Source organism: Hoylesella loescheii DSM 19665 = JCM 12249 = ATCC 15930 (assembly GCF_000378085.1).
In the GTDB taxonomy this organism is placed as follows: Bacteria; Bacteroidota; Bacteroidia; order Bacteroidales; family Bacteroidaceae; genus Prevotella; species Prevotella loescheii.
Genome location: NZ_KB899225.1, coordinates 1 through 48,900, shown reverse-complemented (window position 1 = coordinate 48,900; position 48,900 = coordinate 1). Strand labels below are relative to the sequence as shown.

At 47.3% G+C, this 48,900-nt stretch carries 29 protein-coding genes, 1 tRNA gene and 1 pseudogene; 21 read left to right on the top strand and 10 right to left on the bottom strand.

The window, feature by feature from the left end; genetic code table 11:
- The 7 genes and pseudogenes from F453_RS0112590 to F453_RS0112565 all read right to left on the bottom strand — a co-directional run.
- Window positions 1–456, bottom strand: a 456-nt coding sequence (locus F453_RS0112590) for a transposase (RefSeq protein WP_018968333.1), incomplete at its 3' end; no start/stop codon positions are given.
- Between the two features lie 103 nt (window positions 457–559).
- Window positions 560–646 (bottom strand): annotated as a pseudogene (locus F453_RS16540) (transposase); the annotation flags it as partial.
- Between the two features lie 209 nt (window positions 647–855).
- Window positions 856–1,956, bottom strand: coding sequence for a BACON domain-containing protein (locus F453_RS0112585; protein WP_018968332.1), 1,101 nt, complete (start codon window positions 1,954–1,956; stop codon window positions 856–858).
- 27 nt (window positions 1,957–1,983) lie between these two features.
- On the bottom strand, window positions 1,984–3,315 hold the full coding sequence (locus F453_RS0112580; protein WP_018968331.1) for a DUF4302 domain-containing protein: 1,332 nt from the start codon (window positions 3,313–3,315) through the stop codon (window positions 1,984–1,986).
- A gap of 18 nt (window positions 3,316–3,333) precedes the next feature.
- Window positions 3,334–4,251: a zinc-binding metallopeptidase gene (locus F453_RS0112575; protein ID WP_018968330.1), complete on the bottom strand. Its 918-nt coding sequence runs from the start codon at window positions 4,249–4,251 to the stop codon at window positions 3,334–3,336.
- 104 nt (window positions 4,252–4,355) lie between these two features.
- Window positions 4,356–5,948, bottom strand: coding sequence for a RagB/SusD family nutrient uptake outer membrane protein (locus F453_RS0112570; protein WP_018968329.1), 1,593 nt, complete (start codon window positions 5,946–5,948; stop codon window positions 4,356–4,358).
- A gap of 21 nt (window positions 5,949–5,969) precedes the next feature.
- Window positions 5,970–9,287, bottom strand: a complete 3,318-nt coding sequence (locus tag F453_RS0112565; protein WP_018968328.1) for a SusC/RagA family TonB-linked outer membrane protein — start codon at window positions 9,285–9,287, stop codon at window positions 5,970–5,972.
- Window positions 9,288–10,684: 1,397 nt separating this feature from the next.
- Between F453_RS0112565 and F453_RS0112555 the strand changes: the two genes are divergently transcribed.
- The 9 genes from F453_RS0112555 (at window position 10,685) to F453_RS0112515 (ending at window position 23,083) form a co-directional block, all read left to right on the top strand.
- A complete protein-coding gene (locus F453_RS0112555; protein ID WP_018968326.1) occupies window positions 10,685–12,004 on the top strand; it encodes an acetylxylan esterase in 1,320 nt (439 codons plus the stop codon).
- Between the two features lie 190 nt (window positions 12,005–12,194).
- Window positions 12,195–13,475 (top strand): glycoside hydrolase 5 family protein, encoded by a 1,281-nt coding sequence (locus tag F453_RS0112550; RefSeq protein WP_018968325.1) that lies wholly within the window; start codon window positions 12,195–12,197, stop codon window positions 13,473–13,475.
- 6 nt (window positions 13,476–13,481) lie between these two features.
- On the top strand, window positions 13,482–15,794 hold the full coding sequence (locus F453_RS0112545; RefSeq protein WP_025790130.1) for a glycoside hydrolase family 3 N-terminal domain-containing protein: 2,313 nt from the start codon (window positions 13,482–13,484) through the stop codon (window positions 15,792–15,794).
- Complete coding sequence (locus F453_RS0112540; RefSeq protein ID WP_018968323.1) at window positions 15,784–16,917, top strand: glycoside hydrolase family 26 protein; 1,134 nt, start codon at window positions 15,784–15,786, stop codon at window positions 16,915–16,917. The genes F453_RS0112545 and F453_RS0112540 overlap by 11 nt, the downstream gene beginning before the upstream one ends.
- 192 nt (window positions 16,918–17,109) lie before the next feature.
- Window positions 17,110–18,273, top strand: a complete 1,164-nt coding sequence (locus tag F453_RS0112535; protein WP_018968322.1) for a glycoside hydrolase family 130 protein — start codon at window positions 17,110–17,112, stop codon at window positions 18,271–18,273.
- Window positions 18,270–19,670: an MFS transporter gene (locus F453_RS0112530; RefSeq protein WP_018968321.1), complete on the top strand. Its 1,401-nt coding sequence runs from the start codon at window positions 18,270–18,272 to the stop codon at window positions 19,668–19,670. Before F453_RS0112535 ends, F453_RS0112530 begins: the two co-directional genes overlap by 4 nt.
- A 2-nt stretch (window positions 19,671–19,672) precedes the next feature.
- Complete coding sequence (locus F453_RS0112525) at window positions 19,673–20,887, top strand: AGE family epimerase/isomerase (protein WP_018968320.1); 1,215 nt, start codon at window positions 19,673–19,675, stop codon at window positions 20,885–20,887.
- A 276-nt stretch (window positions 20,888–21,163) separates the two neighbouring features.
- Window positions 21,164–22,054 (top strand): helix-turn-helix domain-containing protein, encoded by an 891-nt coding sequence (locus F453_RS0112520; protein ID WP_009237715.1) that lies wholly within the window; start codon window positions 21,164–21,166, stop codon window positions 22,052–22,054.
- Between the two features lie 267 nt (window positions 22,055–22,321).
- Window positions 22,322–23,083, top strand: coding sequence for a hypothetical protein (locus F453_RS0112515; protein ID WP_018968319.1), 762 nt, complete (start codon window positions 22,322–22,324; stop codon window positions 23,081–23,083).
- Between the two features lie 432 nt (window positions 23,084–23,515).
- On the opposite strand, the gene F453_RS0112510 is transcribed toward F453_RS0112515, so the two are convergent.
- The 3 genes from F453_RS0112510 to F453_RS0112500 all read right to left on the bottom strand — a co-directional run bounded on the left by F453_RS0112510 (window position 23,516) and on the right by F453_RS0112500 (window position 28,002).
- A complete protein-coding gene (locus F453_RS0112510) occupies window positions 23,516–24,214 on the bottom strand; it encodes an LrgB family protein (RefSeq protein ID WP_018968318.1) in 699 nt (232 codons plus the stop codon).
- A gap of 233 nt (window positions 24,215–24,447) precedes the next feature.
- Window positions 24,448–24,849: a CidA/LrgA family protein gene (locus tag F453_RS0112505; protein ID WP_009237719.1), complete on the bottom strand. Its 402-nt coding sequence runs from the start codon at window positions 24,847–24,849 to the stop codon at window positions 24,448–24,450.
- Window positions 24,850–25,038: 189 nt separating this feature from the next.
- Window positions 25,039–28,002 (bottom strand): PEP/pyruvate-binding domain-containing protein, encoded by a 2,964-nt coding sequence (locus F453_RS0112500; RefSeq protein WP_026292576.1) that lies wholly within the window; start codon window positions 28,000–28,002, stop codon window positions 25,039–25,041.
- Between the two features lie 466 nt (window positions 28,003–28,468).
- Here F453_RS0112500 and F453_RS0112495 point away from each other — a divergent pair, with 466 nt between their 5' ends.
- From F453_RS0112495 to F453_RS0112430, 12 genes are all read left to right on the top strand, one after another.
- The gene (locus tag F453_RS0112495; RefSeq protein ID WP_018968316.1) at window positions 28,469–31,657 is read left to right on the top strand and encodes a SusC/RagA family TonB-linked outer membrane protein; all 3,189 of its coding nucleotides are present in this window, start codon (window positions 28,469–28,471) and stop codon (window positions 31,655–31,657) included.
- A gap of 12 nt (window positions 31,658–31,669) precedes the next feature.
- Complete coding sequence (locus tag F453_RS0112490; protein ID WP_018968315.1) at window positions 31,670–33,160, top strand: SusD/RagB family nutrient-binding outer membrane lipoprotein; 1,491 nt, start codon at window positions 31,670–31,672, stop codon at window positions 33,158–33,160.
- Window positions 33,161–33,441: 281 nt separating this feature from the next.
- The gene (locus tag F453_RS0112485; RefSeq protein ID WP_018968314.1) at window positions 33,442–34,161 is read left to right on the top strand and encodes a BT_2262 family domain-containing protein; all 720 of its coding nucleotides are present in this window, start codon (window positions 33,442–33,444) and stop codon (window positions 34,159–34,161) included.
- 12 nt (window positions 34,162–34,173) lie between these two features.
- Complete coding sequence (locus tag F453_RS0112480) at window positions 34,174–34,698, top strand: lipid-binding protein (RefSeq protein ID WP_018968313.1); 525 nt, start codon at window positions 34,174–34,176, stop codon at window positions 34,696–34,698.
- Window positions 34,699–36,518: 1,820 nt separating this feature from the next.
- Window positions 36,519–38,564, top strand: coding sequence for a methionine--tRNA ligase (metG, locus tag F453_RS0112470; RefSeq protein ID WP_018968312.1), 2,046 nt, complete (start codon window positions 36,519–36,521; stop codon window positions 38,562–38,564).
- A 306-nt stretch (window positions 38,565–38,870) separates the two neighbouring features.
- A complete protein-coding gene (locus tag F453_RS0112465) occupies window positions 38,871–39,956 on the top strand; it encodes a mannose-1-phosphate guanylyltransferase (protein WP_018968311.1) in 1,086 nt (361 codons plus the stop codon).
- Between the two features lie 212 nt (window positions 39,957–40,168).
- Window positions 40,169–40,250: transfer RNA gene (locus tag F453_RS0112460), tRNA-Leu, on the top strand.
- A gap of 135 nt (window positions 40,251–40,385) precedes the next feature.
- Window positions 40,386–42,392: a TlpA family protein disulfide reductase gene (locus tag F453_RS0112455; protein WP_018968310.1), complete on the top strand. Its 2,007-nt coding sequence runs from the start codon at window positions 40,386–40,388 to the stop codon at window positions 42,390–42,392.
- Window positions 42,393–42,860: 468 nt separating this feature from the next.
- Window positions 42,861–43,502: a DUF2238 domain-containing protein gene (locus F453_RS0112450; protein WP_018968309.1), complete on the top strand. Its 642-nt coding sequence runs from the start codon at window positions 42,861–42,863 to the stop codon at window positions 43,500–43,502.
- Between the two features lie 400 nt (window positions 43,503–43,902).
- On the top strand, window positions 43,903–45,336 hold the full coding sequence (locus F453_RS0112445) for an alpha/beta hydrolase family protein (protein WP_018968308.1): 1,434 nt from the start codon (window positions 43,903–43,905) through the stop codon (window positions 45,334–45,336).
- Between the two features lie 38 nt (window positions 45,337–45,374).
- A complete protein-coding gene (locus tag F453_RS0112440) occupies window positions 45,375–47,348 on the top strand; it encodes a leucine-rich repeat domain-containing protein (protein ID WP_018968307.1) in 1,974 nt (657 codons plus the stop codon).
- A gap of 1,096 nt (window positions 47,349–48,444) precedes the next feature.
- Window positions 48,445–48,900 (top strand): transposase (locus tag F453_RS0112430; RefSeq protein ID WP_018968305.1); only part of this gene is annotated, 456 nt, incomplete at its 3' end.

Here is a 48,900-nt window from a genome sequence, read left to right as displayed (position 1 = left end):
GAAGAACCAACCCATAGAGCATTTCCCTCTTTGGGCTATGCCCTTGAAAACTTTGTGAATATGTATTCTTTGATTCTTGCAGACACGCAGTGGTGTACTGTCAACAAAGCTTATGCCCGTGCATTTGCCCAGCAGGACCTTCTTGATAAACAAGGTTAAGGGTACGGCTACCTCCCTTTCCAATTCCACTAAACGGTTATAAGAAACAACATTGGGAAACAGATGGCGAAGATGCTTGCATACTTTTTCAAGATAGAAATGCTTAAAGCAGTGATAACCGGAAGCATGGAAAAGAATCATTATCAGCATGACTTCGGCCTTTGACATGGTGGAGCTTCGATGATATTTTCTTTTTCCAATAGGTTTTAGCGTATACTTTGCCGTCATTGCATCAAAAAACTTGCAGAAGTCATCTGCCATATAAAATATTTCAGTAACTTTGTTCTCGGTGATCATAGCGATTTTTGTTTGTAATTATTTGTATGTCAACACCTTAAAGTTGCAACAAATTTCGCTAATCACCAAATTTCAGACACTTATAATTCGTCGAACTCACGTTAATTAAAGACTGAAGGGTGACAAAACCCTTGCTACTGCTTGTGTAATTCGAAAGAATTTCCGAAATTTGTGAATGTGTAAGCTTCATTTGTTCGTTTCTTTATTGTTTTCAAATACAAAGATAAGAATAAAATGGGCTTACACACTTTTATACGACACTACCAACGCTTTATTGCTTATCTACATGGCTGAATTTAATAGAAAATACGGGCATAATAACGAAAAAGCCCATGCTCGCACTTCGGTTGTGAGCAGAAGTGCGGCATGGACATTTGGGTAACGCTTATGGTTCTAAGCTTATTTTTTTATGAAAGTGGGATAGAAGAATGTTGAAAATACCCCTTTGAAACCACTATCGTTCTTGGGTAAGCCTGTTGGCGGCAAGTTATCGAACGACATTAAGCTTATGCGCGATATGATTTGTCCTTTGTTTCCATTGATAAGGCCAGTGGGTCTGATGCTTAACTTACCAGCTGCGTTGGGTAAAATCTTACCCGACATGGTGGAACCCGTGTTTAGTGCAGAAGACGATTTGCCCTCATCGGAAATGAAAACCAACAACGTGGAGTGGCCGTCAAGTATGCCCCCACACCTAACCGTTCCGTCTAGATGGAACGTTGCAGGGATTGATTTTTGTAATCTGAACGGGATGGCAACGTCTCCGTATTGGTCTGAGTGTATTCTGATAGAGTCTTTATCAAACATACAAGGAAAAACCTTGCGGGTTAGTCCTGTGGTGTCTCGCTTTGTAAAATACGTTAATTCCCATTCGCCATTCATCAGTTCGTCTACATTCCAGTTTTGTTGTATGCTGATGCGTACGGGTTGTCTTTTTCCAGAGGATATGTCCACATAGCCTTCCCTAACGGCGTTGGCTGTATTTGCCGTTATGGCGAGCTTTACTTTACCCTTCTCGACCGTTGCCGTTATCCACGAATTAGGACTAATGGCCCGTACGTTAACCCCTTCTATATGGCGATAAGTGAGGGTGATGGTTGTGTCGTTGTTGTTAAGGGCATACTTGGTGATCTCTTCGACGGTAAAGGCAGACAGTCCTTGCTGATGAACAGGTACCACAACACTGTCGGCACCAGCCCAGATGGTAAGGTTGGCTACCCTAGATGTTAAGGACGTGTTTTGCCCTACCTCTACGGTAACAACGTTTCCGCTAAACGAACTCTTGCACCAGTCGTTAGAAACCGTAGTTTTGCTAATGGGGCTAGCAGCCGTTACGGTAACCTTTCCTGTTGAGGGAGCATCGGTGAAGTTAACGGCCGAACTGTCGATGGTGATGTTCTTGTTGCCGAATGTGCGCCCCACATTATCGTCCTGACTGCAAGCCAGTGTTGCGGCCATCAGGGTAGCAGCTATAAAAAGTATGTTGGTAATCTTTTTCATTGCTATTATTTCTTTTTACGTGATGTATTAGTCTTTCCTTAGCCTCAGCAGTTGGTCCAGCTTCTCGTAGGCACGTGAAAAGTAATATGTATTGGACAATCCGTTCTGCTTGACACTGCCTCTGAATCCACCTCTGCTGTCGAATACGGCCAAGAACCATCCCGTTGAAGGTTTGTCCCATGTGCCTCTCTGTTCAAAAACAAAAGACTTATCAGCATCGTTCCACCTTAGGGCGAACTGCGATTTGGGTGATGGACTTAGATAACCACTTTCCATATCGTAGGTGCAGAGGTACAGCGCAGTTGAACCAGTTAATGGAGTGAGGGACTGTGGAGCGACGGTTATTACGTGTTCCTTGCGATCGAATGCTGTGCGAATGTTCAGATCCTTTATCGCATTCTTGATGAAATATCCCTTGTAGTTGGGCATGGGTTCCAGCTCTACGTCTATTTCTACGGGATAAGAAACGCCGCCACTGATGTAGTTCGCTTCCAACACGTAGTTACCGACGTTAGCAACGTATGTGGCGAACCATTGTGGTTGGAAGGCTTTAAACTTCACTTGACCATCGTTTCCTGCCTTTGCTGTAAACGTTGAATCGGTGGCGTTGAAGGTAAGTTCGTTTATTGTGGTGTTGCCAACTTGTAAGGGGCTGTATGTTCTGATGCCCTTATCGGTAAAGGTAATGGCCGTGTTGGTTGTTTTCCCACCGCTAGTGAAAGCCAATTGTAGGTCGGTCGCATCCAGTTCGGCTTCAACTTCTGTTCCGTTAACATTGCCCTTAAAGCTCCATAAGCCCGTGGGAGTAAAGGCAGAACTGAAACTGTCTACCTTATTAATATAGGTTGCGGCTGGCATATCCAGCTTTCGTAGATACATTACATTCTTCGAACGGTAGCCATGTACCTTTATGAGATTGTCTGATATGCTGTCTACTACAAACAAGAAATCTCCTTCCAAGGCCTGATAGCTTTGCTGAGATGGATTTGAGAAGTGGTGCATTAGGGGGTTGTACGTATCGAAAGAGATGGCGGGCCCCACCTCGGCAGTCATTTTATAGTAGGATACGTCTGCTCTCGAAGCGTCAACCACGCTTCTCACCTCACACTTCTCCTTGTCGAATTTCAGCGTGAAAGCGTATCCGCCATATGATTGGTCGCTTTTGGGATAGATGTCAAAGGCCCATCCGTACGGAGCATTTATCAGTGTGGCTTGCGCCTTGTCCATGTATTCTTCTTCGCGTAGAGAAGAAGACTTGTCGAACACGTCGGCCTGTTCTTTCAGGCACGATTCTAATCCTAGTGTGCCAACAAGCATCACTAAGGCAGCGACAACATTGCGATAATATATCTTATTCATTGTTGTAAGCGTTAGTTGTTATAGGGAAATGTCGGAAAGTACGACCTTTCCAGTTACGATGTCGTTTTCTCTTCTAAGGTAAACTTCACGAAGTTTATCAATGTCGATGTTCCACGAAGTACGCATGTAGTTCTTAACGTATTCCAATTTGCTGTCGATTTTTTCCCTTTGGCCTTTAGCTTCGGCGATTTGCATCCACTTTTCCCATTTCTCGGGCGCGCTGGTTACATAGATAGAGAACATTTCGGCGAAGTCTTCAACGTCTGAGTGTTGGGCATAGGCCGAGATGAAACCGTGCTCGAAACAATAGTTGGTTGTGGCGTATGGCACCTCGCTCCACTTGTCGGCCACATATCCGGTGCCCGTAACCAGTTTGAAGTCGGCCGAGTAGGGTTTTGTTTGGTTCAGGATGTGGGTGAACTCGTGATAAACCGTTTTGAGATAATAGGTGTTGATGGCCTCGGCACTGGTTAGGAAACGGTCGATGAAGTTCGTTCCGGCCAGAAGGATCTTCCTTCCTCCCTCAGCTGTTCCTAGGATAAACGTTCCGTTGTTGCGGTACTCCCAGTTGCCTGTGATGTAGATAAGCTTGGGGAAATTGGCTTTGGTGAAATGAATTCCTGCTACTTCGTCGAAAGCTTCGAGACATGAATACCTTACTAGATTGGCCATTTTAACAGCCATGTTATAGTCTGCGGGTACGGTGTAATAGTTAAAATTGCTTTCTATATCCTCGTAACGATACTTAAAGCTGATGTTGTATGTTGCTTCGTAGTAGCGTTCCAGCCATTGGTCTAGCGGTGTTGGCGGAATAGTATGTTTACGTTTGTCGACGGTTATCACGCTTTCCGACGACAGTTTCTCATCGGCGCATCCCGCCAATGTCGCTCCACAAAGACCTAGTACGAGCGTATATATTAATGTTATCTTCTTCATTGTAGTGCTGTTTAGCGTTATTATAATAATGTAAGCCCGATATAAGGGGGGGGGGGAGCCCAGCGTCACCACTTGTTAGGTTACGTGTGCAAGTCTCCTTACCCTTAGTTTCTTGGGTTCATCGGTACACCGGCGTCTCTTGGGTCTTGTGGAACCTGTACAGCTCGCCTTGGGTCGTCTTCTTTAAGTATGTCGGTAACTTTCATCGGAGCTCCGCTGTCGCTGATAACTCGGCGCACAATGGCGATGTTGTAGCGTTTGATGTCGAACCATCTCATGCCAGTTTGTAGAGACTCAATGCGCTTAAAGCCCAATACGCATTGCAACATGCACTCTTGTAAGCTGCCTTCGGCATCGATGGCGAACTTGGGTTTCAGATGTTTCTTGATGGTTGATTGCAATTTCTGTGCATCGCTGTAACTATAATCAACCGCCTTATAAAACGTTTCGATGCGCGCCGGCGTGAGCACCATGCTTGTTTTCACGATGTTTTGCATCCATAACGTGAGATCTTCGGCAGCCAAGTCGTATTGTTTCAACATCACGTAGGCCTCGGCTCTGTTGAGTAAGGTCTCGTCGGCTGTTAGTATAGGAAGGATAGACGACGAGTAGCCAGTGCCCGACACGGGGTTTATTATCTGGAAAAGAGCGGGTATGCGGAAAGTGATGTCATACGAGATAGAACCTCCAACGGTGTAGATAAACGGACTTTGGTCCCAATATCCACCACTTCCCCAGATGTTATTGGCTCTTAGTGTCTCGTTCGTGTCCAGGTATGGGCCATGAGTGTATTTCTTACCCGTAAGTTGGCCGTCGTTACCAAATGCACGTCCCGCATCTGTGAATGCCTTTTGCATCAACAGGTTGCATTTATTATCGGTGTTGATGTACTTCAACGTGTACGACTCCTCCGTCTTGGGTTGCGTTTGATAACTCTGCCAGTCTCTCAACATTGTTTTGGGCGAGCTTCCCAAACAAGCTGTTGCATATTTAACGGCCTTGTCCCATTCTTCGTGGAAAAGATAGAACCGAGCGGCAAAGGCATAGGCAGCTTGCTTGTTAAAGTGGAACTTGGGCACTTTGAGATGGCTGTCGCCCACTAGTTGTAGGCCTTCTTCTAAGTCTTTCGCAATTTTCTGATACACTTCTGCCACTGTTCCGCGCGGATTCATTTGGCCGATGCGTGTGTCGGTGTCGTACATATAGTATATACCCATATCGTTATTGCTGTTGGGCATGCCGTAGTTCATGCAAAAGATGTTTACCAACATAAAATGGGCGTACGCGCGGCAAAGCAAAGCCTCGCCCTTACAGAGTCTTAACAACTCGGTTGTAGGGCCACCTAACTTCTCGATGGCTTTAAGTGCCTCGTTGGCGTTGGCGATAGACGAGTAATAAGTTCCCCATAATCTGTTGGGCGTGTCGTTGGTTACCTGTGTGGCATCTTTCCATCTGTACATCTCGTCGATGGCAATGTTCGAGTAGGTGTTCTGGTACTCGTCCACATTGTCCGACATGTACTCTCCCATTAGCGCGAAAGAATTTTCGGGATAGGCCGACACCAACACCTGTCTTACCTTTTCGGGCGTGTCTATCTGTGTACGGTTGTCGGGGTTTACGTTTAGGAAGTCGTTACACGAACTAAGTATGCCAGCTGTTGCCAGCAGTGCCGTGCATAATATATGTTTTTTTCTCATTATTTAGTTCCTTTCGTGGGTTTAAAGTCCAACTTTAAGCGTAAGTGTAAACTGCTTGGCCATAGGAACGGCCACGCCGCCAGTGTTGAAGAACTCAGGGTCTTGCCCGTTCAGTTTCTTGTCGGCATAAATCAAGAAAAGGTTAGTACCTTGAAGTTTTACCGAAGCGTTGCGCAAGCCGACGTGTCCGATGAGCTTTTGTGGAAGGTCGTAGTTCAACGAAAGCTCTTTCATGCGGATAAAATCGCCTTTGGCGGTGCGCACGTCCGAATAGTTATAGGCATTGTATGCCCTAAGCAGGTACGTGTCTTCGAATACTTGGCGGTACGTAGCGATAGTGGGAATATTGGTGTGTGACTCGTCGCCAGGCTGACGCCAGCGGTTACGAAACTCCTTTGGAGTGGCCGAGAGGTCCGAGTAGCGCGACCTGAATGCGGGATAGAGACGCACCACGTTACCAAACGAGTAGGTGATGAAGACGTTAAGCGTTAGGCCCTTGTATGTAAATACGTTGCCCAAGCTGCCCGTATTTGTGGGGTCGGTTGGTCCTTCGTATTTCAAGAAGTTCAGCTTGTCGGGGTCCGACTCTTGGAAGTTAACGCCTGTAACGCTTATGTTGCCGTCTTGGTCGCGGAATGTAGGCAAGCCATCACTCGTCAGTCCCATGAACGGAACAGAGAAAAGTGCGCGCGAGGGGTATCCTTGGCGAGCATAGCCCACGCCGCTGATAAGGCTTATCATGTTGTTACGTGTGCGTAGTTCGGTAATCTCATTATGAATATACGAGTAGATGAAGTTTGTTTTCCAGCTAAAATCCTTTGTTTGGATGTTGGTTGTAGAAAGACTTAGCTCCACACCATGGCTCTTCATTGCAGCCACGTTACCAAACTTACTTAGAAAGCCGTCTTCGCCACCACTTGATATAGGACCAACCAAGTCGTAATTGTTACGCTTATACCAGTCTACCGAGAAGTTCACGCGGTTCTTTAAGAAACCAGCGTCAAGGCCGAGGTTCAACTCGTGCTTCTTTTCATAGGTAAGATCGGGATTGGCAGGACTAGTTCTGCCAAGTCCCGTTTCGGTATTGCCTGTTAGGTATCGCCAAGGCGTGTTAGCCTGAATAATGGCAAGGGCATTGGTAACGGGTGGGCGGTCGGCTGTTAGCGAATACGAAGCTTTCAGCGTGAGGTGCGACAATATCTTGCCCACCTTCTTGTCGAACCACTCTTCTTCGTGTGCGTTCCATGCGCCCGACACGTTCCATGTAGGTAGCCAACGCGACTGCTGCGACAGTCCCAGTCCGTTTGTTCCCTCGTATCGCAGTGTGCCGTTTACTGTATAGCGCCCTTTCCACGAGTAGGTTACGTTTCCAAAGAAGGCTGCACTGCGGGTGTTGTTATTGCCCATACCATAATAGTTTCCGCCGGCTTCTTGCATCTTCTTGAAGTTATGATAGTCCCAGTTTGCCTCTTCGCCCAAGTCGTATTGCATGCCGTAGCCCTTAAACGAAGTGCCGTGGCGGGTATACGAATTGGTTTCCATACCAGCATAGGTGTTCAGGATATGGTCCTTGTTAAACACGTCGTTGTAGCTAACCGATGCGCGGAAGTCCCAGCCAAACATCCTATTGTCTTGGCGGGTGAATATACCACCGTAGGGCATTACCGAGAAGGGTAATGCAAAGATGTTGTCGGGGTCGCGATAAAGGTAGGTGTTGTTTTCTCTTATAACCGAAGTCTGCATGGCTCTATACGCCTCGGCTTGGTTTGAGTATTCGGTAACATGGTGCTCGCGCGAGGTTCCTGCATATTTCACTGCGCCCAAAACACTGATGTCTACCTTAGTTATGGGTTTGTAACTCAACTTGGCCTGTGCTCGGAAGTCGCTAACGTTCAGGTCCATGTAGTTGTTGGCCAGTTCGTGAAAGATGTTGAATGGCGAGTAGTTGCGCGTATAGAACTCGTTAGCGTCGAGCGTGCGCGAGGTGTTGACCGCAAACGAATAGGGGTTGATGTCGAACTCGCGGCTTACAGCACCCGTAACCACGTCTGTTCCTGCGCTCAGCGTTCCCGGTGCTTGCTGCTTGCGGTAGCTAGCCGTGCTGATAAGGTTCAGTTGTAGTTGCTTGCTAAGCTTGTATGTGGCGTTAAGGTTGGCTGTGTAGCGTTCCACATTACTGCGGCGCGTCCACCCTGGGTCGTACATGGCACTTAGCGATGCGTAGTATTGTGCTTTCTCTGTACCAGCCGATATGCTCACCGAGTGGTTGTGCATTATGGCGTTAGAGAAAAGGGCGTCAAACCAGTTGGTGTTGCGGTATTCGGCATCGCGCAGGTATGCGGCTTTTCCTTCTGGAGTGTTGGGCACGGTGAAAGTTCCCGTAATGGGATTGTATTCGCTCATCAGTTGGTACATCTTGCCATAGACGCCCGAATTGGCGGCGTTGGCCGTTTCGGCATATTTAAGCCATCCCTTCTGTTCCATGTCTTGGTACACGTCCATTTGCTCTTGCGAGTTCATGAGGTTTAGTTGCGCGTAGGATGGGATGAGACGCATGGTATATTCGCCCGTGTAGCTGATGTGAGCTTGTCCGGCTTGTCCTTTCTTAGTGGTTATAACGATAACGCCCGCCATAGCGCGCGCACCGTAGATAGACGTAGCCGAGCCGTCTTTCAATATCTGAAAACTCTCGATGTCGTCGGAGTTAAGGCCGGCGATGGCCGAGGAGATAAGCGTAACGGCATCTCCCGACGACAGAGCGTCGGCACTGATGCCCACTACATCTTCCATAATCACGCCGTCAACCACCCATAGTGGTTTGCTGGATCCATAGATGGATGTGGCGCCACGCACACGTATCTTCGGTGCAGTGCCAAAAGTTCCACTAACGTTTTGCACACTAACGCCCGCAGCGCGCCCTTCCAACGAACGGCTCACGTCAGCCATTCCGCTAATCTTGGCATTAGCGGCATCAATCTTTGTGGTAGAGCCCGTAAATAGCCGTTTGTCTGTTACGGTCATACCTGTAACCACCACCTCTTTCAATGTTTGGTTGGGGCTCATGTGTACAATCATGCCGTTTTTAGCCTTTACGGTTTGGGCGGCCATGCCCACGTAAGTAACAGTGATGCTTGTGCCTTCGGCAACGTTAAGTGTGAAGGCTCCGTTGATATCTGTCACAGTTCGGTCTTTTCCGCCCGTTACGCTAACTGTGGCGCCGATGATAGGCTCATCGTCTTCTACCGATATGACAGTTCCTGTGATTTTACTCTGGGCCATAGCCGTTCCTATATGCAGGAACAGAAAAGCCCAAAAAACGCTGAGTAGTTTTCTATTCATATTGGGTCCTCATGTTAAGTTAAGTATAAACTAATGCAAAATATACCAATTGCAAAAATATAAAACATATTTTTATCATGCAAGAAATATCTGCCCAAATAAAAGTTTTATACGAATTTTATTACGTTGTGTAGCTCCTGCTTGTGAAATCGAACAATAATTACGCTGATTTATGATAAAACGTCATTCTGTTTGATAATAACTAATCGTGCTTTTCATTTTATTTCCATTATTCTTTGGTTTTCGGTAATTTATGTTGCAAATAGTTTGTTTTGTGCTTCATAATATTATTAATATATGACATATTGGTTTCAATATGTTAGTTCTATCTTTTGCTGGATGTAAAGAAACGAGATGCTACGCTAAGTCTCTTTTCTGGTTTCTTTTTAATGCCCTTTGATAATCATCTCGATGCAGGTTATGGTTTTAAAGCAAATCCATTCGGCAACATTGTCCATAGGCAAATCACCAACTCAGCAGCTCATGAACTTATAAGATAACGAACGTATAATCCCACGAACGTATAAACTCACAAACTCATTACCTTATAAACTCAGCAACTCATATTTGTTTACGTTCGGCAGGCTTGCTGTTTATAAGTGTGTGGCGTAGCTTCTATGGTAGCATAGTTATGTCTTCTCAGTGCATTTGCATACTTCTCTCCACCTCTTAGATAAACCATTAAGGTGGGCTTGAATAAACATTGTCGTGCATAAAATCAGCTCTGAAGCTAAGCTTTATGAATAGACGTTGTGTTATCACTAAGCTGGAATGCTGTTCCATGTTAGATGGAATGTTGTTCCATCTTATATGGAATAGTGTTCCAGATAAGTTGGAAGAGCCTTCCAATTGATATTTAACAATGCGACTAAATAACAGTAGCGTTGTAATACTTATTTTGCTGGTTGCCAATAAACTTTTAGTAGGCCTTCGAAAAGCCGTCAATCGTTTTCCCATCTCTTATAACATACTCCGCGTTTACGCGTCTTTTTAGCACAATTCTTTGGCTGCGATTTGTGCGAAAAGCATGCTTTTGCGAGAAAACAACAGTAATTACACCTTATATATAGCGCGCGTACGCGCGCGTGTAGAAGATAAGGTGATAAGTATTAATGAAACCGATGAGGTGGATAAGGCAGATCTGTCAGATTAGATTGGTAGGAAAATGGATATGGGGAAGATAGCCTTTTCGTGTCATCCAAACGCTATTCGCCCAAGCTGTCTTATGCCTATCGTCCGTCATCTATCCCCATCATTAACCCCATCGCTTACCTCCCAATTAGCTTTCGCAAACAAAGTATTGATATTTATCAATATAGTATATGAAAGTTAGGTAATTAAGTTTTATCTTTGCATCATCAGTAGAACCTACACTTAAACGTTTATTAATTACATAAATGAAGAGAATAACGCTCGTTTTGGGGCTTTTCCTATTGGTGAGCCTTGCTGTTGTGGCGCAAATACGTGGTAAAGAGATTGTTGTGCAAGTGCAACCCAACCACGCCAATTGGAATTATCGGCTGGGAGAAGAGGCCATTTTCAACGTGGCTGTATTGAAAAACGGCTGTCCGTTGCCACAAGCGAAGGTGGATATCGAGGCTGGCCCCGTGATGTATGCCGATGTTAAACGCAGCGGCGTGGTGCTAAAAGACGGCACAGCCACATGGAAAGGCACGATGAAAACGGCTGGTTTCTATCGTCTTAAAGTGTGGGCGCATGTGGGCGAGAAAACTTACGAGGGACTTTGCACCGTGGGTTACGCCCCCGAAACGCTGCAACCCACCGACAATTGCCCTGCCGACTTCGACCAGTTTTGGGCAGATGCCTATGAGAAAGCAAGTTATTACCCGCTAGAAGCACATCGCCGACTGCTGCCCGAACGCTGTACCGAGCGCGTGCAAGTTTACGAAGTGAGCTTTAACGGACTTAATCCTGGCAACCGAATTTACGGCATTCTCTGCATACCCACTGCCTACGAGGACAAACGGCCTGCGTTACTTCGCGTTCCGGGAGCGGGCGTCAGACCCTACCAAGGCGACGTAGAAGAGGCTAATATCGGGGCGATTACCCTCGAAATAGGTGTGCATGGCATACCTGTAACGATGCCGCAGCAGGTGTACGACGACCTGCTGCACGGCGCATTGAACGGATATTGGGAGGCAAACCTCGACAATCGCGACCAAATGGCTTACAAACGCATCTTCATCGGCGCGCTAAGGGCGGTGGATTATCTTACCCAACTGCCCGAATGGAACGGTCGAGAACTGGGCGTAACTGGTGCTAGCCAAGGCGGAGTGCTGTCGTTGGTGTGCGGTGCACTGCATCCTGCCGTTACGTTTGTGGGCGTGGTGCATCCCGCAATGTGCGACCTCACCGCCTCTCTCCATGGCAAAGCCTGTGGATGGCCACATTATTTCTACGGTCAGAAGCAGCCCGACGCTAAGAAAGTGGCCACAAGTGGCTATTACGATGGTGTGAATTTCGCTCGCCGACTGACTATTCCCTGCTGGTTTTCGTTTGGATATAACGACGAGGTAGTACCGCCTAACAGCGCATACGCTGCCTATAACGTTACTCAGGAACTACGAACTCTGAAACTATATCCCGCTACGGGCCACTTCTGGTTTCAAGAACAATGGGAAGAATGGCGAGAGTGGCTGCGCAAACAGTTAAAAAAGCCTCACCCCCAACCCCTCTCCAAGGGGAGAGGGGAGTAATATCCCCTGTGAGTTTTGTGAGAAATGTCATGATGGACAAATGAAAGTCGAGCCGAAGCATACGTATATTCACCACAATATGTCCTTATGTTCTTCTGTCAAAACAATCAATATTTCTGTCAAAACAGCCTGTGTTTCCGTCAAAAGAAGTCAAGCAAATATTTCAGTCTAAACAAATAAACGCAACGCAATGAATAAAATACGATACTACATGATGGCACTACTTCTGGTTTGTGCCACAGCCGTTAAGGCACAATCATTTGTTACGGTAAAGGACGGAAGGCTTTATCGCGACGGCAAACCCTATACTTTTATCGGGGCAAACTATTGGTATGGCGCCATCCTTGGTTCGAAAGGGAAGGGCGGAGACAGAAAAAGACTGAACCGCGAACTAGACGAAATGAAACGTTTGGGCATAACCAACCTGCGCATTCTCGTGGGTAGCGATGGCGAAGAAGGCATTAAATGGAAGGTGTCGCCTGTGCTCCAACCATCACCCAGCGTGTATAACGATGCCATATTAGATGGTCTTGACTATCTGATGATGCAGCTTCAACGTCGCGGAATGGTGGCTGTGCTCTATCTAAATAACTCTTGGGAGTGGAGCGGAGGTTATGGTTTCTACCTCGAACACGCAGGAGCGGGCAAGGCATTGCAGCCTAACGAGGTTGGTTATTCGGCCTACATCAAGTACGCTTCGCAGTTCTCGACCAACAAACTGGCGCAACAGCTGTTCTTCAATCACCTCTGTTTTATCCTCAAACGCACCAACCGCTACACCAAGAAACGCTATGCAGACGATCCCGCCATCATGTCGTGGCAGATTGGTAACGAGCCGCGCGCCTTCGATAAGGCCGTGTTGCCACAGTTCGAGGCATGGTTGGCCAAGGCCGCGGCTATGATGAAGAGCATCGATAAACGACATTTGGTAAGCGTAGGCTCTGAAGGTGCGTTCGGTTGCGAGGCCGATTACGACTCGTGGCAACGCATCTGCGCCGACCCAAACGTTGACTATTGCAACATACATATTTGGCCTTACAACTGGAGTTGGGCCAAGAAAGACTCGCTATCGCAAAACCTGCAACGCGCCAAAGACAATACCAAAGAGTATATAGACCGTCATTTGGCCATCTGCGCCAAGATAAACAAACCCCTAGTAATGGAAGAGTTTGGTTATCCGCGCGATGGTTTCGCCTTTTCAAAGCAGTCGCCCACCACTGCCCGCGACGCTTATTACGGCTACGTGTTCTCGCTTTTGGCGGCCGATGCAGCCAAGGGCGGATACTTTGCAGGCTGTAACTTCTGGGGTTGGGGTGGTCAGGCGCAGCCCAAACACGAGCAATGGGAGCCTGGCGACGACTATACGGGCGACCCTGCACAGGAAGCACAGGGGCTAAACTCGGTGTTCTCGTCAGACACATCCACCGTTAACGTGATAAAGACGGGCATCGCCAATCTGCCCAAACACTGAAAGAAGATGAAACGAATACTAACCCTTGCCCTTGCGGCAACAACACTTCACGCGATGTCGGCAAAGAAAGAGCAACCCCTATACAAAAATCCCAAGGCCAGTGTAGCACAACGCGTGGACGACCTTTTGGCTCGTATGACCCTCGAAGAGAAGGTTGGGCAGATGAACCAACTTGTGGGTATCGAGCATTTTAAGGAAAACTCTGCCGCCATGACCGCCGAAGAACTGGCCACCAACACCGCCAGCGCGTTCTACCCGGGCGTTACGGTGCAGGACATGGAAGACTGGACGCGTCGCGGATTGGTGTCGTCGTTCTTGCATGTACTTACGCTTGAGGAGGCCAACCACCTGCAAAGACTCAACATGCAGAGCCGTTTGCAGATACCTTTGCTCATTGGTATCGATGCCATTCACGGCAATGCCAAGTGCAAGGGCAACACCGTTTATCCCACAAACATAGGCTTGGCCTCATCGTTTGATGTGGATATGGCCTATAAAATCGCCCGACAAACGGCTGAAGAGATGCGTGCCATGAACATGCATTGGAACTTCAACCCCAATGTGGAGGTGGCTCGTGATGGGCGTTGGGGACGTTGTGGCGAGACATTTGGAGAAGACCCGTATCTGGTTACGCTGATGGGCGTGGCCACCAACAAGGGTTATCAGCGCAATTTAGACAATGCACAAGACGTGTTGGGTTGCGTTAAGCACTTTGTGGGCGGCTCTTATGCCATCAATGGAACAAACGGCGCACCCTGCGACGTATCCGAACGCACTCTGCGCGAAGTGTTTTTCCCACCCTTTAAGGCTGCCATTCAGCAGGGCGGAGATTGGAACGTGATGATGTCGCACAACGAATTGAACGGAATTCCTTGCCACACCAACAGCTGGTTGATGAACGACGTGTTGCGAAAGCAATGGGGATTCAAGGGATTTGTTGTGAGCGACTGGATGGATATTGAGCATTGTGTTGACCAACATCGTACTGCCGCCAACAATAAAGAAGCCTTTTACCAAAGCATTATGGCCGGAATGGATATGCACATGCATGGTCCGGAGTGGCAAAAGGCCGTGGTTGAGCTGGTGCGCGAGGGCAGAATACCCGAAAGCAGGATAGACGAAAGCGTACGCCGAATACTGACCGTGAAGTTCAGAATGGGTCTTTTCGAGCATCCTTACAGTGATGTGAAGACGCGCGACCGCGTTATCAACGATCCCGAACACAAGTGCACGGCGCTGGAAGCATCGCGCAACAGCATCGTTTTGTTGAAAAACGCCAACAGCTTGTTACCTCTCGATGCGCAAAAGTATAAAAAGGTGCTGGTAACGGGTATCAATGCCAACGACCAAAACATTATGGGCGATTGGAGCGAGCCACAACCTGAAGAGCAAGTGTGGACTGTTTTGCGCGGATTAAGAAGTGTTTCGCCCACCACCGAGTTTTGTTTCGTAGACCAAGGATGGGACCCGCGCAACATGTCGCAAGCTCAAGTGGATGCCGCAGTGCAAGCAGCCAAGGATTGCGACCTCAATATCGTGTGTTGCGGAGAATATATGATGCGGTTCCGTTGGAACGAGCGCACGTCGGGCGAAGATACCGATCGTGATAACCTAGACCTCGTTGGACTGCAAGAACAGCTGATAAGCCGACTGAACGAAACGGGCAAACCCACTGTCGTTATTATCATCAGTGGCCGTCCGCTCAGTGTTCGTTACGCGGCCGAACATGTTCCTGCCATCGTCAACGCATGGGAACCAGGCCAGTATGGCGGACAAGCCATTGCCGAAATACTATACGGCAAGGTGAACCCATCAGCCAAATTGGCCATGACCATGCCGCGACATGCGGGTCAAATATCCACTTGGTACAACCATAAACGTTCAGCTTTCTTCCATCCTGCAGTGTGTACCGACAACACACCACTATATCCCTTCGGCCATGGTTTAAGTTACACCACCTTCCGTTACACCGACTTACAACTTAGTCAGGCCAGCATTCCCAACGATGGGAAAACGCCAATTACAGCCCGAGTAACGATCGAAAACACGGGCCAACGCGATGGCGTTGAAATCTGTCAGCTATATATTAACGACGTTGTGGCATCTGTGGCCCGACCCGTAAAAGAGCTGAAAGACTTCCGTCGGGTAGCACTGAAGGCCGGAGAAAAGAAAACCATCGAGTTCACCATCACGCCCGACAAACTCGCTTTCTACGACTTGAACATGAAATCGGTTGTAGAACCTGGCGCGTTTGAAGTGCTGGTGGGCGGAAGTAGCCGCGACGAAGACCTGCAAAAAGCCACTTTCAATGTTCAATGATATGAAAAAAATAATCCTCGCTATGGCAATAGCAATGCTCGCAATGAATGCAAATGCGAAAAAGATATTGTGTAAATCGCCTGCACAAGGCCTCATCGAACGCCTTCAAACGCTACAAAAGCGTGGCGTAATGTTTGGTCATCAAGACGCTCTTTTCTATGGAACGACGTGGAAATGGGAGTTTGGACGAAGCGACGTTAACGACGTTTGTGGCGATTATCCTGCAGTTCTTGGTTGCGAATTGGGCGGACTGGAACTAGGAAACGACAAGAATCTGGACGGTGTTCCTTTTGATAAGATGCGCCAACAAATTATCGCCCACCATCAACAAGGCGGTATCGTGACCATCAGTTGGCATCCCTACAACCCCGTTACAGGAAAAGACGCATGGAATACAGAGGGAGATGCCGTTACGGCAGTTTTGCCTGGCGGTAAGGAAGCAGGCAAAATGCAACTTTGGCACAAACGTATGGCCGACTTCATGGCATCGCTTAAAGACGAAAAAGGTCGTGCCGTGCCCGTTATTTTCCGTCCGTGGCACGAGATGAGCGGTGCTTGGTTTTGGTGGGGAAGCAAACAATGCACGCCCGAACAATACAAGGCGCTTTTCCGTCTCACGTTCGACGCCATGGCACAAGCAGGCTTACGCAACCTTGTTTGGAGCTATTCGCCCAATGCACAAGCCAACGACACGCCCGAACACTATTTTCTCTTCTACCCCGGAGATAGCTATGTGGATGTGCTTGGCGTGGATTTGTATCAGTATAACGGCAGTGCGGTCTTCATCGAGCAATGCCAAAACGAGATGCGTATCATGTCGGAGTATGCCAAAAGCCACAACAAGCTGTACGCTTTAACAGAGGCTGGCTACCGAAACACGCCCGATGCACAATGGTATAGCTCTACATTGGTGCCCGCCATCAAGGGATTTGCCCCCAGTTACGTGCTACTTTGGCGCAACGCATGGGATAAAGCCGAAGAGAACTTCGGTCCTGCACCCGACAAAACCTGCGCCGACGATTTCAGAAAGATATATAAGGAGGGCGTGTTCCTTTTCCGTAGCAAACTGAAAAGCGCACCAAACAAGTCGTGTTGGATGGTATCAAAAAAACGTAAGAAATAAGTTTCTAAGTTTCTGAGTTTTTAAGTTCATAAGTTTGAAGGCTTATTCTGCTTTTAAAGAAGATAAAGAGAACGAAGAACTCGCAAAGCTTCTAACTTACCAACTCATAACCTCACCAACTTATAAACTTACCATCTCCGCAACTCATAACCCCATAACCTCACTCACTCATAAATTCATCAACTCACAAAAATGTCAACATTCAAATCTAAACTCAATGCACTTCGCCAACGCCACGAGGCATTGCTCACCACGCCTAACCACATATTGGAAAACGGCAACGGCATTTACGAACGCTATGCGAACCCTATATTGACTGCCGAACACACGCCTTTGGAGTGGCGTTACGATCTAGACGAACGCACCAACCCCCACTTGATGCAGCGCATCATGATGAACGCCACGCTCAATGCAGGCGCAATGAAGTGGGGCGACAAATATTTGCTGGTGGTTCGTGTTGAAGGAGCCGACCGCAAAAGCTTCTTCGCCGTGGCCGAAAGTCCTAATGGCGTAGATAATTTCCGCTTTTGGGACGAGCCGATAACTATGCCCGAGACCGACAATCCCGCAACAAACATCTACGATATGCGCCTAACTCGCCACGAAGATGGTTACATCTACGGTGTGTTTTGTGCCGAACGCCACGACGATAGCAAGCCCGCCGATCTCTCGGCAGCCACTGCCACGGCCGGAATAGCACGCACCCGCGACCTGAAAACGTGGGAACGGCTGCCCGATCTCAAAGCGCGGAGTCAGCAGCGCAACGTTGTTCTGCACCCCGAGTTCGTTGATGGCAAGTACGCCTTTTACACCCGACCGCAAGATGGCTTTATCGACACAGGTTCGGGAGGTGGCATTGGCTGGGCATTAGTCGACGATACCACCCACGCCGAGGTGCACGAAGAAACCATTATCAACCCTCGCCACTACCATACCATTATGGAAATGAAGAACGGCGAAGGTCCGCATCCCATCAAAACGCCACAAGGCTGGTTGCATTTGGCACATGGCGTGAGGGGCTGCGCTAGCGGATTGCGCTACGTTCTCTATATGTATATGACCGCCTTAGACGACCCCACGCGCATGATTGCTCAGCCTGGCGGCTACCTTTTGGTGCCCCAAGGTGGCGAATATGTGGGCGACGTGATGAATGTTGTTTTCTCTAACGGATGGATTGCCGATGAAGATGGGCGCGTGTTTATCTATTATGCCTCGTCGGATACACGCATGCATGTGGCCACTTCGACCGTAGAGCGGCTGGTAGACTATTGCTTACACACGCCGCAAGACGGACTAACCACCGCTGCAAGTGTTGAAAACATCAAGAAACTCATTGCCAAAAACCGCGCATTATGAAGATAGGGCTTAGCGAAAAGATAGGTTACGGACTGGGCGACATGTCGTCGTCGATGTTCTGGAAACTCTTCGGAGCCTATCTCATGATATTCTACACCGACGTATTTGGCATCTCGGCCGCCATCGTTGGTACCATGTTCGCCATCACTCGCGTATGGGATTCGTTCTTCGATCCCATCGTTGGAGCTGTGGCCGACCGTACTTCGTCGCGCTGGGGACGTTTCCGTCCCTACCTGCTCTATCTGGCTGTGCCCTTCGGAGCTATCGGTGTGCTAACGTTTCTTACCCCACCGATGGACGAGACGGGGAAAATTGTCTACGCCTTCGTTACCTACGCACTGATGATGATGGTGTATTCGGCCATCAATGTGCCATACGCTTCGCTGCTAGGCGTGATGAGTCCCGACCCTGCACACCGCAACACGCTGGCCACTTACCGCATGACCTTCGCCTATCTTGGCTCGTTCGTAGCCTTGTTGCTCTTTATGCCGTTGGTAAACGCTTTCGGTGGAGGCTACCCCAAAGGTCCAATGCGTGGCTGGCTCACCGCTCCACAGTTTGGTTGGCTTATGGCCGTGGTGGTTATTGCCATAGTGTGCGTGGTGCTTTTCCTTGGTTGTTTCGCCCTCACGAAAGAGCGCGTAAAACCCGTGAAGCAAGAAAAAACTTCGCTCAAGACCGACCTGCGCGACCTGTTGCACAATCGTCCGTGGTGGATTTTGCTGGGCGCGGGCGTGGCATCGCTTGTGTTCAACTCCATTCGCGATGGCGCAACGGTCTACTATTTCAAGTATTACATCGACGAAACGGCCGTGGGCAACATCTCGTTCCTGGGTCTGCCCTTCGTGCTTAGCGGTCTTTACCTCGCCGTTGGGCAAGCCGCCAACATCGTAGGCGTTATACTTGCCGCCCCAATAAGCAACCGAATAGGCAAGCGTCACACCTTTATGGCAGCCATGGCAGTAGCAACAGTGCTCAGCATAGGCTTCTTTTGGCTCGATAAAGGTCAGCTCGCGCTCATCTTTATCTTGCAAGCGCTCATCAGCGTTTGTGCAGGCAGCATCTTCCCCTTGCTGTGGAGCATGTACGCCGACTGTACCGATTATAGCGAATTGCAAACAGGCAACCGCGCAACAGGGCTTATCTTCTCGTCGTCTTCAATGAGTCAGAAGTTCGGTTGGGCGTTTGGCACGGCCGTAACAGGCTGGATGCTTGCCCAATTTGGTTTCCAAGCCAATGCCGTTCAGTCAGCCGAGACCATTCAAGGCATCAAGATGTTCCTCTCGTTCTTGCCCGCCGCAGGGGCTTTCCTCTCGTTGGCATTCATCTATTTCTACCCCCTTTCTGAAGCGAAGATGAAGCAAATAACCGCCGAACTACAAGAAAAAAGGAAGTAATTATGGACAAACTGAAGAAGGAGTTGCACGACGAACTCACCCAAAACATCATGCCTTTTTGGCTCAATAAGATGGTAGACCATCGTTATGGCGGGTTTCTTGGGCGGATAGACGGCCATGGCAATCCCGTACCCGATGCCGAAAAGGGAGTCGTACTCAATGCGCGCATACTGTGGGCCTTTGCTGCGGCCTATCGTGTTTTAGGCAAACCCGAATACTTGGAGGCTGCAACTAGGGCCAAAGATTATTTCATGGCCCACTTCATCGACCAGCAAGAGGGTGGCGTTTTTTGGAGTTTGGATGCCCAAGGGCGTCCGCTCGACACCAAAAAGCAAACCTACGCCATCGGTTTTGCCATCTACGGATTGAGCGAATATGCACGAGCCACGGGCGACGAAGTGGCCTTGCAGCAGGCCAAAGATCTCTATGCCGACATCGAACGGCATGCCTTCGACCACGAGAACAATGGCTACGTTGAGGCCCTAACGCGCAACTGGCAGCCTATTGCCGACATGCGACTGAGCGATAAGGACGAGAATGGGTCGCGAACGATGAACACGCACCTGCACATCCTCGAGCCTTACACCAATCTCTACCGTGTGTGGCGCACGCCCGAACTGGCCGAACGCATTGCCAACCTTATAGACATTTTCCTCGTTCGCTTGCTTAATCCGCAGACAAACCACCTCGATCTTTTCTTCGACGACCGTTGGGAAGGGTGTCGCAACATACAAAGCTTTGGTCACGATATCGAGGCGGTGTGGCTATTACACGAAGCCGCGTTAGAATTGGGGCAACCTACTGTGTTGGAAAAGGTGGAAAAGGCCATCAAGTCCATTGCCAAGGCGGCGGACGAGGGTTTGCAAGCGGATGGCTCGATGGTGTACGAACGATGGACAGACACTGGCAAAATGGACACTCAACGCCAATGGTGGGTGATGTGTGAGTGTGTTATTGGGCACATAGACCTTTATCAACACTTCGGCGACACCGCTGCCCTCGACATCGCTCGCCGTTGTTGGCAATACACGCACAAGCATATCGTAGACCACGAACAAGGCGAATGGTTCTGGGGATGTGACGAAAACGCACGCCCTAATCTTGTAGACGATAAGGCCGGCTTTTGGAAATGCCCCTATCATAATGCAAGGATGTGTTTGGAAGTGGTGGAAAGAGGGCCTCACCCCCAACCCCTCTCCAAGGGGAGAGGGGAGTGAATAGCCTTGTTTCGACATTGTAAGCAAATAATATCCTAAATTGCAAGCAAAGAATAAAATCCTAAATTGCAAGAAAAAATAATATCCTAAAATAGCATTAATAACAACCAAAGCAGCCAAGCTATCCACTCCCCTCTCTTCTCGGAGAGGGGTTGGGGGTGAGGCCGATTAACCAAAGCAGCCAAGCTATCTACTCCCCTCTCCCCTTGGAGAGGGGTTGGGGGTGAGGCCGTTTTCTCTTCCACTTGACTTGTTGAGGCTAAGACTTATTACATTATGGACACTTACGTACTACACGAAATAACCCCGTTGATGGAGACCGATGCCCTCTACATCGCAGATAGGCATAAGAAAGAGTTCTCTTATCCCGTGCACAACCACGACGTTTTCGAATTAAATTTCGTTGAAAACGCTGCGGGGGTGAAGCGAACGGTGGGCGATAATAGCGAAGTGATTGGCGATTTCGACCTCGTGCTCATAACCAGTCCCACGCTAGAACACGTTTGGGAGCAACACGAATGCAAGAGCGAAGACATCCGCGAGATAACCATTCAGTTTAATTTTGGGGCTGGAATGACCGAAACCGACCAGTTTTTCGGTAAGACACCCTTCGAAAGCATACGCCGAATGATGAAAGAGGCGCAAAAGGGATTGGCCTTTCCCATGGCCACCATCATGAAGGTGTATGGCAAACTAGACGAGTTGAGCCAAACGGCCGACCGCTTTACCGCCCTGATGAAGTTCCTAGACATCTTGCATACGCTGTCGCTATGCACAGGCGCACGCACCTTGGCAACCTCAAGTTATGCCAAAGTGAACATCGAAGACGATAGTAGGCGTGTGCTGCGGGTAAAGAAATACATCTCAGACAATTATATGTACGAACTTCGTCTCAAAACTCTGGCCGATCTAGCCAACATGAGCGAGAGCGCATTCTGTCGCTTTTTCAAGCTACACACAGGCCGCAGGCTCAGCGATTACATCATCGACATACGCATGGGGTATGCCACGCGCATGCTGATAGACACCACCGAGACCATCGCCGAGATAAGCTTTAAGTGCGGTTATAACAATATGAGTAACTTCAATCGCATCTTTAAGCGTAAGAAAGGATGCTCGCCAACGGAGTTTAGAAACAATTATCACAAGATTAAGGTGATTGTGTGAGGGGGTGATGTACCCTTATTAAGTTGGTTTTCTCATGCAAGAAAATCAAGAATAACAGACAACTCCCATAGCAACTATGATGCTTAGGAAGCAAAGAAGACCAAGCGTTATAGCCTAAAGTAAACGTATAAACCCTTATGCCTCATGTATAATCTTTATTAATTTTGCTTCCCGGCGTGTTCGCCCAACCTTGAAATTTCCTACTTTTGCATTGCAGGCCGATGCCATTATGAGGTAAAGGCCTTGATAATGCAAAACCAATAGGATATGGAAACGAGTGTTAAAGAGATGCTGGCGCAACTTGCCACCACCACGCAAAAGGCAGAAATAGAAACTTTGCTGCAACAAACCACGGCCCAACTGCTACACTATTATAAGATACGCGCGCGCGAAACGCAACTCTATCCCATCGAACTAGAAAGTTATTTTTATCGCGCGGGCGTGTTTGAAGATCCCTACGTGCACACCAACGAACTGCAAATGAACCACTTTGGCGAACTATATGTGCACCGCCGAGGTAAAGACGCTACCTCACCCTATAAGATGGACAACCGTGTTTGCATGGGTATATCGCTCTCGGTAAGCACTGGCTATTATTACTCGGCCCTTATTCGCAGTGCGATATTTGCTGACGACAGCATGGTTTTCGGACCAAACAACGTGCTGATGCACTTCATGTGTGGCGTAAACGCATCGGCCCACATCCTCGATACCCACTTCTTCGACACCCATCATGCAGGTACATTCCAGCTTGCACCCCTCTTTCGTTTTGTTGAAGGTCAACAGGTGTTGTTCGAAGTCGATGCCTCTGCCGACCCGCGCGATAAGTCGTACCTGATGCACGGCCCTAGAATAGGGCTTGGCAACACCGCCCCTTACTTTCAGCAACTGCCCTTACGCACCGCCATAGGTAAGCTTTCTGCGCCCTACGCCTTTAAAAATAAAACGCAACTGATGGATAATTATCTGGCCGAAAGCAAACTAACGGGTGATGCCGCAAAACGTTTGATGAAGCAAATGCGTGAGTAAGGGAGAGGCCGATTTCTGTCTTGATGCGCTACAAGCCCTTTTGTAGGGTGGCTACAAATGAGTTGTAGGGTGACTACAAACGAGTTGTAGTGGCACTACAAAAGGTCTGTAGTGTGACTACAAAAGGCTTGTAGTCGCAGTACAAAGCCCTTTGTACTGCTTCGTTAACGAAAAAACGCCTAATAATGGCATTATAGGCATATCGCGCAAGGCATGAAGACCTGTCGCGTTTTATCGGGTAACAAACGGCTTGAAGAAGATGATGCGGCGATGAAAAGCCACACGGCATACTGGAAGATGCACGCTAACGGCTTAACGGTTTTCGATATTCTACATCTCGCATATCAGTGCTATCGAACATTCTAACCCTTTTTCTGCAAATAGGTTTGTATCCATTAGGCTTAAAAACCTATAAACCTACGAGCAATGTTATCAAATAAAGCCCATCAATCGCAAGATGGTGGGGGTGAGTAGGGCGGTGAAAATGCCGTTGAGGGTGATGCCTAAGCTGGCGAAAGCACCATATTTGTTGCTGATGCCCATAGCTGTGGATGCGCCAACGGCATGCGAGGCTGTGCCCATAGACAGGCCTTTGGCTATGGGACTGTTGACATGGCCCATGGCTAAGGCCTTAAAACCAAGGATGGCACCTAGTATTCCGGTTATCACTACCACGGCAGCCGTGAGCGAGGGAATACCTCCAAGGGCCTGAGTAACCTCCATGGCGATGGGTGTTGTTACCGACTTGCTGGCCATGGAGATGATTACCACCTTCGAAGCACCGAACAATTGGGCGATGAACACCACGCTGACAATACCCACGAGGCAACCCACCAATTGGGACAGGACAATGGGAAGCCACAGCTTCTTTATGGCCTCGAACTGCAAATAGAGAGGCACGCCAAGGGCCACGACGGCTGGTTTGAGCCAGAAATCGATGAGGCTGCCACTTTCTTCGAAGGTTTCGAACAACACGCCCGTAAGCTTCAAGTAGGCAATGAGCAACACGATGGCAATGAGTATGGGGTTGAGTAGAATCCAACCCGTGCGGTATTGCAGTCGGCGGAAATAATAGAACACGGCAAATGTCATTGCCAAGATGATGTATTGGTTGGAAAAAAGCTGTTGCATCGTTTAAAGGTGAAGGGGTGTAAGGGTGAAAAAGTGAAGGGATGGAAAGGTGAAAGAGTGAGAGGGTGAAAAAATGAAAGAATGGAATGGTGAAAAAATGAAAGGGCGGAAGGATGGTTAATGCCAAACAAGTAGGTTGAGTCTGCATGTTCTTATGGTGCAAGCTTGTGGCCAAATGCTATTAGCGTATGGCCATCTTTTCACCCTTTCGTGTTTTCACCTTTTCACCTTTTTCACTCATCTTGCTCTTCAAGCTTTTCTTTCCGCTTTCTGCGCATATTCATTGCGATGATTTTGCGTTCGGCTTTCACCACGAATTGGTGCATGTGCCCAGTAACCACCAGCACAAGAATGGTACTCAATATGGTGGCCATTGCAATGGGAAGAAGTTCTTTTTGGATGACATCGAGGTAGAGCATGATGGCTACTCCCGGCGGAACGAAGAAGAAACCAAGGTTTGCAAGCAGAAATTGGGATAGCTTTTCTACCCACTCCAGCTTAACGATCTTGGTTTTAAGAAAGAACGTGAGCAGCAACATTCCGATGATGCTCGATGGTAGTTTGATGCCTGTTGCCCAAACAACTACCTCGCCAAGTGCAAGGCATCCAAAGATAACAAAAAACTGTTTAGCCATTTAAAGCCCAATAAACAGGGGGAGTTACGTTTTATGAAAAATATCTATTGTTCGCTAGTGTGCCTGCAACAAGGCAGACCTGATCCTTGAAAACGATGCAAAGGTAAGCCTTTTTTTTGAATTGGGAAAATAAAAAGCAAGGCTGGCTGTGGGGTGAATGATTGCCATTTAGCTCATTGTTTTTATCATTTAATGGCCTTTCACCACAACGCCTTCTCCCTTCATCCCATCCATCAGTATGCGCAAAGGACGGTTAAAGCGTACGTGTCGTACGTATTGGGTTTCTTCTATGGCAGGCATGGCATCGAGAATATCCTTGCGGAAGAGTCCATCGGGAATATTGGTGTCTATCGTGAAGTAGCCAACGCCGAAGCTAGTGAGGTTTTGGAAGAAGTGCGTACCTTGGCTCGGGTCTACCCGATAGTTTTTCAACGCCACCTCGACAATGACACGTGCCGCACTGATATGTGGCCATTTTACGGGTACGCCCAACCAAAAGTCGCTCGAACCCCAACGTCCTGGTCCTACGAGAATGTAGTTGCGGTCGGTGCCAAGAAAGCTATTGTTGATGCGTTCCACATCTTCGGCCACGCGATAGTTGTCGGCAGCCGAGAAGTTATCATCGTATTTAACATACACCACGTCGGTTACGTCGTCGCTTACGCCATGCCCCAGCGAGTTGTGCGAGCGCAGCAGACATCGCTCATCGGGAATGGCGGTAATGTCTTCGTCGAGCATTTGCTTCGAGTCTACGATGGGTCGGATTTGCAAAAGGTTAAATTCGCCCGTGCGATCGGGATTTATGTTACAGGCAAATTCTATTTCCACGGGTCGCTTCATGGCCTCTTCACCATAGCGCATGGCCATCTGCATGATTTGTGGAAGAGGGAAAGCATCGTGCCTGAGCACACCGCCGAAGGTGATAAGTTTGCGTCCGCCATCGTAAAGGCCATCGCGAATGATGCGGTCGTTGGGGTCGTATGTGGCGGCGATAAAGTGCAACGAACGGTCGGCTTCTGCCTCCTTCACACCCAGTTCCTGCATGTTAAAACCGTCGTCTACGGTAAAGTCGGTGTCAAGATGCTTGGTGTCGAGAGCGTAGAATTGCGTTTGTGTGTCGCGCAGTGCCGCTTCCATCTCGCTTGTTTGTAGCACTTGGTTGGGGTGATATGGACTAACGCGGAGTGTCTGACCGCCATCCACGATGTATTTTCCCAATCCTAGGGCAAGGTTGGCAATGCCGTCTTCGGTTCGTTCGTCGCCAACAGGGTAATAGTTGATGGAGCGAAGCACACCGCTGATGTTGGGGTAAAATCGTCCGTCGTAGTCTTTGCCTACCACGGCTTGTAGTATTACGGCCATCTTTTCTTGGTCGATGACGTTGCTAGTGGCCGACATGTAGGCCTTGGAGTCCTTATAAAACACCGAAGCATATACGCCCTTGATGGCTGAAGCTAAGAGGCGGAGCATCACTTCGGCATCTTCTACGTATGGAATCATATACGTGCTGTATATGCCGGCAAAGGGTTGGTAGTGTGCATCTTCGAGTAACGAGCTGGAACGCACGGCTATGGGGCAGCGTGTAGCCTCGAAAAAGGTGGTGAAATCGGCTTTAAGGCTATCGGGGAGCTGCGCTGCAAGGAAATGGTGCAGTATCTCGTCGTCGCTGGCATCACTGAGAGCGATTTGGTAAAGGTTGTTTTGCTCCATGAACTGGTCGAAGAAGTCGGTACACAACACAACGGTTTTGGGTATGTGTACCTTCACGCCAGGGAAGCTGTTGAACTCGGGATGGCGCTTGATAACATTGTCGAGAAAGGCCAATCCGCGCCCTTTTCCGCCTAGCGAGCCGTCGCCGATACGTGCGAAGTGGGCATAACGGTCGAACTTCATGCGGTCGAACACGGCCACCACGCCAAGGTTTTTCATGTTGCGATAGCGCACAATGGCCTCGAAGATAATTTGTCGGTGGGCGTCGACATCCTTTAATTTGTGCCACGTTACGCCTTTGAGAAAAGCCGAAACGGGAAAGATTCCCCTGGCTGAGAGCCATCGGCTAACATGGTTTCGGCTGATGTGGAAGAGCATCGAGTCGTAAGGGATGTTGAAGATGTTGTCTTGCAGCTGTTTGAGCGACCCAATGCGTGCAACCTCCTTACGTGTCTTGGGGTCGCGAAAGATAAAGTCGCCGAAGCCCATGTGTTCTTCCATCAGGTGGCGTAGGTCAAGACTCATCTTCTTCGAGTTCTTGTCTACGAAGCGAAAACCCTCCGTTTCGGCCTTAGCGCGGTTGTTGGCCTCTGCACTTTCCATAATTAGCGGCACGTATTCGTCGCGTCGGCGTATCTCGCGCAGCAACTTAAGGCCTGCCTCGGGGTCTTTGACGCCATCCTTGGGAAAGCGTACATCGCTGATGACGCCCAGTGTGTTATCGTGGTATTTGTCGTAATAGGCCATGGCCTCTTCGTAGGTTCGGGCCAATACCACCTTTGGCCTGCCGCGCATTCGCAATGCAGCGGCGTGACGGTTAAGAGCTTCGGTGGAGATACGCTTACTCTGAACGAGGATATAACTGTATAGGTTGGGTAGGATGGAAGAGTAAAAACGGATGCTGTCTTCTACGAGCAGAATCATCTGCACGCCTGCTTCTTCGATGTCGTGCTCCACATTCATCTTGTCTTCGATGAGCTTGATGATGGAAAGAATAAGGTTGGTGTTGCCCAGCCAGCAAAAAACGTAGTCGAAGATGCTGAGGTCTTCGTCTTGCATACGGCGTGTTATGCCGTGCGAGAAAGGCGTAAGCACCACGCAAGGCACCATGGGAAAACGGTCTTTCACTGCACGCGCAACAGCGAAGGCATCGTTGTCGGCATTGCCTGGCATGCAGATAACCAGGTCTACACTCATGCTCTGCATCACCTCTTCGGCCTCTTCTACGGTGCTTACCTGTTTGAACGTGGGTGGATAACGTAGCCCCAGCTCCACGTACTCGTTGTAAATCTTCTCGTCGATGCGGCCATCGTCTTCCAGCATAAAGGCATCGTAGGGATTGGCCACGATGAGCACATTATATATACGGTGCTTCATCAGGTCGATGAAGGTGACGTCTTTGAGCAGAATGTCGTTCCACTCTTGGGGTATCTTGTTATCCATATCGTTCTGTTTTATCGTGTGGAGCATGCTGCGGAGGCTTAAGTCGGCAGCCTTGCGGTTGATATTTGCAGCCATACAAAATTAAAATAATACGCCCGAACACCCAAAACATTTGTGAAGAAGTTGTGCGTTGTTCTATGATAAGCGAGTAAAAACGACAAAATGAATATCAAATTTAGCGATAAAAAGGAAGTAAAATGAAATGCAAAAGAGTGCTTATTGATATCAAATGTGTGCGCAAACATTGCATCTTGATATAATATTTATCCGTTTTATAGCAAAAATCAACCATAATTAGATTTTTAGTTGCAAAATATTTGGAGGGTGTTTAAATTTTTCCTAGCTTTGCAATATTCATTAAACTCTTGTAAATCGAACACACGGCATTTAGCCATCCTTCTGTACTGGATAATCAATACGGCAACCGAGAAGGGTTGCATTAATAATAACTAATGAGAGAAAATTTATGGGAAAAAGGTTTACTTTGCTATTGGCCAGCCTCTTCTTATGTGTGGGAGCTGCCGTGGCCCAAGTGAAAATCTCTGGAACGGTAATTAGTTCTGAAGACGGACAGCCTGTAATTGGCGCCTCCATTGTTGTAGTAGGCACTGGTCAAGGCACGGTTACCAACGTTGATGGACAGTTTACCCTTACCGTACCCGAACGTGCGAAGCTACGTATCTCGTCGGCAGGCATGAAAGCAGTCGACGTAACGGCTAAGGATAACCTGCGCATTATGCTGGAACCGCTCAACACAACGTTAGGCGAAGTGGTGGTAACGGCTATGGGCATTAAACGCTCGGCCAAAGCTCTGGGCTTCTCGGCAACAGCCGTTAAGGGCGATGAGATTGCCGCAGCACGTACCAATGACATCATGTCGAGCCTCTCGGGCAAGGTAGCGGGTGTGCAAATATCCAGTTCTTCGTCCGACCCAGGTTCGTCGAAGTCGGTTATTGTGCGTGGTATCAGCTCGTTGGGCAGCACCAACCAGCCACTATACGTTATCGATGGTGTGCCATTGACCAACGAAGCGGTTGCTAGCGATCGTAACCTTAGCCGTTGTTACGACTTCGGTAATGGTGCCAGTGCAGTGAATCCCGACGACGTGGAAAGCATGACCATCCTTAAAGGAGCAGCCGCAACGGCCCTGTATGGTAGTCGTGCAGCCAACGGCGTTATCCTTATTACCACCAAAACGGGTAAGAAAGCCCAAAAGGGATTGGGTATAGAGTATAACGGTGGCATGCAATGGGAAACGCTCTTACGCCTACCGCAGATGCAAAACGACTTTGGTATGGGTTGGTATGGCAACAAAACCGACCTTGAAAACGGTTCGTGGGGACCGCGTTTCGATGGTTCGTGGCTGCGCTACGGTAACGTTTACGAAGGCACACAGAACTTTAAGAGCTACGTGCCCATAAAAAATAACGTGCGCGACTTCTTCGATACAGGTTACCGATACAGCAACAGCGTATCGCTCAACGGTGCAACAGACGTGAGCAACTTCTTCCTCAGTCTGTCGCAGATAAGTCAAGACGGTATCATTCCTACCAATGCCGACAGCTATAACAAGTACACGTTCTCGGCTAGGGCAAGTCATAAGGTGAACAACCTTACGTTCAGCACATCACTTAACTATGCCTACCAACGTAACAACTTCGTGTCTACGGGTCAGGGGCTAGGTTCGATGTACAACACCATTATGCAGACGCCACGCGACATCAGCATAACCGAGTTGGCTGACCTTAGTAACCCCTTCAACACACCGGGTTATTACTACACGCCTTATGGTGTAACCAACCCCTATTACATTCTGAAGAATTATAAGAACGAGTTCGAAAGCGAGCGCTTCTATGGCAAGCTGCAGCTGGATTACGACTTCTTGAAATACTTTAAGCTTACCTATCGCTTTGGACTAGACACCAGTACCGAACACCGTGACGTGGGTGAGCCCAATATGTCGGCACTGTTTGAGGGCACACCTAACTGGGAAGACGCGCTACGCAGTCTAACCGGGCGAGTTAGTGAGCGAACAACCCGACGTCGAGAGATAAACCAAGACGTGCTGCTTACTTTCGACAAGGATATGACGGATGATTGGCACCTCAACGTTTTGGCAGGTTTCAATGGCAACGAGCGTAAGTATAACTACCAAGATACGGAGATAACGAACCTCACCATACCCACTTGGTTCAACTTGGCGAACACGGCCGACAAACCAACAATAGATGGTGAACAGCGCACTCAACGACTGATGGGCGTGTTAGGACAGGCCGAGGTGGCGTTTAAGAATATGCTTTACCTCACTGTTACTGCCCGAAACGACTGGTCGTCAACGCTTCCACGTGGCAGCCGCTCGTATTTCTATCCCGGCGCAACAGCTAGTTGGATATTCTCTGAAGTACTTCCAGAGAACGTTAAGAAAACCATTAGTTACGCCAAGCTACGTGCTGCATGGGGAAAAACGGGTAACGACGCCCTGCCTTATATGACGGCAACGGTATATAGACAAGGACTTTCTAACAGTAGTGGATGGTTCGAAAGCCGTTTCCCATTTACCAATGGCAATTGGAACTCGTATAGCGTTGGCAATACACTTGGTAGTAGCACGCTAGGTCCTGAGATGACCACTGAGTTAGAAGTGGGATTGAACATGGCTTTCTTTAATAACAGGCTCAGTTTCGACGCTTCGTTCTACAACCGAACCAGCGATCACCAGATATTTAGTCTCGATATGGATGCCGCTTCGGGCTATCTTTACCAAAACATGAACCTTGGAGAGATACGCAACCGTGGTGTGGAGTTGGTGGTTAGTGGAACGCCCGTGAAGCTGAAAGACTTTGCTTGGGACGTAACTTGGAACTTCACCAAGAACTGGAGCAAGGTTATCAGCCTGCCCGAAGAACTGGGTGGCGAGTCATATATATTCGGACTAAGTGGTGGAGTGGGGCTTTATGCCAAGGTGGGAAAAGAGTTAGGCGTGTTCAAAGCATACGTACCGCTGCGCGATCCCGCAACAGGAAAGGTCGTGGTAGACAACCAAGGCCTGCCCATACGCGATCCCAACCAGCAGTTTGTGGGAAGTATGAACTACAAATACACCATGGGTATCAACAACACCTTTACCTATAAGGGCGTAAGTCTTTCGGTAGACGTAGACATACGTCAGGGTGGAAAGATGTACTCGCGCACCAAAAGCGTCAGCTATTTTACGGGTAACGCTATGCAAACGGCCTATAACAGCCGCAATCCATGGATTGTTCCAAACACCGTTGTACAAACGGGTACCGATGTACAAGGCAAACCCGTGTACGAAGATAACACCACACCGCTCAACGCTTCCAATATTTATAACTTCTGGAACAATGGCGGTTTGGAGATGGGAGCAGGCGATCTGATCGACAAATCGTATATTAAGTTGCGCGCCATAACGCTCAGTTGGGCACTGCCTAAGAAGTGGATAGCCAGCACTTTCCTAACCGACGTGCGGCTGTCGGCCTTCGGCAACAACCTCTTCCTTTGGACACCAGCCGAGAATACCTTTGTAGATCCCGAGCTAACCTCGTTTGGCAACGACCTTAAAGGTAACTTCGGTGAGTGGTCGGCTAATCCTAGCTCGCGCAAGTTCGGCTTCAACGTCTCCGTTAAATTCTAAACCCGCAGCATTATGAAAAAGTTAATAACTCTTGCGGCTGTTGCTCTTGTGGCATTAAATAGCTGCAATCTCGACATAAACGACGACCCCAACTATCCGTCAGGGCCACAGGTTACGCCCGAGAAGATGTTACCTTCGGCCGAAAATGCTATCGCCGACGTACTGGGCGACCAAATGTTCACCTACGCAGGGTTCTTCTCGCAGTATTTCGAACAGCGTCCGGAGCAAAACCAATACAACAACTTGGCCGAGCTGAACATCGACGAAAGTAGCAGCATTTTCGACCGATGCTATCGTATGCTCTATGCTGGTGCGCTGAAAGACCTGCAAGTGATAATGGAGAAAAGCCCCAACAAGGCCAACCATTACGTATGTACCGTACTTAGGGTATGGGCATTTCAGCTCATCGTTGATAACTTTAGCGACGCACCTTACTCTGAAGCGCTTATGGGACAAGCCAACCCCACGCCCAAATGGGAAGACGGAAAGACCGTTCTTATGGGTGTGTTAGACGAGCTGGATAAGGCAGAAGCCAATCTAGGTGATGCAAGCATGAACTTAGACGACCCATTGATGGGCAAGAAATTAAGTCAATGGAAGGGTTTCGCCAACGCCTTGCGCCTGCGCATTTACATGCGTTTCATCGATGGTGGCATAGATGTGGCTAGCTATACACAGAAGGTGAAAGACCTGGTTGCAGCTAACGCGTTTTTCAAGGGCGACGTAAAATTCGACGTTTATACCAATGCCGAAAAGCAATACAACCCCTGGTATGGTGCTATTTTTGCCCTGCGTGCCAATAACTTTGCCGCCGCTTACCCCATTGTAGAATACTATAAGGCCAACAACGACCCACGCATAAGCTACGCCATTGCTAAAATGAGTACTGGTAACTATGTAGGACAGTTGCCTGGTTCGAAAGTGTCGATGAAAGAATGGCGTAACAATTTGGGTTGGAAAAACGAGAATGTGAGTCGCATTGGTATTGGTGTGATGGCTGCGAAGCCAGTATACGTTTTCTCTGCCAGTGAACTAAACTTCCTTCTAGCCGAGGTTCAACTGCGTTTTAACAACGATGCAGCCAAGGCTAAAGAGGCTTACGAGGCTGGAGTAACTGCCGACTTCGCTTTTAGGGGAATGGAAGGCAAGGCTGCGGCTTTCTTGAAAACAGATGCAGTCAAGTTCGATGGCAAGACCACCGACGAACAACTCCATCTCGTTTACATGCAGAAGTGGGCGGCATTCTTTATGTGCAACCACATGGAAGCATGGTCGGAGATTAGGCGCACCGATGTTCCTAAGACCAGTACGAAGACTGCTAAGCAGATATTCGATGGCGATGCTTATACTCCGGGCGAACTAATTGTGCCTGCCGTGAACCACATTCAGGTGGGTGGATTGGCCAAACGACTTCCTTACCCACAGGATGCGCGTAAGTATAACAAGACTAATACGCCCCCCGAAAAGAAACTGAGCGACCCCGTTTTCTGGGATGTGAAGTGATTTTTTTGAGGAGTAAAGGAGTAATGGAATAAAGGAGTAAAAGAGTGAAGAAGTTAAGGAGTTAAGCCAAAGGCTTTTGTCAACTCATCAACTCGTGATTCCTTCAACCTGTAAACTCGCTAAATCACAAACTTATAAGTTTGTATAACGCACCAACATAAACCATAGCATGACCATAGACCCTCTTAAACAAAAACGCATATCACTCCCCTCTCCCCTTGGAGAGGGGCTGGGGGTGAGGCTGGTTTCGCTTTATAATAACGCATAACACGCAAAAAACAATGAAGAAATATATCATCAACCTATTGCCTGCACTGGCACTCGCGTTTACCTTGGGTGCATGTAGCGACGATGAAAAGACCGACTCTACCGTGCACCACATCATCTTCATGAACATGCAAGGTGATGAAATGGAAGAAGTGGCGGTTGGTTTTAAATACGAAGACCCTGGTTGTATGCCCACATATATGGGGAAAGACTACTCGGCAAACATGGTGGTTACTGGCCTAGATGCGGTAGACACCAACAAGCCAGGACTCTATGGCATAACATACAGCTGTGCCACACCCGATGGTGTCAAGGCTACTGCACAACGAACGGTGGCCGTTTGTAATCCCGATGCAACCGTTAAGATATCGGGAACATACATCACCGCGGCGGGGACAAAGTGCGTAGACGCCAACGGCAAAGAGCAAACGTTTACGAAAAGCACTGTCAGCGTAACCCAATTGGCCACTGGCCTGTTCTCGGTTAGCGACTTGCTGGGCGGATATAATGCTGCCATGAAGGCGGCCAACACGCCAACGGGAAGCTCGGACGAGATTGAAGCGTTGTTGCTGGTGGCAGACGATGGTAGCTTTAAGCCTTATTCGGTGAACATCGCTGGTAAGGAAGTGGCCCTAGACAACTTCTCCGACACCTCTTACGATGCGAAGAAAGGTGTGCTCACGTGGAAAGTTACCTATCAAGGTAACACCTACACAATTGTGTTGAACAAATAAAAAGCAACGATTATGAGAAAATACATCATACATTTGGCCACTGCTGCCATTGCCCTAGTGGGCTTTGTGGCTTGCGACGTTGAAACCAATGAGAAGCCGGGAGGAACTGCCGTTGAACAAATGGCGGGCTTTTGGGATGTGCGTGTACACGAAGTGAACGCCGACGGTACGCTTACGCCGAACGTTTTCGGAAGTCGCACCTATAGCCTACAAACCTATAACACCGTAGAAAACGTTGACGACAAGATGTGGGTGAACGTCAGCGTACCCAAGAAATGGAGTATGCAACTTGTTACGCCCATCAATTACGGTGCACGAACCTTTTCTTGTCAAAACGTAAAGGCGATGTACAACGATCCCAACAAGGATTCTCCCACGTTGGCAACTATCACCGAGGGTAAGGTTCTTGAAGGACAGGGTCGCAATCTGCATGGATTACCTGTAGATAGCATCGTGTTTAATGTGCAATTCAGCACCGATAGTCCCGCCAAAACCTATCGTGTAACTGGCACGAGGCACACCGGATTCACCGAATGATTGAAGGTGAAAAAGGTGAAAGGATGAAAAGGTGAACAAATAAAAAGATGAAGCCAGGCTGATAAGACTATAAACTGATTAGTCTACAAGCTATGGTGCAAGTCTGCATAGCCCGCTTAAACCTAACGCATTAATTCTCTTTAAATACGCTGTGTTTAAATTTTTGATTCATGTTGAGGGGATGTGCCGTATGGCGCATCCCCTTTTGGCGTTTTAGGAAACAAGCAATCTTTGTTGAATATTATACAAATGGGGGATAAGATGCCACGCGTTTTGGGCAAGTCTACAATACGAATAATGACTATTATGCCAACTACCGCGTATTGGTTGGCGCAATGCAATCCACTAATTGATATGTTTAAACAATGCCTTTGGCATGGAGCTGCCCTACCAAAAGACTAACAGCTATGCGGTAAATAACACAATACAAGCCACTAATAGATGTACCCAATCAATGCCATTGGCATGTAATTCACCCCAAAAGACCAACCGCTGCGTGGTAGTTGGCGCAATGCCACTTGCGCGTACATGGGTTGTTGCGGGTTATCTGTTTTCTCTAGCAGACCTATTATATCTGTCACGTGACGGCATGGCCTCGTTTTATGCGTCATGCATGATTATCTTTGAGCTTGTGTTTTTCTTTCTTCATATTATCTTTTCACCTTTTCTCCCTTTCACTTTTCGTTTCCCTGCCTTTCCAAAAGCCCAACCGCTACGCGGTAGATGGCGCAACGCCACTTGTGCGCACATGGGTTGTTACGAGTAATTTGTTTCATTACTGCCAACAATAAATCACACTCACGCCCTTACTTTGTTAAGTCAAGTAATTAATATTTACAAAATGACATTCCGAGACCCCCTCTTCTAGAAAAGCTAAAGTTGATAAAACACATAAAAGGGGGTGTCATTCCTTTATCCTCCAACGAGCAAAAGCCGCGCCAACAATTATCTTTGTCATTGCATAAGTTGTTTTTGCACCCGCCAATCGTCTAACGAACACGTTCGCAAATTGATGCTCTTGAGCTGTTATCACTAAGAGGTACTCGCGTTACTTGTTATATGGAACATTGTTCCATCTTATGTGGAACACCCTTCCAACTTACATGGAACACCCTTCCAACTTATGTGGAACACCCTTCCAACATAGCTTTAGCTGGGCCAAAGAACTATTAGTTCGCTACAATCAGCAAGCTGTCGGCTGCCGTGTGCATATATGCCATACGCCAAGATTAAGCTGAACGGCTTGATAAATGTTAATGCACATCAAATACTTCCTTGTTTATGTCATCAAAAACAAGCAAAAACGTCATTGCCCTACATAAGGAAATCATCCAAATATCATCAAAAACGCACGGGCGAAAAGCCATAATGAGGTAGTTTCGATCTGTGTTTCCGCCTGATAGTAAGTTAGAAGGAGCGATTGGTAAGAAAAAGAAACGTTAGTCACGCCTTTGCTTGTAATATGCTGTTTTGCGCCAATCGTACCCCTCGCGAGAATCGATTATTTGCCAACCGATGTGGTATTGGTGGGCTAGACGCCTACTCACAATGTTAAAAACACGTCTGTATATTTTACAAAACACAATCTTGCCTCGCAGGAGAATTACCCAGCCATGCTCTCGTTTGAGGCAGGGTGTTGCCCATTTAGCGTAAACCAAAGATATCAAGTTTTACCCATTACTGTCTACCTAAATCTAAGTTTCGCGCCCCAAAACAAATACATGCCGCATTTTTTTTGTACTTTTGCAGTGCTTTTACCCAATGTTATCCAAACACATAAGGGTGACAAAGGGTTAGTACACATTATTATATATAGCACAATGGAACAGAAACAATACAAGCGAACCACCATCACAGCCGCCTTGCCATACGCAAACGGCGGCGTGCACATCGGACACTTGGCTGGCGTTTACGTGCCTGCCGACATCTACGCACGATACATGCGACTGAAAAAAGAGGACGTGGTGTTTATCGGAGGTAGCGACGAACACGGCGTGCCCATTACGATCAGGGCACGAAAAGAGGGCGTTAGTCCGCAAGACGTGGTAGACAGGTTCCACGCCATGATAAAAAAGAGTTTTGAAGACTTCGGTATCTCGTTCGACATTTACAGCCGAACGACCTCGCCGACACACCATCAGTTGGCCAGCGACTTCTTTAAGAAGCTATATGAAGACGGCAAACTGCTGGAGAAAGAAACCGAACAATATTATGACGAGGAGGCTCATCAGTTTCTGGCCGACCGCTATATAACGGGCGAATGCCCGCATTGCCACAACGAAGGGGCATATGGCGACCAGTGCGAGAAGTGTGGACGCGACCTTTCGCCTACCGAATTGCTGCACCCACGCTCTACCATCAGCGGTTCGCAACCTGTGTTGAAGAAAACCAAGAACTGGTATCTGCCCCTAGACAAATACCAAGACTGGCTGAAAGAGTGGATTTTGGAAGGGCATAAGGAGTGGCGACCCAATGTGTATGGGCAATGCAAAAGCTGGCTGGACATAGACTTGCAGCCACGAGCCATGACCCGCGACTTGGATTGGGGTATTCCTGTACCTGTAGAAGGAGCAGAAGGCAAGGTGCTGTACGTGTGGTTTGATGCGCCCATCGGCTATATCTCGAATACCAAAGAGCTGTTGCCCGATACATGGGAAAAATGGTGGAAAGACCCCGAAACACGCTTGGTGCACTTCATTGGCAAAGACAATATCGTTTTTCATTGCATCGTTTTCCCCGTGATGCTTAAAGCACATGGCGGCTATATTCTGCCCGAAAACGTTCCATCAAACGAGTTTCTTAATCTGGAAGACGACAAAATATCCACTTCGAAGAATTGGGCCGTATGGCTGCACGAGTATTTGGAGGACTTCCCAGGTAAGCAAGATGTGCTGAGATATGTGCTAACGGCCAACGCGCCCGAAACAAAAGACAACAACTTTACGTGGAAAGACTTCCAGGAGCGTAACAACAACGAGCTGGTGGCTGTGTATGGCAACTTCGTTAACAGGGCTTTGCAGCTTACGAAGAAGTATTTCGACGGTCGTGTGCCTGCCTGTGGCGAACTGAACGATGTGGATAAACAGGCTCTTGACGAGTTTAAAGACGTGAAAGAGAAGGTGGAAAGCTTGCTCGATACCTACAAATTCCGCGATGCACAGAAAGAGGCCATGGTGCTGGCGCGCATCGGTAACAGGTATATCACCGAGTGCGAGCCGTGGAAGGTGTGGAAGACCGACCCCAAAAGGGTTGAAACCATCCTTTATATATCGCTGCAATTGGTGGCCAACTTGGCCATCGCCTTCGAGCCGTTCTTGCCATTTAGCAGTGCCAAATTGCGTCGTTTGCTCAACATGGAAGGGGTAGACTGGAACGCGTTGGGCAACACCGAGATACTGAAACCAGGGCATCAGCTGGCCGAACCCGAGCTGCTGTTCGAGAAAATAGAGGACGATGCCATTGAGGCTCAACTGAAAAAGCTGGCCGATACCAAAAAGGCTAACGAAGCCGAAACGTATAAGGCCAAGGAGATTAAGCCTGTGGTGGATTTCGCCGACTTTGAGAAGCTGGACCTTCGAGTGGGTCGCATCCTTGCTTGCGAAAAGGTAAAGAAGGCTAATAAACTGCTTAAATTCACGCTTGATGACGGTAGCGGCACGCCTCGTACCATCGTTAGCGGTATCGCTAAGTTCTACGAGCCTGAAGAATTGGTGGGTCGCGACGTGGTGTTTATCGCCAACTTGGCTCCCCGACAGCTGATGGGCATCGAAAGTCAAGGTATGATTCTCTCTGCCGAAAATTACGACGGCGGACTGAGTCTACTATCACTGATGAAAGAAGTGAAGGCAGGAAGTCAAGTAGGATAGGAAGAAATAGGGCCAAACAACTGGCCTCAGCCAACCCCATACCAGCCTCACCCCCAACCCCTCTCCAAGGGGAGAGGGGGGTGATATGTAGTGCGGCGGTAAAGCTAACGATGCAGAACATTCAGCCTTTTACTTTACGCACCATGCAATAGCAGGGCATACTACTCCCCTCTCCCCTTGAAGAGGGGTTGGGGGTGAGGCCAAAACATAGACTACTTGTTAATTGAGGATAAATAACCTTTGATTGTTTGGCGGGCTTGAAGTTTTTTCATACCTTTCGTCCGTGAAACCAACACGTCTGATAAAATGAACACTAACAACAACTATTGCCTGATATTGGCAGGTGGCCGAGGACTTCGCCTATGGCCTTACAGCCGTATGGCTTTCCCAAAACAATTCGTAGACTTCTTCGGAGTGGGCAGAAGTCAGTTGCAACAAACGTTCGATCGTTTTGCGCAACTGATAGACCCTTCGCATATATTGGTGAGTACCAACGAAACTTACGCCGACATTGTGCGCAATCAACTACCTGAATTGCCACCCGAAAACATTTTATCCGAGCCAATTTATCGAAGCACGGCACCAAGTGTGGCATGGGCTTCGCACCGCGTTTTTCGTCTATGTCCCGAGGCAAACCTTGTGGTAACGCCCTCGGATCAGGCTATTCAAGGCGAAGAAGCTTTTCAGCGTGACATCATTCGCGGATTAGACTTCGTGTCGAAAAACGATGGTATGCTTACGTTGGGCGTGAAACCGACGCGCCCCGAACCGGGATATGGCTACATACAGATGGGTAAAGCAGTGGAAGACGATGTGTTCGAAGTGCAGTCGTTTACCGAAAAACCTGACCGCGAGTTCGCCCGCGTGTTTATGCAAAGTGGTGAGTTTTATTGGAATACAGGACTTTTCCTGTTCAATGCACGCTTTGCCTTCACTCGTTTCAGCGAGCTATTGCCACCTGTTCTTAGACAATATGATGCCGACAATCCCGAGTTCGACGCCCACGAAGAAGCCCTCTTCATTCACGAGAACTTCCCACTCTATCCCAATCTCTCTATCGAGCACGGCATATTAGAATCATCCAACGATGTGTTTGTTATGCAATGCCACTTCGGATGGGCTGACCTCGGCACGTGGCATGGCATGTACGAGGCGATGCAAAAGGGCGAAAACGACAACGTGGTGATAGATAGCGACGTGATTTTAGAGGATAGCAGCAACAACATCATTAAGCTCCCCAAAGGTAAACTGGGTGTGATAAACGGGCTAGAAGGCTTTATCGTGGTAGAGAAAGACAACGTTTTGCTGATCTGCAAAAAAGAAGATTCGTCGGCTAAGGTACGCAAATACGTTAACGAGGTGATGCTGAAAAAGGGCGAAGGCTTTGTCTAGACAAGTCTGTTAGTCTATAATTCGGCCATTATCATCAGTATTGGTAAATCCTATCGGTGCTTAGTCTGGCCACGTTCATCGTTAATTTGATCGCAATCATCGTGAATTCCCCCACAGCCACCTATGCATTCGGCCCAAAAACGCTTCGTCATGAGTTTTTTAACGAAATCCTTTGCTTGTTCGAAAAATATATGTACCTTTGCACTCGCTAAGCCCAGATGGCGGAATCGGTAGACGCGCTGGTCTCAAACACCAGTGGAGCAATCCATCCCGGTTCGACCCCGGGTCTGGGTACGACAATAATAAAGGAAGCAGTTTTATATCAACAAGATATGATTGCTTCCTTTCTTTTTTGGTTCACCACTAGTGGAGAGTCTCCAAAAACCTATTTGACATAAACAACAACCCCACAAATGAAACATCACTGACATGAAGAGATTTCTCCTTTTTACAATTATTCTATTTGATAGTGTTCTTCTCTTAGCCAGCAACTTATTGCAAACTAATGCATTAGACAATAGTATAGGTGAGCTTTCCATGTCGAATTGGAGAGACATTAAAACAGGCGATTGGGCGATTGGCTTTTATGAAGACGGTGTGGTTTACAAGGCTCATTTTTGGAAGTATAAGCAAAAGGAACAAAAGAAAGGGAAATATCGTTTTCTTATAACAAATGGGACAAAAGACATTTCTCTCGAGGTGATTGAACAGAAAAACAACTTACGAAAGATTGTATTTGACAATTCTCATTCTATCATTTGCCAAAGAATAACGACACAACAATTGCCAGATTATCCTGTAAAAGACCATTCACCCATTAAAGATACACATTATAAGCATGGAGAACAGGTTACTCTTGTTGGGTGGATGCGTAACATGCCCGCAAGTAAATCGGAGAAGAAACACTTTGATGTTGTTTATTCTGACGTATTTACAGACAAGGATCCATTATGCACTGCGGAAATAGACAACAATGGCTTTTTCCGCCTGACGTTTCCACTAGTCAACACTACTGAAGTTTACCTCGACCAGCAACGCGCCCGCATCATGTCGGTGTTTGAACCTGGTGAAACCTACTTTCTCTTATGTGACTTCAAAACTGGTGAACGTTTTTTCATGGGGGCGAATGCGCGTTTACAGAATGAGATGTTACGATTTAGTTTCGTGCCCCATTTGAAAGTAAAAGAAGATAGAGAGCCCTTCTCTGACTTTATGGAACGAGTGAAAATTCATGTTCAACGCAGTGAAGAGAGTTTCAAGAAACTAATGGCTGACAACCCCAATCTCTCAGATCGTTTTAAAGAATATGTGCAATCAAGTATGAAGTATAATGTGGCATACGCTATTAGTCAATCAAAATACAGTACGCCAACATTTAAATTACCACAAGATATTCGTGAATACTTATATCAAAACTTTTGGAAGTACCCAGCAAAACCTGCCACATTATATAGAGAAATGGTGTGGTTTATGACTGATCTCCTTAATGATTACACGGAAAAAACATTCGCTGAAACACTTCAAAATGCAGATAAGATGTATAAGATGGGGTTAACCGACAAGGAGAAGGTAATGCTGGCGAGGTGGGATAAAATAGATAAAGAGATGCAGATTAAGTTTGGTAACACCACAAACGACGAAGAAAAAAGAACTATATACCAAACATATAAGAACGAGAACAGCGATGTTTGGAGAGCATTTGAAAGCCTCTCGAAGAAATATGCCACAGAGATAGAGGCCTACAATATAAGATGCTACAACTTCGCTATCGACTCGTTGGGATGCACGCAAGAACTAAAAGATATTCTGCTTGCTGCTCGCTACTGCAAAACTATAGAGCGCCAATGTCATTCACTTCCTCAACCGCTGTTGTGCGAATTGAACACTAACGTTGAAATGGCTTATGCAAAAGACATTGTGATGCAAGAGCATTTAAAATATCTTACTATTGAACAGCAGAGCCAAAAGCATGATAAATATCTAAAAAACAATGCAGACGTGTCGGGGATAGAGGATGGGAAAGAGTTGTTTAACAAAATAACATCACCTTATCGCGGACATTATATTCTCCTAGATGCTTGGGGAACCTGGTGCGGTCCATGTAAAGAGGCGCTGTCGCATAGCCAAGAACTGTTCAAATCACTCGCTCCATACGATGTAATTTTTATGTATCTTGCCAACAATAGCCCCGTAGAAGCATGGAAAAATTGCATTCAAGAATACAAGTTAACAGAAGACAACTGTGTGCACTATAATTTACCACCCAACCAACAGGCTATTTTTGAGAGACATATCAAACTTTCTTCCTATCCCGCATATAGGTTGATTTCTCCTGAAGGCAACATAATGGACTTGGATATTGATCCTCGTACCCCTGCGGGACTTGCACGATTAATAAAGGTTTTAAGTAACAATGCTAATGTAATAACAAGGTAACGTAGCCGAACATCCTGTTGCCCATTGCTTTCTATACCTGTTACCAATGGCTGATTACAGAAAAGAGAGACGGCTAAACCGTGCTTTTCTATCCTAGAAAAAGTTGAGAGAGACTTAAGGCATGTTCTAGAAAACTCACTATAGTTCAACAAATGTTTCAGATTTCACTATCCACGACCTATCTGTTTCCCTTTTCTCACTCTACAAGAAGCCTGTTTTCTCGGCATAGTAATGTACAAAGGCAAGTTTGGCCTTACTCATTTGGATCATGAGGGCAGCCTTTCATTCGCATATTACATTATGTTTCTCCAAGAAACAAGCAGGATTTGCACTGCTAAAAGTTTAAACCACCAAAGGTTGTTATTTTACTATTCGCCTTGCAACTACAAGATTTTGCAACGGGTATGTGCATAGTTCCTGCACCCTTAGCTAAACGAGAAAGATAAAATGCTATATTAGATAAACAATATGAAAATAGACAAAACAAAACTTACGCTTGTTCTATTTGTGGCAATTGCTACGATAATAACATGCATAAACCCTATTTATCCCCACGAACAACTGCTTCAACACATTGGAACAGTTTTATTGTTCATTCCACTAATCACCGATGTTTTTAAGAAAGCAATGCCCATATCGGCGTTTGTAGGACTCGTATGTTTTACCATCCTGCACGTTATTGGCGCACGCTATATCTATTCGTACGTACCCTATAAAGAGTTTGCGGTTTCGTTGGGGATAGTTGATTCGGGTTTCTTTCAAGATCCTCGTAACCACTACGACCGCTTGGTGCATTTTTCTTTTGGTGTATTGCTGTTCCCATACCTAGTCTTTGTCTGCAAGAAATGCTTTAAACAACAACGTTTCATTGCAGTTTTTATGGCCTGGCTGATGATTCAAACGGGTAGTATGATATACGAACTGTTTGAATGGCTGCTAACCATTGTTATGTCATCAGATGCAGCCGACAGCTATAATGGTCAGCAAGGAGACATGTGGGATGCACAAAAAGATATGGCGTTGGCCCTGTTGGGGTCTTCAGCGATGCTTCTCTTCTATATGTTTCGTTCTGTACGAAAAGCAGGAACTAATACCGTTATCTTACACTAACAGATCTTGTACGCTATCTCTCTCCCTATCCACATATAGCGATATAAATTTCTGGCATACATCATAACGCATAACTAAAACATCAATTACCCTATGCACACCCTGCATCTCCCCGCTCTCTGCAGGGCATTACTACATCTGTTACCAAATTGAAATGCCCATTCTCCTAGAGATTCACGACTTCGATGTCCGGTAAAACATCGTTATACTTCTTGCAGCTTTCGATATTTTTTCGGAACTTTGCAAGCAAATTGTGCGTAGCTACGATGATGGCGCCTAATGAATTCAGTATTGTTTAAGCTGCTTGAATTGTGCCTACGCCAAACTGATTAACAATTAATGTTTTTATTATTTTAACCCAACCAGTAGATATTGGCATAATCAATTACACCTAATTAAAATGAACAGGATTTCAGCAAACAAACTTTGTAGGCAGCTGTGCTTAATTGTTGCGTTCGTTTTCAGCGTATCTGTTGCTGCACAGCGCGACTTTTCCACCATCCGCACTGGCGTAAATGCCACGGATGCAAAGATTATTGAACGTGGCGTTAAAGCTTTCGAACGCCCCAAAGACGCGGCACATACACGTGGGAACGGCTTCGACGACGACAACAAAGACCATTATAAGAATAACTGGAACGGCTACGAATACTACCGCTATACTTATCCAAGCATCAGCGCCAAAGGCGAACCTATAACCCTTACGGCCTTAGCAGCGATGCCAACAAAGTATACCACACCTATCAACAATATCATTTTGGGATGTCATGTCACCATAACCGACAATGCCAGCGCACCATCCGAGTATATCACAACAGGCACTTGGCAAAGCGACGTGGGCATGCTCATCATGCATGCAAAAAACAAAAGTGCTTCTGACTTGGCCTACAACTGCTTGGTTATTTTACCCGACTATCAAGGATATGGCATCACCCGAAACGAGGCACACCCCTATCTGGCCCAAGAGATAACTGCTCGGCAGAGCGTGGATGCCCTTCGTTACGGTATCGAACTTTATAAAACAAGTAAGAAAAACAGAGCTAAAATCAGGGATAATTGGAAAACTATCTGCGTGGGTTATTCGCAAGGAGGGTCTGTTGCCATGGCTTGTCAACGGTTTATAGAGACCAATTTCCTTGATACCGACCTGCAACTGGGTGGCTCGGTATGTGGCGACGGCCCTTACGACCCCATCGCCACGCTGCGCACCTACATCGCTGAAGACAAGGTGTACATGCCCGTTGCGCTGCCCCTTATCATCAAGGGCATGCTCGACTATAACCCTTACATGCGCCGACACGCCATGAGCGATTACTTCAATGCGCGCTTTCTCAACACGGGTATTGTTGAATGGATTGAGAAAAAGGAATTGGCCACCGACGAAATACAGAAAAAATTAAAGCAGACATTCAACTTCCAAAAAGACGCGAAGGGAGAATACATCAAGGTATCAGAGATATTTAACCCCGACGCTTTTGAGTTTACGAGCAAGAAAATGAAAGGCGAACCCACCGAAAAGAACCCTAAATTCGACGACTTATATACCGCCCTCACCGTAAACAACCTTACCGAAGGGTGGAAACCCAAACATCCCATCTATCTTTTCCATTCAAAAGTAGACGAGGTCGTGCCCATCAGCAATGCCGAAAGCGCATATCAAAAGATGCGTACAGATGCAAATCCCACCATCATCAAGTACACCTATACGGACAAAGGTAATCATGGGGGTAGCGGAAGGTCCTTCTACTTCGCTATCTTGGGACAGAGTTATGAGGAGATGGGCGTTAATGCCATTGCCGGAGGAGAAGAGTCTTGGAACAAGTTTAACCCATAAATGGATTGGGATAACAAAATCATCAGCACTGAATCAATATGAAAAAATATATTTTACTGCTGTTTCTTGCAGTGTGCGCACAGCTTTCTGCCAACACGCTAGATAAGGAAACGCTATTTAAGGGAACGGCCATGCTTAACGGAAAAGCCATTCCGATGTGGTTTAATGTCACAGGAAATGCAACCGCAGAGATAGGCAACGGCAAGAACGCTGCTATCAGTCAGTATGCCGAAGGCAAACTTGTTGTGCCAGCCAACATCATAAACCCTGCCGATAATAGCAGCTACAAGGTAACCAAAGTGGCGAATTTTGCGTTTAGCCTTTGCAGCAAACTCACCGAGGTTACACTCGAAGAGGGAATTAAAGAGATAGGCGAACAGGTTTTTTCTGGCTGCAACAGCCTGGCCTCCGTTCGTTATCCTGCTTCGCTAACAGCCATAGGTCGAGGCGCCTTTATGGGATGCAAACAGCTTAAACATGCCCTTCTGCCCGAAAATTTGGCCACAATTGGACAAGAGTCTTTCGTTGAAAACCAATTTGCGGATAGCAAAATGCAGCTTCCCTGGCGGATAACAACCATCCCCGTTGCTGCCTTTCAAGATTGCAAACTCCAGATAGTGGTACTTTCGCCTAGTTTGATAAGCGTTGAAGAAGACGCCTTTCTGCGTGCTGGAGCGTGCGATTTCTATATGTTCGACAGAAATATAGTGCCAATTGTACACGATAAAGGCATAAGCGTTGCCAGCCATTGGTTTGCCACAAAACCACAAAACTATGACAAGAAGAGCTTCTGCAACGGACTACTTCCCATCAACGCGATGGTGCCCCAAGACGAATTTACCGCCGAAAACATCACTTACAAAATTGAGCAAGCTGCCCAATATCCTAGCGTTTTCACCGCTTCGGCTTATAAAAAGAGCGACGAGATGGCTTGGACCAGCGAGTTTAGCGCCTTAAAAGAAAGCGTGATCAACCCCACTTTCCCCGGTAAATGGAAACCCGAATTTCGCGTAAATGGCATAAAGTCTACGTTCTTTGAAGGTACAGAAATCGTTAAACTCCATCACATAGCGTTGCCTGCAAGCATTGATGCATCGCTTTCCAAGAACGCTTTTGCCCAATGTAAGGCGCTCGTTTCGCTCGACTTGTCGGCGATGAAACCATTAAGCGAGGGCGAAAGCAATGCTATTTTAGGTGGAATTGCCGAAAACACCATCGTATATGCACCCAAAGGGCAGGCGCTAAGCTATCGCGATTGCAACGTGGTGCTAACGAAAGATAACGGACAACGCCACACCCGCCATTTTAAAATACACCTAGACGACAGTTTCGACGCACTGGCCCTCGAAGCAAGTCTTGCCTATCAACTTCCTTATAGCTTTATGGCCGAGCGGGCAACGTTCTATCGTTCGTCTTTCAAAAGCAAGCAGAAAGAAACGCTCGTGTTGCCTTTCGCTGCCAAGCCACAAGGAAAGGCCTACGCATTTGCTGGTATGAAAAAGCAAAGCGAAACTGAAACAGTCGCCTCGTTTGCTAAAAAAAACGAGCTGCTGGCCAACACTCCTTATATATATGAGTCCGATGGAACTGAGATTTCTGCAGAAAACGTGGAAGTAAACCCCAAAGTTGCAGAGTCGAAACCTTTGGAGAAAGATAACCTCTATGCTGTTTATAAGGCGGATTTGATCAAAAAACTGGCTGAAGAAAAGCTTCTTAACGGCATTGTTTATACCTTTAACGCTGATGGAACAGCAGGTGGCACCACTTTTGTGCAAGCCTCCGACGACGCCAAAATCACTCCCTTCCATGCCTTCTTCCATTTAAGCGACAAGAACGCAGGTGCAAACCTGAAACTTTTATTCGAAGGAGAAGCGTCTACGGGCATACAGAAAGTGTCGACAGAAGCAGCCAACGAAGACAATACTTGGTTCAATCTGCAAGGCGTTCGTTTTAACACCAAGCCTCAAAAGGGTATTTACATTCACAAGGGTAAAAAACTGATGGTGCCGTAAGGGCTTGAGATGGTGGTGTATGGCGAAACCAGAACCAACAAGTAATGCCATCCCCCACTTAACCAACGAACCGTTATTCTCACACGGGGACACAAAGAATATGGAGATGTAGCGATGCGCAAAGTGTACGAAAACTGCGCCATCGCCGCCACTCCACGATATTCCTTGTGTCTCCGTGTTATTTTTTAATGCGTCTCTTAGCCGTTGCGTGGGGATGGTTTTACTTGCCTAGCGCCATCTGTTGTTAAACAGTCTGGCGGTTGTACCCTATCCAATGTGTCACGTTTAATTGCCTTTGTGTTTGCGCCATTTTGTTTCCTGTACATCAATATATTTGTGTCGGCTTCGTTCCATGTCATCTGGAACGTTATTCCATGTCATCCGGAACATTGTTCCATGTCGTCTGGAACGTTGTTCCATATCATCTGGAACAACACAGGAATTGCTAAAATTGAATGGCGTAGCTTAACTATCTGATTGCCAATACCATCAAAAGGAACACGAAAGAATCGTTATTGGGTTGACAAGGGTTAATAGGTTTGATTGGCAAGTATCAATGACATGAAGCGAAAAGATGAGACGAAGAGGTTTGATGGGCCAAATAATGCGTTTGTTCGAAATAACAATCAACTTCGTAACAACCAAGCTATGGGTGTGAGCCATTTCGTTCACTACCACCTAGCGGTTGGGCTTTGGGAAGTACAGGGAAACGAAAGGTGAAAGGGTGAAAAGGTGAAAAGGTGAAAAGATAATATGAAGAAAGAAATACACAAGTTCAAAGATAATCATGCATGACGCATGAGAATGGCATTGTTTAGGTATATCTATTAGTGGCTTGTATTGCGCCAACTACCACGTAACGGTTGGACTTTTGCGGTGAATTTTATGCCAATGGCCTTATTTAGGCACATCTATTAGTGGCTTGCTTTGCCCTAACTACCATGTCGCGGTTGGGCTTTTGGTAGGTGAATTCCATGCCAATGACTTTATTTAACGTGAGTTCGATGAATTATAAGTGTCTATAAATTTGGTGATTAGCGAAATTTGTTGTAATTTTAAGGTGTTAACTTTCAAATAATTACGAACAAAAATCGCCATGATCACCGAGGACAAAGTTACTGAAATATTTTGTATGGCAGATGACTTCTGCAAGTTTTTTGATGCAATGACGGCAAAGTATACGCTAAAACCTATTGGAAAAAGAAAATATCATCGAAGCTCCACCATGTCAAAGGCCGAAGTCATGCTGATAATGATTCTTTTCCATGCTTCCGGTTATCACTGCTTTAAGCATTTCTATCTTGAAAAAGTATGCAAGCATCTTCGCCATCTGTTTCCCAATGTTGTTTCTTATAACCGTTTAGTGGAATTGGAAAGGGAGGTAGCCGTACCCTTAACCTTGTTTATCAAGAAGGTCCTGCTGGGCAAATGCACGGGTATAAGCTTTGTTGACAGTACACCACTGCGTGTCTGCAAGAATCAAAGAATACATATTCACAAAGTTTTCAAGGGCATAGCCCAAAGAGGGAAATGCTCTATGGGTTGGTTCTTC

Bases quoted from the DNA above. Each gene is read 5' to 3' on its own strand.
- F453_RS0112585 (WP_018968332.1), bottom strand. From the start codon at position 1,956: ATGAAAAAGATTACCAACATACTTTTTATAGCTGCTACCCTGATGGCC.
- F453_RS0112580 (WP_018968331.1), bottom strand. From the start codon at position 3,315: ATGAATAAGATATATTATCGCAATGTTGTCGCTGCCTTAGTGATGCTT.
- F453_RS0112575 (WP_018968330.1), bottom strand. From the start codon at position 4,251: ATGAAGAAGATAACATTAATATATACGCTCGTACTAGGTCTTTGTGGA.
- F453_RS0112570 (WP_018968329.1), bottom strand. From the start codon at position 5,948: ATGAGAAAAAAACATATATTATGCACGGCACTGCTGGCAACAGCTGGC.
- F453_RS0112565 (WP_018968328.1), bottom strand. From the start codon at position 9,287: ATGAATAGAAAACTACTCAGCGTTTTTTGGGCTTTTCTGTTCCTGCAT.
- F453_RS0112555 (WP_018968326.1), top strand. From the start codon at position 10,685: ATGAAGAGAATAACGCTCGTTTTGGGGCTTTTCCTATTGGTGAGCCTT.
- F453_RS0112550 (WP_018968325.1), top strand. From the start codon at position 12,195: ATGAATAAAATACGATACTACATGATGGCACTACTTCTGGTTTGTGCC.
- F453_RS0112545 (WP_025790130.1), top strand. From the start codon at position 13,482: ATGAAACGAATACTAACCCTTGCCCTTGCGGCAACAACACTTCACGCG.
- F453_RS0112540 (WP_018968323.1), top strand. From the start codon at position 15,784: ATGTTCAATGATATGAAAAAAATAATCCTCGCTATGGCAATAGCAATG.
- F453_RS0112535 (WP_018968322.1), top strand. From the start codon at position 17,110: ATGTCAACATTCAAATCTAAACTCAATGCACTTCGCCAACGCCACGAG.
- F453_RS0112530 (WP_018968321.1), top strand. From the start codon at position 18,270: ATGAAGATAGGGCTTAGCGAAAAGATAGGTTACGGACTGGGCGACATG.
- F453_RS0112525 (WP_018968320.1), top strand. From the start codon at position 19,673: ATGGACAAACTGAAGAAGGAGTTGCACGACGAACTCACCCAAAACATC.
- F453_RS0112520 (WP_009237715.1), top strand. From the start codon at position 21,164: ATGGACACTTACGTACTACACGAAATAACCCCGTTGATGGAGACCGAT.
- F453_RS0112515 (WP_018968319.1), top strand. From the start codon at position 22,322: ATGGAAACGAGTGTTAAAGAGATGCTGGCGCAACTTGCCACCACCACG.
- F453_RS0112510 (WP_018968318.1), bottom strand. From the start codon at position 24,214: ATGCAACAGCTTTTTTCCAACCAATACATCATCTTGGCAATGACATTT.
- F453_RS0112505 (WP_009237719.1), bottom strand. From the start codon at position 24,849: ATGGCTAAACAGTTTTTTGTTATCTTTGGATGCCTTGCACTTGGCGAG.
- F453_RS0112500 (WP_026292576.1), bottom strand. From the start codon at position 28,002: ATGGATAACAAGATACCCCAAGAGTGGAACGACATTCTGCTCAAAGAC.
- F453_RS0112495 (WP_018968316.1), top strand. From the start codon at position 28,469: ATGGGAAAAAGGTTTACTTTGCTATTGGCCAGCCTCTTCTTATGTGTG.
- F453_RS0112490 (WP_018968315.1), top strand. From the start codon at position 31,670: ATGAAAAAGTTAATAACTCTTGCGGCTGTTGCTCTTGTGGCATTAAAT.
- F453_RS0112485 (WP_018968314.1), top strand. From the start codon at position 33,442: ATGAAGAAATATATCATCAACCTATTGCCTGCACTGGCACTCGCGTTT.
- F453_RS0112480 (WP_018968313.1), top strand. From the start codon at position 34,174: ATGAGAAAATACATCATACATTTGGCCACTGCTGCCATTGCCCTAGTG.
- metG (WP_018968312.1), top strand. From the start codon at position 36,519: ATGGAACAGAAACAATACAAGCGAACCACCATCACAGCCGCCTTGCCA.
- F453_RS0112465 (WP_018968311.1), top strand. From the start codon at position 38,871: ATGAACACTAACAACAACTATTGCCTGATATTGGCAGGTGGCCGAGGA.
- F453_RS0112455 (WP_018968310.1), top strand. From the start codon at position 40,386: ATGAAGAGATTTCTCCTTTTTACAATTATTCTATTTGATAGTGTTCTT.
- F453_RS0112450 (WP_018968309.1), top strand. From the start codon at position 42,861: ATGAAAATAGACAAAACAAAACTTACGCTTGTTCTATTTGTGGCAATT.
- F453_RS0112445 (WP_018968308.1), top strand. From the start codon at position 43,903: ATGAACAGGATTTCAGCAAACAAACTTTGTAGGCAGCTGTGCTTAATT.
- F453_RS0112440 (WP_018968307.1), top strand. From the start codon at position 45,375: ATGAAAAAATATATTTTACTGCTGTTTCTTGCAGTGTGCGCACAGCTT.